General features: G+C 56.6%; 58 protein-coding genes and 1 pseudogene. 19 read left to right on the top strand and 40 right to left on the bottom strand.

The window, feature by feature from the left end:
* Positions 1-42 precede the first annotated feature (42 nt).
* Together V7Q41_RS11405 and mnmA are read left to right on the top strand one after the other, a co-directional pair.
* Positions 43-543 (top strand): NUDIX hydrolase, encoded by a 501-nt coding sequence (locus tag V7Q41_RS11405; RefSeq protein ID WP_333845981.1) that lies wholly within the window; start codon positions 43-45, stop codon positions 541-543.
* A gap of 7 nt (positions 544-550) precedes the next feature.
* Complete coding sequence (gene mnmA / locus V7Q41_RS11400; protein ID WP_333845980.1) at positions 551-1,705, top strand: tRNA 2-thiouridine(34) synthase MnmA; 1,155 nt, start codon at positions 551-553, stop codon at positions 1,703-1,705.
* Between the two features lie 29 nt (positions 1,706-1,734).
* Here mnmA and V7Q41_RS11395 read toward each other — a convergent pair whose 3' ends face one another.
* From V7Q41_RS11395 to V7Q41_RS11375, 5 genes and pseudogenes are all read right to left on the bottom strand, one after another.
* Positions 1,735-2,043, bottom strand: coding sequence for a hypothetical protein (locus V7Q41_RS11395; protein WP_333845979.1), 309 nt, complete (start codon positions 2,041-2,043; stop codon positions 1,735-1,737).
* An 89-nt stretch (positions 2,044-2,132) separates the two neighbouring features.
* Positions 2,133-2,627 carry a single-stranded DNA-binding protein gene (gene ssb / locus V7Q41_RS11390; RefSeq protein WP_333845978.1) on the bottom strand — a complete coding sequence of 165 codons (495 nt, stop codon included), beginning with the start codon at positions 2,625-2,627 and terminating at the stop codon, positions 2,133-2,135.
* A gap of 27 nt (positions 2,628-2,654) precedes the next feature.
* Positions 2,655-3,842, bottom strand: coding sequence for an MFS transporter (locus V7Q41_RS11385; protein WP_333845988.1), 1,188 nt, complete (start codon positions 3,840-3,842; stop codon positions 2,655-2,657).
* Positions 3,843-3,952: 110 nt separating this feature from the next.
* The gene (locus V7Q41_RS11380) at positions 3,953-4,240 is read right to left on the bottom strand and encodes a BrnA antitoxin family protein (protein ID WP_333845977.1); all 288 of its coding nucleotides are present in this window, start codon (positions 4,238-4,240) and stop codon (positions 3,953-3,955) included.
* Positions 4,241-4,274: 34 nt separating this feature from the next.
* A pseudogene (locus tag V7Q41_RS11375) lies at positions 4,275-4,505 on the bottom strand (BrnT family toxin); the annotation flags it as partial.
* Positions 4,506-4,774: 269 nt separating this feature from the next.
* On the opposite strand from V7Q41_RS11375, the gene uvrA reads away from it, so the two are divergent.
* Entirely contained in the window at positions 4,775-7,750 is a 2,976-nt protein-coding gene (gene uvrA / locus V7Q41_RS11370) for an excinuclease ABC subunit UvrA (protein WP_333845987.1), read from the top strand.
* A 2-nt stretch (positions 7,751-7,752) separates the two neighbouring features.
* Here the strand turns inward: uvrA and V7Q41_RS11365 are convergent, their stop codons facing one another.
* Positions 7,753-8,223: an FKBP-type peptidyl-prolyl cis-trans isomerase gene (locus tag V7Q41_RS11365; protein ID WP_333845976.1), complete on the bottom strand. Its 471-nt coding sequence runs from the start codon at positions 8,221-8,223 to the stop codon at positions 7,753-7,755.
* 77 nt (positions 8,224-8,300) lie between these two features.
* On the opposite strand from V7Q41_RS11365, the gene V7Q41_RS11360 reads away from it, so the two are divergent.
* A complete protein-coding gene (locus V7Q41_RS11360) occupies positions 8,301-8,690 on the top strand; it encodes a glutaredoxin family protein (RefSeq protein WP_333845975.1) in 390 nt (129 codons plus the stop codon).
* Between the two features lie 52 nt (positions 8,691-8,742).
* On the opposite strand, the gene V7Q41_RS11355 is transcribed toward V7Q41_RS11360, so the two are convergent.
* The 6 genes from V7Q41_RS11355 to tsaB all read right to left on the bottom strand — a co-directional run bounded on the left by V7Q41_RS11355 (position 8,743) and on the right by tsaB (position 12,704).
* Positions 8,743-9,072, bottom strand: a complete 330-nt coding sequence (locus V7Q41_RS11355) for a nucleotidyltransferase family protein (protein ID WP_333845974.1) — start codon at positions 9,070-9,072, stop codon at positions 8,743-8,745.
* Positions 9,059-9,493 carry a nucleotidyltransferase substrate binding protein gene (locus V7Q41_RS11350; protein ID WP_333845973.1) on the bottom strand — a complete coding sequence of 145 codons (435 nt, stop codon included), beginning with the start codon at positions 9,491-9,493 and terminating at the stop codon, positions 9,059-9,061. The genes V7Q41_RS11355 and V7Q41_RS11350 overlap by 14 nt, the downstream gene beginning before the upstream one ends.
* Positions 9,494-9,519: 26 nt before the next feature.
* Entirely contained in the window at positions 9,520-10,359 is an 840-nt protein-coding gene (pyrF, locus tag V7Q41_RS11345) for an orotidine-5'-phosphate decarboxylase (protein ID WP_333845972.1), read from the bottom strand.
* A 268-nt stretch (positions 10,360-10,627) separates the two neighbouring features.
* Positions 10,628-11,467 (bottom strand): uracil-DNA glycosylase, encoded by an 840-nt coding sequence (locus V7Q41_RS11340; protein ID WP_333845971.1) that lies wholly within the window; start codon positions 11,465-11,467, stop codon positions 10,628-10,630.
* Between the two features lie 11 nt (positions 11,468-11,478).
* Positions 11,479-11,943 (bottom strand): ribosomal protein S18-alanine N-acetyltransferase, encoded by a 465-nt coding sequence (rimI, locus tag V7Q41_RS11335; protein ID WP_333845970.1) that lies wholly within the window; start codon positions 11,941-11,943, stop codon positions 11,479-11,481.
* Complete coding sequence (gene tsaB / locus V7Q41_RS11330) at positions 11,940-12,704, bottom strand: tRNA (adenosine(37)-N6)-threonylcarbamoyltransferase complex dimerization subunit type 1 TsaB (protein ID WP_333845969.1); 765 nt, start codon at positions 12,702-12,704, stop codon at positions 11,940-11,942. The genes rimI and tsaB overlap by 4 nt, the downstream gene beginning before the upstream one ends.
* 32 nt (positions 12,705-12,736) lie before the next feature.
* On the opposite strand from tsaB, the gene dacB reads away from it, so the two are divergent.
* Both dacB and V7Q41_RS11320 read left to right on the top strand, forming a co-directional pair.
* Positions 12,737-14,263, top strand: coding sequence for a D-alanyl-D-alanine carboxypeptidase/D-alanyl-D-alanine endopeptidase (gene dacB / locus V7Q41_RS11325; RefSeq protein ID WP_333845967.1), 1,527 nt, complete (start codon positions 12,737-12,739; stop codon positions 14,261-14,263).
* A 15-nt stretch (positions 14,264-14,278) separates the two neighbouring features.
* The gene (locus tag V7Q41_RS11320) at positions 14,279-14,554 is read left to right on the top strand and encodes a SemiSWEET transporter (RefSeq protein WP_333845966.1); all 276 of its coding nucleotides are present in this window, start codon (positions 14,279-14,281) and stop codon (positions 14,552-14,554) included.
* Here the strand turns inward: V7Q41_RS11320 and V7Q41_RS11315 are convergent.
* From V7Q41_RS11315 to purE, 4 genes are read right to left on the bottom strand one after another with little or no spacing between them, the layout of a single operon-like run.
* On the bottom strand, positions 14,551-15,429 hold the full coding sequence (locus tag V7Q41_RS11315; RefSeq protein ID WP_333845964.1) for an SGNH/GDSL hydrolase family protein: 879 nt from the start codon (positions 15,427-15,429) through the stop codon (positions 14,551-14,553). The two genes, V7Q41_RS11320 and V7Q41_RS11315, sit on opposite strands and share 4 nt — an antisense overlap.
* A 29-nt stretch (positions 15,430-15,458) precedes the next feature.
* Entirely contained in the window at positions 15,459-16,505 is a 1,047-nt protein-coding gene (locus V7Q41_RS11310) for an L-threonylcarbamoyladenylate synthase (RefSeq protein ID WP_333845963.1), read from the bottom strand.
* Between the two features lie 6 nt (positions 16,506-16,511).
* Positions 16,512-17,711, bottom strand: coding sequence for a 5-(carboxyamino)imidazole ribonucleotide synthase (locus V7Q41_RS11305; protein WP_333845962.1), 1,200 nt, complete (start codon positions 17,709-17,711; stop codon positions 16,512-16,514).
* Positions 17,708-18,199 (bottom strand): 5-(carboxyamino)imidazole ribonucleotide mutase, encoded by a 492-nt coding sequence (gene purE, locus V7Q41_RS11300; RefSeq protein ID WP_333845961.1) that lies wholly within the window; start codon positions 18,197-18,199, stop codon positions 17,708-17,710. The genes V7Q41_RS11305 and purE overlap by 4 nt, the downstream gene beginning before the upstream one ends.
* 48 nt (positions 18,200-18,247) lie before the next feature.
* Between purE and trxA the strand changes: the two genes are divergently transcribed.
* Positions 18,248-19,204: a thioredoxin gene (trxA, locus tag V7Q41_RS11295; protein WP_333845960.1), complete on the top strand. Its 957-nt coding sequence runs from the start codon at positions 18,248-18,250 to the stop codon at positions 19,202-19,204.
* Positions 19,205-19,218: 14 nt separating this feature from the next.
* On the opposite strand, the gene V7Q41_RS11290 is transcribed toward trxA, so the two are convergent.
* The 3 genes from V7Q41_RS11290 to pyk all read right to left on the bottom strand — a co-directional run bounded on the left by V7Q41_RS11290 (position 19,219) and on the right by pyk (position 22,745).
* Complete coding sequence (locus tag V7Q41_RS11290; protein WP_333845959.1) at positions 19,219-20,124, bottom strand: phosphoribosylaminoimidazolesuccinocarboxamide synthase; 906 nt, start codon at positions 20,122-20,124, stop codon at positions 19,219-19,221.
* Between the two features lie 3 nt (positions 20,125-20,127).
* Positions 20,128-21,192: a class II fructose-bisphosphate aldolase gene (fba, locus tag V7Q41_RS11285; RefSeq protein ID WP_333845957.1), complete on the bottom strand. Its 1,065-nt coding sequence runs from the start codon at positions 21,190-21,192 to the stop codon at positions 20,128-20,130.
* 119 nt (positions 21,193-21,311) lie between these two features.
* Positions 21,312-22,745: a pyruvate kinase gene (pyk, locus tag V7Q41_RS11280; protein WP_333845956.1), complete on the bottom strand. Its 1,434-nt coding sequence runs from the start codon at positions 22,743-22,745 to the stop codon at positions 21,312-21,314.
* Between the two features lie 233 nt (positions 22,746-22,978).
* Between pyk and V7Q41_RS11275 the strand changes: the two genes are divergently transcribed.
* Together V7Q41_RS11275 and V7Q41_RS11270 are read left to right on the top strand one after the other, a co-directional pair.
* A complete protein-coding gene (locus V7Q41_RS11275) occupies positions 22,979-24,064 on the top strand; it encodes a fatty acid desaturase (protein ID WP_333845955.1) in 1,086 nt (361 codons plus the stop codon).
* A gap of 83 nt (positions 24,065-24,147) precedes the next feature.
* Positions 24,148-24,519: a surface-adhesin E family protein gene (locus V7Q41_RS11270; RefSeq protein ID WP_333845953.1), complete on the top strand. Its 372-nt coding sequence runs from the start codon at positions 24,148-24,150 to the stop codon at positions 24,517-24,519.
* 4 nt (positions 24,520-24,523) lie between these two features.
* Here V7Q41_RS11270 and V7Q41_RS11265 read toward each other — a convergent pair whose 3' ends face one another.
* The 3 genes from V7Q41_RS11265 to V7Q41_RS11255 form a co-directional block, all read right to left on the bottom strand.
* Positions 24,524-26,050, bottom strand: a complete 1,527-nt coding sequence (locus V7Q41_RS11265) for a capsule assembly Wzi family protein (protein ID WP_333845952.1) — start codon at positions 26,048-26,050, stop codon at positions 24,524-24,526.
* A gap of 146 nt (positions 26,051-26,196) precedes the next feature.
* Entirely contained in the window at positions 26,197-27,393 is a 1,197-nt protein-coding gene (locus V7Q41_RS11260; protein WP_333845951.1) for a phosphoglycerate kinase, read from the bottom strand.
* Positions 27,394-27,491: 98 nt separating this feature from the next.
* Complete coding sequence (locus V7Q41_RS11255; protein WP_333845950.1) at positions 27,492-28,241, bottom strand: SDR family oxidoreductase; 750 nt, start codon at positions 28,239-28,241, stop codon at positions 27,492-27,494.
* Between the two features lie 170 nt (positions 28,242-28,411).
* Between V7Q41_RS11255 and V7Q41_RS11250 the strand changes: the two genes are divergently transcribed.
* The 7 genes from V7Q41_RS11250 to V7Q41_RS11220 all read left to right on the top strand — a co-directional run bounded on the left by V7Q41_RS11250 (position 28,412) and on the right by V7Q41_RS11220 (position 35,579).
* Entirely contained in the window at positions 28,412-29,572 is a 1,161-nt protein-coding gene (locus tag V7Q41_RS11250; protein WP_333845949.1) for an ABC transporter substrate-binding protein, read from the top strand.
* 79 nt (positions 29,573-29,651) lie between these two features.
* Entirely contained in the window at positions 29,652-30,521 is an 870-nt protein-coding gene (locus V7Q41_RS11245) for a branched-chain amino acid ABC transporter permease (protein ID WP_333845948.1), read from the top strand.
* 2 nt (positions 30,522-30,523) lie between these two features.
* Complete coding sequence (locus tag V7Q41_RS11240) at positions 30,524-31,600, top strand: branched-chain amino acid ABC transporter permease (RefSeq protein ID WP_333845947.1); 1,077 nt, start codon at positions 30,524-30,526, stop codon at positions 31,598-31,600.
* A gap of 7 nt (positions 31,601-31,607) precedes the next feature.
* A complete protein-coding gene (locus V7Q41_RS11235) occupies positions 31,608-32,393 on the top strand; it encodes an ABC transporter ATP-binding protein (RefSeq protein WP_333845946.1) in 786 nt (261 codons plus the stop codon).
* A complete protein-coding gene (locus tag V7Q41_RS11230; RefSeq protein ID WP_442918855.1) occupies positions 32,386-33,213 on the top strand; it encodes an ABC transporter ATP-binding protein in 828 nt (275 codons plus the stop codon). The genes V7Q41_RS11235 and V7Q41_RS11230 overlap by 8 nt, the downstream gene beginning before the upstream one ends.
* A 70-nt stretch (positions 33,214-33,283) precedes the next feature.
* On the top strand, positions 33,284-35,161 hold the full coding sequence (locus tag V7Q41_RS11225) for an AMP-dependent synthetase/ligase (protein ID WP_333845945.1): 1,878 nt from the start codon (positions 33,284-33,286) through the stop codon (positions 35,159-35,161).
* 34 nt (positions 35,162-35,195) lie between these two features.
* Positions 35,196-35,579 carry a hypothetical protein gene (locus V7Q41_RS11220; RefSeq protein WP_333845943.1) on the top strand — a complete coding sequence of 128 codons (384 nt, stop codon included), beginning with the start codon at positions 35,196-35,198 and terminating at the stop codon, positions 35,577-35,579.
* A 12-nt stretch (positions 35,580-35,591) separates the two neighbouring features.
* On the opposite strand, the gene V7Q41_RS11215 is transcribed toward V7Q41_RS11220, so the two are convergent.
* Genes V7Q41_RS11215 through def form a run of 4 tightly spaced genes read right to left on the bottom strand, consistent with a single transcriptional unit; the run spans position 35,592 to position 38,188 of the window.
* Complete coding sequence (locus V7Q41_RS11215; RefSeq protein WP_333845942.1) at positions 35,592-35,942, bottom strand: AzlD domain-containing protein; 351 nt, start codon at positions 35,940-35,942, stop codon at positions 35,592-35,594.
* Positions 35,939-36,670, bottom strand: a complete 732-nt coding sequence (locus V7Q41_RS11210) for an AzlC family ABC transporter permease (protein WP_333845941.1) — start codon at positions 36,668-36,670, stop codon at positions 35,939-35,941. The genes V7Q41_RS11215 and V7Q41_RS11210 overlap by 4 nt, the downstream gene beginning before the upstream one ends.
* A 3-nt stretch (positions 36,671-36,673) precedes the next feature.
* Positions 36,674-37,672 carry a methionyl-tRNA formyltransferase gene (gene fmt, locus V7Q41_RS11205; RefSeq protein WP_333845940.1) on the bottom strand — a complete coding sequence of 333 codons (999 nt, stop codon included), beginning with the start codon at positions 37,670-37,672 and terminating at the stop codon, positions 36,674-36,676.
* A 9-nt stretch (positions 37,673-37,681) separates the two neighbouring features.
* Complete coding sequence (gene def / locus V7Q41_RS11200) at positions 37,682-38,188, bottom strand: peptide deformylase (RefSeq protein ID WP_333845939.1); 507 nt, start codon at positions 38,186-38,188, stop codon at positions 37,682-37,684.
* Between the two features lie 99 nt (positions 38,189-38,287).
* On the opposite strand from def, the gene dprA reads away from it, so the two are divergent.
* Both dprA and V7Q41_RS11190 read left to right on the top strand, forming a co-directional pair.
* Complete coding sequence (dprA, locus tag V7Q41_RS11195; RefSeq protein ID WP_333845938.1) at positions 38,288-39,430, top strand: DNA-processing protein DprA; 1,143 nt, start codon at positions 38,288-38,290, stop codon at positions 39,428-39,430.
* A 62-nt stretch (positions 39,431-39,492) separates the two neighbouring features.
* A complete protein-coding gene (locus V7Q41_RS11190; protein ID WP_333845937.1) occupies positions 39,493-39,975 on the top strand; it encodes a DUF494 domain-containing protein in 483 nt (160 codons plus the stop codon).
* A gap of 14 nt (positions 39,976-39,989) precedes the next feature.
* Here the strand turns inward: V7Q41_RS11190 and V7Q41_RS11185 are convergent, their stop codons facing one another.
* The 12 genes from V7Q41_RS11185 to mltA form a co-directional block, all read right to left on the bottom strand.
* Entirely contained in the window at positions 39,990-40,907 is a 918-nt protein-coding gene (locus tag V7Q41_RS11185) for a branched-chain amino acid ABC transporter permease (protein WP_333845936.1), read from the bottom strand.
* A complete protein-coding gene (locus tag V7Q41_RS11180; RefSeq protein WP_333845935.1) occupies positions 40,907-41,794 on the bottom strand; it encodes a branched-chain amino acid ABC transporter permease in 888 nt (295 codons plus the stop codon). Before V7Q41_RS11180 ends, V7Q41_RS11185 begins: the two co-directional genes overlap by 1 nt.
* Positions 41,795-41,856: 62 nt before the next feature.
* A complete protein-coding gene (locus tag V7Q41_RS11175) occupies positions 41,857-43,086 on the bottom strand; it encodes an ABC transporter substrate-binding protein (protein ID WP_333845934.1) in 1,230 nt (409 codons plus the stop codon).
* 24 nt (positions 43,087-43,110) lie between these two features.
* On the bottom strand, positions 43,111-43,815 hold the full coding sequence (locus V7Q41_RS11170) for an ABC transporter ATP-binding protein (protein ID WP_333845933.1): 705 nt from the start codon (positions 43,813-43,815) through the stop codon (positions 43,111-43,113).
* Positions 43,812-44,576 (bottom strand): ABC transporter ATP-binding protein, encoded by a 765-nt coding sequence (locus V7Q41_RS11165; RefSeq protein WP_333845932.1) that lies wholly within the window; start codon positions 44,574-44,576, stop codon positions 43,812-43,814. Before V7Q41_RS11165 ends, V7Q41_RS11170 begins: the two co-directional genes overlap by 4 nt.
* 191 nt (positions 44,577-44,767) lie before the next feature.
* Positions 44,768-45,721, bottom strand: a complete 954-nt coding sequence (gene secF, locus V7Q41_RS11160) for a protein translocase subunit SecF (RefSeq protein ID WP_333845931.1) — start codon at positions 45,719-45,721, stop codon at positions 44,768-44,770.
* Between the two features lie 12 nt (positions 45,722-45,733).
* Complete coding sequence (secD, locus tag V7Q41_RS11155; protein ID WP_333845930.1) at positions 45,734-47,587, bottom strand: protein translocase subunit SecD; 1,854 nt, start codon at positions 47,585-47,587, stop codon at positions 45,734-45,736.
* A gap of 15 nt (positions 47,588-47,602) precedes the next feature.
* Entirely contained in the window at positions 47,603-47,932 is a 330-nt protein-coding gene (yajC, locus tag V7Q41_RS11150) for a preprotein translocase subunit YajC (protein ID WP_333845929.1), read from the bottom strand.
* An 87-nt stretch (positions 47,933-48,019) separates the two neighbouring features.
* Positions 48,020-51,583 (bottom strand): indolepyruvate ferredoxin oxidoreductase family protein, encoded by a 3,564-nt coding sequence (locus tag V7Q41_RS11145; protein WP_333845928.1) that lies wholly within the window; start codon positions 51,581-51,583, stop codon positions 48,020-48,022.
* A gap of 138 nt (positions 51,584-51,721) precedes the next feature.
* The gene (locus V7Q41_RS11140; protein WP_333845927.1) at positions 51,722-52,009 is read right to left on the bottom strand and encodes a Bor/Iss family lipoprotein; all 288 of its coding nucleotides are present in this window, start codon (positions 52,007-52,009) and stop codon (positions 51,722-51,724) included.
* Between the two features lie 16 nt (positions 52,010-52,025).
* Positions 52,026-52,313, bottom strand: a complete 288-nt coding sequence (locus V7Q41_RS11135; RefSeq protein ID WP_333845926.1) for a Bor family protein — start codon at positions 52,311-52,313, stop codon at positions 52,026-52,028.
* A 56-nt stretch (positions 52,314-52,369) separates the two neighbouring features.
* Positions 52,370-53,644 carry a murein transglycosylase A gene (mltA, locus tag V7Q41_RS11130; protein WP_333845924.1) on the bottom strand — a complete coding sequence of 425 codons (1,275 nt, stop codon included), beginning with the start codon at positions 53,642-53,644 and terminating at the stop codon, positions 52,370-52,372.
* On the opposite strand from mltA, the gene V7Q41_RS11125 reads away from it, so the two are divergent.
* The gene (locus V7Q41_RS11125) at positions 53,577-53,717 is read left to right on the top strand and encodes a hypothetical protein (protein WP_333845922.1); all 141 of its coding nucleotides are present in this window, start codon (positions 53,577-53,579) and stop codon (positions 53,715-53,717) included. The two genes, mltA and V7Q41_RS11125, sit on opposite strands and share 68 nt — an antisense overlap.
* A 1-nt stretch (position 53,718) precedes the next feature.
* Here the strand turns inward: V7Q41_RS11125 and V7Q41_RS11120 are convergent, their stop codons facing one another.
* Positions 53,719-54,354 (bottom strand): response regulator transcription factor, encoded by a 636-nt coding sequence (locus V7Q41_RS11120; protein ID WP_333845921.1) that lies wholly within the window; start codon positions 54,352-54,354, stop codon positions 53,719-53,721.
* A gap of 15 nt (positions 54,355-54,369) precedes the next feature.
* Positions 54,370-55,793: two-component system sensor histidine kinase NtrB (locus tag V7Q41_RS11115; RefSeq protein WP_333845920.1), on the bottom strand; the 1,424-nt coding region annotated here is incomplete at its 5' end.

Genomic DNA, 55,793 nt, shown 5'->3' with positions numbered 1-55,793 from the left:
CAAAGACGACAGAGGCGGAAAAACCCGAAAGATAATCACCCAATGAATCACCGTTGGAAGCCCAGTGTCACCGTCGCCGCCATCATTGAGCGCGATGGCCATTTCATGCTGATTGAAGAGCACACCCCTGAAGGCTTGCGTCTCAACAACCCTGCGGGCCACCTTGACCCGGGAGAGTCCCCCGCAGATGGCTGCGCGCGAGAAGCGCTGGAAGAAACCACGCACACCTTCGAGCCCACAGCACTGGTCGGCATCTACATCTCGCGCTTACAGCGCCCTGCACGCGAAGGTCGCGCTGCGCAAGACGTGACCTACTTTCGCCTCGCGTTTTGCGGCCAACTGGGCGAGCCCGTGCCAGGCGCCAAACTCGACAAGGGCATTGTGCGCACGCTATGGATGACACCAGATGAAATTCGTGCCAACGCGCGCCGCTTGCGCAGCCCTCTGGTGCTGCGCTGCGTAGAAGACCACTTGGCAGGCCAACGCTTTCCACTCAGCCTGATCTACACCGACCCCAGTGTGTTGGATCTTGCAAAGAGATAATTGCCACATGGCAAATAACAAACGTGTGGTGGTGGGCTTGAGCGGCGGCGTTGATTCTGCGGTCAGCGCCTACCTTCTGAAGCAGCAAGGCTACGAGGTCATCGGCATCTTTATGAAAAATTGGGAAGACGATGACGGCAGCGAATACTGCTCATCCAACATCGACTTCGTAGACGCTGCAGCCGTGGCTGACGTGATTGGCATTGACATCGAGCACGTCAACTTTGCCGCCGAATACAAAGACCGCGTATTTGCTGAGTTCTTGCGCGAATACCAAAGTGGTCGCACGCCAAACCCAGACATTTTGTGCAATGCAGAAATAAAATTTAAAGCATTTTTAGACCACGCCATGCGCCTAGGTGCTGAAAAAATTGCCACTGGCCATTACTGCCGTGTACGCGAAGTGGGCGGCGAGTTTCAGTTGCTTAAAGGCCTGGACCCAAGCAAAGATCAAAGCTACTTTTTGCACCGCTTGAACCAAACGCAACTGTCTAAAACATTGTTTCCCGTGGGCGAGTTGCACAAAACCGAAGTGCGCCGTATTGCAGATGACATCGGCTTACCCAACGCCAAGAAAAAAGACTCCACCGGCATTTGCTTCATCGGCGAGCGCCCTTTCCGCGAATTTTTAAACCGCTACATCGCCAACGAGCCTGGGCCCATCAAAGACGAACGCGGCCGCCATATTGGCACCCATGTGGGCTTGAGTTTTTACACGCTAGGCCAACGCCAAGGCCTAGGCATTGGCGGCCTCAAAGCCAAAGGTGCTGACATGGACGCCCTGCGTGCCCGCGGCTTGCGCGGCGCTGGCGAACACCAACCTTGGTTTGTAGCCCGCAAAGACTTAGCCACCAACACTTTATATGTGGTCCAAGGCCACGACCATCCTTGGTTGCTTTACGGCGCGCTGCAGGCGGATGACTTGAGTTGGTGTGCCCCCCATGCACCTGCCTTGGGCCGCTTCGCTGCCAAAACCCGCTATCGCCAAGCCGACGCCCCGTGTGCGCTGAGCTTCAACATAAAAGGCGAGCTGTTGCTCGCCTTTGATGATCCTCAGTGGGCCGTCACACCAGGCCAATCGGCTGTGTTGTATGACGGTGAGGTGTGTTTGGGCGGCGGGGTCATAGCCAGCGCTGCAGCGCTGAACGCAACCCCTGCCTGAGTTGCCTGCGGCGTCATGCCGCGTTGGTTTTACTTGAGTACAGCAGCAGCGGCCGGCACTTTGGCTTCTACCTTTTTGGTGGCATCGGCCTTCACAACATCCGCTTTTTCCTTCACCACTTTTTTGGCTTGCGCTTGAGCGGCTGGAACAGCTTCAGCTTTGGTTGCTGCGACGACTCCAGCGGGCGCAGCAGTTGCAGGAGTTGCCACTGAAGCAACCGGTGTGGTTGCGAACGCGGCAGCAGAAAAAGCACCAACGATCAAAGAGGCAATCAACTTGTTCATACACAGTTTCCTTTTAAGTTTTCGATCAACTCCAACATCGGAGTGATCAAACAACGGACTGAAATGAACAACTGTTGACGCAAATATTTAATTATTTTGGTCAACTTTGAGACGGTCTATTCGTTACGCGTGGCGCGGTCAGATTAAAACGGAATGTCATCATCCATGTCATCAAACCCACCCTTGGCAGGCGCTGCCGCTGCTGGGCGTTGCGCTGCGGGGGCAGCTGCGCGAGGAGCTGCTGCAGGGCGGCTGTAGCCGCCTTCTTCGCCACCACCACCGCTCGGTGCGCCCATGCCTTCGCGACCGCCCAAGAGTTGCAACTCAGTCGCAATGATGTCCACCGTATTTTTTTCTACGCCCGTGGTTTTGTCAGTGTAGACACCGTATTTCAAACGGCCCTCGACGTAGATCGGACGGCCTTTTTTGACGTATTCGCCAGCGATCTCTGCCAAGCGGTCATAAAACGTGACACGGTGCCACTGCGTGTCTTCAATCATCTCGCCGCTGGTTTTGTCTTTGCGCTTGCTCGATGTCGCCACACTCACATTGGCCACGGCTTGGCCGCTGGGCAGGTAGCGCACTTCAGGGTCGCGGCCGCAGTTGCCGACGAGGATGACTTTGTTAACGGATGCCATGGGTAAATTCCTCCAGTAGATGACTAATTATGCGGTCTTTGCGACATGCTGCCGAGGCGCCGGCGCCACCATCGGCCAAGCTACCACCAACCACAGCACCATGAGTGCCGCACTGGTTAAAAACAAGCCTTGTGTGCCATAGGATTTGGCCAGCTGGCCGCCCATCAAACCACCTGCAAAGAAGCCCAAGGATTGCAAAGTGTTGTAGACGCCCATGGCCGCGCCCCGCGACGACGCGGGCGCAATGCGCGACACCATGCTGGGCTGCGTCGCTTCCAGCACGTTAAAGCCACAAAAAAAGGCAAACAGCAACCAAGCCAGCCACGTGATGCTGGGTGTATCCGACGACACCCAGAGCAAACCGAGTTGCACTAAAACAAGAAGGGCAATGGCACTCAAAAACACAGCGCGCAAATAACCGCGCCGCTCTAAAGGAAACACACCACCCATCACCACAAAAGAACCCAACACCGCAGGCAGATAAATTTGCCAGTGGTCGTCTTTGAGCCAACCCGCTTGCACCAACATGGCGGGCACCACCACCCACATAGCCAGTTGCACCGCATTGAGCACAAACACACCGATATTCAAACGCAGCAACGCAGGATCGGACAGCACCCGTCGCAAACCGCCCCGCCCCGCATCTTTGAGCACAGCGGGCTCAGGCGGCACCGCCCACACCACCACCGCCATTCCCATCACCGCCAACACGGCGGTGAGAAAAAACAAACCCGATAAGCCAATATGGGCGTTCAACAAAGGTGCCACCACCAGCGACAAAGCAAACATCAGCCCAATGCCAGCGCTGACCAAGGCCAAGGCTTTGGTGCGCACCACGTCACGGGTTTGATCCGCCAACAAAGCCGTCACCGCCGCGGACACGGCACCCGCACCCTGCAGGGCACGACCCACCAACAACTCACTCAGAGAATCCGCATATCCCGCCAACAAACTGCCCAAACCAAACACCAGCAAGCCAAACATGATCACCCGCTTGCGGCCCAATCGATCCGACGCCATGCCAAATGGAATTTGCAACATGCCCTGCGTCAAACCATAAATGCCCATGGCCAAGCCAATCAACGCGGGGTCGTCTCCGCCAGGGTACTTGCGCGCCTCCAGCGCAAACACGGGCATCACCAAGAACAACCCCAGCAGCCGAAGCGAAAAAATGGACGCGAGTGTGAAACTGGCACGCCGCTCCATTGGCGTCATGGTGGGGCTGTCGTCTAGCGCGGGGGTGGGGGTCAGAATAAGGGTCACAGCCTGCCATTGTCCCGCATTCTGCAACTCAGCCGCCAAATATGGCGGCGAATCAGATCAGGTCAAGTGCTGCGTGAATGACGCGCCACATACTGGCGCAAAACGGTGTCCATAAGCGATTGCCAACCATCTCCCGTGGACTTGAAATAGTCAATCACCTCTGGGCTATATCGCACCGACACCAAGCGTTTTTTGTTCTCAGACTTTGGCCGTCCGCGCAAAGCTTTCATGGGCACCATGGCCTTGAGCTGTTGGCTTGTCAGCGGTTGAGCATCTGGGTCGCGCTTGGCGGCAGCGGTGAAGGCGCGGTCTTCCTGCGCACTTGGCATTTGAACTTGAGAGCGTTTCATCGTTTTCGACATAGTGCTTCACCTCGCGTCGGTTGGCTCGACGAAGACTGATGATTCTTCGTACGTCACCACGGTCCACAAACGCCACGCAATAAAGAATTTCGGTTTTTGGAGCAAGCGCAATCATGCGCATTTCGTTGTAATTAACCCGCTCATCCACCCATACCCAAGCAGCGTCCCAGTCAAGCTCTGCGGCCATGGCTAGCGAAACACCATGCTTAAGCCGGTTACTCGCATTTTTGGTCGGATCGAACTCGATACGCATATTTTAATGTAGCTACAGAAAATTGAAATATTCTCCAAATTTCCCTTTAACAACTGGCGGCTAGAAAAACACTAAACAATCCTTTAGTGCTAGGCGCTCGAAGCGCTGCAAGTTCCCGAAACTCCCATTGAATTGTCACTTCCATTTGATGCAAGGCCCATCAACCACCCACCCACTATCATGTCGGGTTGCCCTTTTATTTTGAGTGTCCAGTGAACGCACCTTCTGACGGCGCCTATTTAGGCCAAGCCCTGAACCACCCTTCTGCCATGCGCAACATCAGCATTCGCGGGGCGCGCACGCACAACCTGAAAAACATCGACCTCGACATTCCGCGCAACCAGCTCGTGGTCATCACGGGTTTGTCGGGTTCGGGCAAATCCAGCCTCGCGTTTGACACGCTGTATGCCGAAGGCCAGCGCCGCTATGTAGAAAGCCTCTCGGCCTACGCACGCCAGTTTTTGGGCCGCTTGGACAAGCCCGATGTCGACCTGATTGAGGGCCTGTCGCCCGCCATCAGCATTGAACAAAAAGCCACCAGCCACAACCCGCGCTCCACCGTGGGCACAGTGACCGAAATTCACGACTACCTGCGCTTGCTGTTTGCCCGCGCAGGCACGCCGTATTGCCCCGACCACAACTTGCCGCTGCAAGCGCAAAGCGTGTCGCAAATGGTGGACGCTGTCATGGCGCTGCCCGAAGACACCAAGCTCATGCTGCTCGCGCCCATCGCGCGCAACCGCAAGGGTGAGTACAGCGAGCTGTTCAACCAGTTGCAAGCGCAGGGCTATGTGCGCTTTCGCATCGAGGGCAAGGTGTACGAATACGACGAGCTGCCTGAGCTCAAGAAAACAGAGAAGCACGACATCGACGTGGTGGTGGACCGCATCAAGGTGCGCCACGAAGCGCCAGCAACAGACAGCCCTTTGGCTGCACCCAGCGTTGGCGATGTGGCGTTGGCCGCACCGCCGCCCGGACTGCGCCAGCGGCTGGCCGAAAGCTTTGAAGCTGCTTTGCGTCTGGCCGAAGGCCGCGCCATTGCCCTCGAAATTGACACAGAGGTGGAACACAGCTTCAACGCCAAGTTTTCTTGCCCGCAGTGCACGTATTCCATCAGCGAGCTAGAACCGCGCTTGTTCTCATTCAACTCACCCGTGGGCGCTTGCCCCTCGTGTGACGGCTTGGGTCACCAAGACTATTTCGACCCCGCACGTGTGGTGGCGTTTCCGTCGCTGAGCTTGGGCAGCGGCGCCATCAAAGGCTGGGACCGCCGCAACGCGCATTACTTCACCTTGTTGGAGAGCTTGGCCAAGCACTACAAGTTTGACCTCGACACGCCCTTCGAAGACCTGAGCCCCGAGACACGCCAAGTGCTGTTGTACGGCTCGGGCGAAGAAGACATCAAATTCAACTACAGCCTCGACAACGGCTCTGGCAAAAAGCTGAGCAAAAAACACCCCTTCGAAGGCATCTTGGTCAACATGGAGCGCCGCTACCGCGAGACCGACTCGGTGGTGGTGCGCGAAGACCTCTCGCGTTACCGTGGCTCACGCGCTTGCACCGCTTGCGGCGGCACACGTCTGCGCCGCGAAGCGCGGAATGTTCGCATTGGCGAGGGCGATCAGATGCGCGGCATTTTTGACATCAGCCACACCACCTTGGGCGAGTGCTTTGGCTACTTCCACACGCTCAAACTGCAAGGCGCCAAAGCCGAGATTGCAGACAAAGTGGTGCGCGAGATTGCCTCACGCTTGAAGTTCTTGAACGACGTGGGCTTGAACTACCTCAGCCTCGACCGCAGCGCCGACACGCTGTCTGGCGGCGAAGCACAACGCATTCGTTTGGCTAGCCAAATTGGCTCGGGCCTGACGGGTGTGATGTATGTGTTGGACGAGCCCAGCATTGGCCTGCACCAGCGTGACAACGACCGCCTCATTGACACCCTCAAACACCTGCGTGACATCGGCAACAGCGTGCTGGTGGTGGAGCACGACGAAGACATGATTCGCGCCGCCGACTTTTGCGTGGACATGGGCCCCGGCGCGGGCGTGCACGGCGGCCAAGTGATGGCGCGTGGCACCCCGGCTGAGATTGAAGCCAACCCCAACTCATTGACTGGGCGCTACCTTGCGCAAGCACTGCGCATTGAAGTGCCGCCCAAACGCAATCCCTTCGTGCCTGTGGATGCAGAAGAGCTCAAATTCCATCGCAAACTGCACAAAGACGCCTGCGAACATCAAGTCATTCGCATCCGTGGCGCGCGTGGCAACAACCTGCAAAACGTCACCGCCGACTTTCCTGTGGGCTTGCTCACCTGCGTCACCGGCGTGTCGGGTTCGGGCAAATCCACCTTGGTCAACGACACGCTGTACACCGCAGCCGCGCACGCCATTCACCGCGCACACGACGAGCCCGCAGCGCACGACGAAATCACGGGCCTCGACTATTTCGACAAAGTCATCAACGTGGACCAGTCGCCCATTGGCCGCACACCGCGCAGCAACCCCGCCACCTACACCGGCCTGTTCACCCCCATTCGCGAACTGATGGCCGAAGTGCCCATGGCTCGCGAACGCGGCTATGGCCCAGGGCGATTTAGCTTCAACGTGGCCGCAGCCTCGGGCGGTGGCCGTTGCGAAGCCTGCCAAGGCGACGGCATGGTGAAAGTGGAAATGCACTTTTTGCCCGACGTGTATGTGCCTTGCGATGTGTGCCACGGTTTGCGCTACAACCGCGAAACACTCGAGGTGATGTACAAAGGCAAAAACATTGCGCAGGTTTTAGAGCTGACGGTCGAGGCTGCTTTGCAGTTCTTCAACGCCGTGCCCAACATCGCGCGCAAACTGCAAACCTTGATGGACGTGGGCCTGTCGTATTTGCAACTCGGCCAAGCGGCCACCACGCTATCTGGCGGTGAGGCGCAACGCGTGAAGCTGGCCTTGGAACTGAGCAAACGCGACACAGGCCGCACGCTCTACATCTTGGACGAGCCCACCACGGGCCTGCACTTTGCGGACATTGCGCTGCTGCTGAAAGTGCTGCAACACCTGCGCGATGCGGGCAACACCATCGTCATCATCGAGCACAACTTGGACGTCATCAAAACCGCCGACTGGCTGATTGACATGGGGCCCGAGGGCGGCAGCGGGGGCGGCACGGTGGTGGGGGTGGGGACGCCAGAGGAGTTGGCAGCGAATGCGGCCAGCTTTACGGGGAAGTATTTGAAACGCTTACTACCGAGCTGATTTCAATGCTGATGCCCATGTGTGCCATGCACATGGCGATGGGCAATTTCTTCTGCCGTGGCGGCGCGCACATCGGTCACGGTGCAGCTGAAACGCAACGCTTGGCCCGCCAACGCGTGGTTGCCGTCGAGGTGCACTTCGGGGCCTTTGATTTTGATCACGTTGAACACGCGCGGCTGACCGTCTTCACCTGCGCCCTGCAACTGTCCGCCCACTTTCACGCCTGGTGGAAATTCGGCTTTAGGAATGACGCGCACCAAGGCTTCATCACGCTCGCCAAACGCGTCGGCAGCGCTCAAATCCAGCTTGACGGCAAAGCCCGCCGCTTGGCCATGGAGTGTGGCTTCGACCTTGGGGAAAATATTGTCATAACCGCCATGCAAATACGACAAATGCCCCGAGTCCAAAGGCTTGCCTGTGGGGGTGGTGACTTGGTAGGTGAGGGTGACGGCCGTGTCTTGGGTGATCTGCATGGCGAGGCTTTGAATGAAAAACGCCATTGTCCACGACCTCGGCGGCGGCGCGTCATCAAGCCTTACCATTCACACCCATGAAACCTGTCATCCGTGCCTTCTTCAAAACCCTGCGCCTTGTGCTGGGCCCTGTCATGTTGCTCAAAGAGCGCGTCACTCAGCCAAAGGGCGTGCAGCGCGACCCTGCGGCCCAAGCTGCGGTGGATCTGCAATGCCAAAGCTTGGCGCTGTACCAGTTCAACACTTGTCCGTTTTGCATCAAGGTGCGCCAAGAAATGCGCCGCCTGTCGCTGCCGATTGAAAAGCGCGATGCGCAGCACCACGCGGCCCACCGCGACGAGCTGCTGCAAGGCAGCGGTGCTAACAAAGTGCCTTGCTTGAAGATCACTGACGCCAACGGCCACACCCAGTGGCTGCAAGATTCGACCGCTATCGTGGGCTACCTGCGCGCAAGCTTCCAGCGCTGAGAGAAGCTCGGCGTGGGCTTGTTGGCGCACCAGCCATCAACTCTAAGTTTTATTACAGCTCAGGTTGGAGCTGCACATACCCCGCCTGAATGTTCGCGTGAAAGGCCTGCGGCAATCGTGACCACAAATGCACGTCCACCAACATAGGCAAGTCGCTGGCTTGCAGGGCCTCTTTGAGTTCATGCCAGCCCAAGACGTCTTGGGTCAGGTCGTCGAGGTTGCGCAGCACCAAGTCTAAGTCGCTGCCCTCGTGGGCATGGCCATGAATACGACTGCCATAAGCCCACACTTGCGCCTGTGGCGTGTGCTTGGCCAGGAGCGCTTGCAAGGTGTGAAGATGGCGTTCTGACAAATCGAGCGCGAGCAGGTTAAGCGCTGGCATCAAACACCTTTTGCAAAGCGACCGACAAGCTGTGCACGTCTTGCACATACGCAGGCAAGAGCAGCAACGTGTCATTCGCAAACCCTTCGCCGTAATCATGTGCCGTGTTGTTGCGGTTGGCGCGATAGGCCAGCCAGCGCTCCACCGCGTCGCTGCTGAGTAAGCCATGCTTGCCAGCATGACGCAACACATCGTTAAACACCAACGCATCCACACTGCGAGGCGAGGCCTCAAATGCTTTCAAGGCTTTACGCATGAGCTTGCCTGCGGTTTCTAGTGATAGCTCAAAGCTCTTAATGGCCGCGTTGCGGTACAAATCAAACAGCATGTTGTTAGGCGTCGCAGGTTGCTGCGCAAGGGCCAGCAGCGCCTGCTCTAAGGTGGCGATCGTTCGGTTGAGATGTTGCACATTCAAAGCCATGGTTGCTCCTGAAAAACTGCCATCAATTAAGCACGCGCCGCCTGCAAAGTCTCGCGCGTTTGCAACGCCACACGACGCGCCGCCTCTGCAAAGTCATCCCCCTTTGACGCATACAAGATCGCGCGCGATGAGCTCACGATGATGGGCCCCGTGGTGTGGCCATCGGCCTCACGCAAGCCAGCTTTGACGGTGGCCACGGCATCGCCACCTTGGGCGCCCACGCCAGGAATCAGCAACGGCACCGTGGGTGCAAGTTCACGCACACGTTCAATTTCGGCGGGGTAAGTCGCCCCCACCACCAAGCCCAGTTGACCGTTGAGGTTCCAGGGGCCTTGGGCGAGCTTGGCGATGTGTTCATACAACAAAGGCTGGCCTTCGACAGACGCGAGGCGTTGGTTTTGCAAATCGTCACCGCCAGGGTTAGAAGTTCGGCACAACAAGAAAGCACCTTTGCCGTGGTACTTCAAATACGGAGCCACCGAGTCCCAACCCATGAAGGGTGAGAGGGTCACGGCGTCTGCACCGTAACGCTCAAACGCTTCGATGGCATATTGCTCAGCGGTACTGCCAATGTCGCCGCGCTTGGCGTCCAAGATGATGGGCACCTGGGGCGCGACGCGGCGCATGTGCGCCATCAAGCGCTCCAACTGGCCTTCAGCGCGGTGCGCAGCAAAGTAAGCGATTTGGGGTTTGAAGGCCATGGCCAAATCCGCCGTGGCGTCGACGATGGCCGCGCAGAAGTCGTAAATCTTGTTGGCATCGCCTTTGATGCGGTCAGGGAACTGGGCCGGTTCTGGGTCAAGGCCCACGCAGAGCATGGAGTTGTTTTGGCGCTCTGCGCGCTTGAGCATGTCAAGGAAGGTCATGCTTTGATTTTAGAAGGCTTGTTTGAGTGTATTTGGCTGTGCTCGCTGTGGGCAGAGGCAGTGGGCAGGTTCCTCATGCTGGAGTACCAGAAATCGTCACCTGCCCACTGCCTCTACCCCCAGACTGCGGCTTGCAATGTTTCAACCTCAAATAGTGACACGGCTTGGGTGCGGCGGCTGACGATTTCTGGTACCCCAGCATGAGGCAAGCCGCTGCACCCAAGCCGTGTCACCACCTCCGGCGCGCACCCTTCACAAACAAAAAATCTTACTCAGACCCCTTGAGATGCGCCATCGCCAAACAAAGGTCCGCCCAGACCTTGGCCTTTTCAGACAAGTTGCGCAGCACATAAGCGGGGTGGTAGGTCACCACCACTGGCACGTTTTGGTACTGATACACACGACCACGCAGCTTGCCATAAGGCGTGCCTTCTAGCTCAGGCACGCTATCGCGCAGCAGGGCCTGCACCGCAAAGCGGCCCATGGCCACAATCATTTTGGGTTTGAGCAAGGCCACTTGGCGCTCTAGGTAGGGCAGGCACTGCGCCACCTCTTCGGGCTTGGGGTTGCGGTTGCCGGGCGGGCGGCACTTGAGCACGTTGGCGATGTACACGCCGCCGCCCTCGGCCGTACGCGCGCCTGTGCGCGAGAGTTTCATGGCGCCCAGCATGTTGTCCAGCAGCTGGCCCACTTGGCCGACAAAGGGTTTGCCTTGGAGGTCTTCTTCCTCGCCCGGTGTTTCGCCCACGATCAGCCAATCCACTTGGGGCGCTTGACCATCAGCGGCAGGTGCGCCCACACCAAACACGGTGTGTTGTCGCGAACTGCACAAGCTACAGGCTTGGCAGCCCGACACGGTGGTGTGCAAGGTTGACCAATCCATTTGGTCAATGCCATCAGGGCGTTGAATGAGGATGGGGGCTGGTTTGATCGCATCAGCAATCGCCTGTGTGGCCAGCTCGCCCGCTGCAACAAAGCCGTGAGGTTGTTCTATTTCCACCACTGCCGCATCCATGACTGGCGTCTCTGACAGGGGCGACCACACACGCACGCCCATCTCGGCCAGCATGGCGCGTTGGCGTTGGTCAAGGTGCAAAGTGTCGGTCATGGTGCGATAGCTTACAGCTTGAGCGACATGACCACGGCGTGCTCGCGATGGCCGCGACTGGCGGGGTAATAGTGTTTGCGCTCGCCCACACGGCGGTAGCCAAAACGCTCATAGACCTGCATGGCGCGGATGTTGCCCACACGCACTTCCAGCCACAGCCATTGCGCTTGTCGGCTGCGCGCCCACACCGACAAGGCATCGAGCATGAGCACACCGTAGCCTTGCCCCTGAAACTCGGGCGCCACTGTGATGTTGAGCAAATGCACTTCGTCCACCCCTTGCATGGCAACAAAATAACCAATCAAGGTGTCGCCACCCATCAGCGCCAGCATTTGGTAGCCTGACTTGAGCGAGTCGGCAAAGTTGCCTCGCGTCCACGGGTGCGCATAAGCGGTTTTTTCGATGCGCAGCACGTCGTCAAGCTGGGCCTGTGTCAGCGGCTCGAGTCGAACTTCGGGTTTCAACACAGCGTTCATGGGACGGCTTGCAGAGCTTTGAGGTGCATGCGCTCGTCGGTGGTTTGCGCCACTTTGTCGCGGATGTAGAGGGGCAGCGCTTGTTCGGCTGGCACGGCTGCGCCAGCGGCCCATGCGGCAGGCGCCAAGCGCAGCAGTGCGGCGGCGCTGGGCAAAGCCATGCGTTGTGGGGCCGTCAGCGCGACGGGCCATTGGCCAGCGTACACAGGCCAAGCATTGCCAGCGGCCATAAAGCTGGTTTGCGCCCAATCCGCAGGCCAATACAAAAATTCGGGGCTGTGCAACTCAGGCTCTTGCACGCAGTGCCACTGGCCTTGCAAGGGATTGGCGTCATCCGCTGACTCAGCAAGGCTTGGCGTGAACTCATAGGCCGCCACATACACCTGCGCCATGCGGGCATCCATCACGGCCAGCACGCGGGTCACGGGCGTCAAGCTAGACGCACGGGCTTCTTCAGCCACGGCCAACAAAGTGTCTATCGGCAACACCGGCACATCAGCGCCAAACGCCAGACCTTGCGCCACCGCGCAAGCGGTCCGCAAGCCAGTGAACGCGCCTGGCCCACGGCCAAACACCACGGCTTGCAAATCGGTCAAATTCAAATCCGCTTGTTTCAACAAGGCCAAGGTCTGAGGAATCATGTGCGTGGAGGTCAGCGCACCGCCGGCGCTGGTGTGCGTCCAAGTCTGTGGGCCGCGTGCGACCGCGAGCGATAAGGTGTCGGTGCTGGTCTCTAAGGCCAGCCAATGATTGGAATGCATTGGGTGATTATCCCAGCCGTGATAATTTGCCTATGACTGCTTTGCACTTGCCCTCTTTGCACGGGCCCACATCACGCGTCTCCCCCACACGAGGAGCCTGGTTGCGCAAGTCTTTGACGCGGGCCTGCATGTTGGCCGTGCTGTGCGTCTTGGCTTGGCAGGCACACGCAGCCCCCAGCTCAAAAGCTGCGCGCACCGACCCGCCCAAGCACACCGATGGCGACATAGGCCAACTGCCCGCCGAAGTGCAAGCTGCGCTGCAACGCGCCAAAGTGCCTGCTGAAAACTTTCACGTCATGGTGGTCGACACCCACTCGGGCAGCACACCCCGCCTGAGCCACCAAGCCCAAGTGCGCGTCAACCCTGCGTCGCTGATGAAACTGGCCACCACCACAGCTGCGCTTGACACGCTCGGGCCTGCATTTGTGTGGCGCACGCCCGTGTATGTAGACGGCCCTGTTCGCGACGGCGTGCTGCAAGGCAACCTCTACATCAAAGGCAGCGGCGACCCACGCTTGGTGGTGGAGCGTTTGTGGCTGCTGATGCGCCGCATTCAAGGCTTGGGCATTCAAAAAATTCAAGGCGACATCGTGCTTGACCGCAGCGCGTTTGACGTGCCCGTGCGTGACGCCGCCAGCTTTGACGGCGAGCCCCTGCGCCCCTACAACGCGGCGCCTGATGCGCTCTTGATCAACTTCAAATCCTTGCTCATTCAGTTTGTGCCTGACCGCGCGGCCAACGTGGCGCGTGTTCACATTGAGCCGCCCTTGGCAGGTGTGCAATTCCCCGCCGCCGTGCCCATGAGCACTGGCGACTGCAGCGACTACCGCACGGCGCTGCGCGCCGACTGGAGCGACCCCACCCGCATTCGCTTTGCGGGCAACTTTCCTGCTGTGTGTGGCGAAAGAATGTGGCCCATTGCCTATGCCGCACCCATGCAATTTGCACCGCGCGCCATCGCGGGCATGTGGCAACAACTCGGCGGCCAGCTCAGCGGCCAAGTGCGCGATGGCAGCGTTCCCACCCACTTGCAGCCCATCTTCAACATCGAATCTGCCACCTTGGCCGAGACCATCCGCGACATCAACAAGTTCAGCAACAACGTGATGGCGCAGCAACTGTTTCTCACCCTCAGCCAGCAACCACGCGGCGTGGGCAGCTTTGACGCCTCACGCGAGGTGATGCAGCGCTGGTGGCGCGAACGCGTGGGCGGCGACATGCCCACCTTTGACAATGGCTCGGGCCTGAGCCGCGAAGAACGCATCAGCGCACAAGCCCTCGCCCGTTTGCTGCAAGTGGCTTGGGCCTCGCCCCACATGTCTGAGCTGATGAGCTCGCTGCCCGTCACAGGCCTTGACGGCACGATGAAGCGCAGCAAAGCACAAGCCAGCGCCCATTTGAAAACTGGCAGCTTGCGCGATGTCGCAGGTGTGGCGGGCTATGTGGACACCGAAAGCGGCAAACGCTGGGTGGTGGTGGCCATCCTGCACCACGCCAATGCCCATGCCGCGCGCCCAGCGCTGGACGCGATGATTGACTGGGCTGGCAAGCAGCCTTAATTCACAAGGACTTGAATGAACCACACCGAATGGATCGGCTACGCCGCTGCCAGCCTCACCACCGCGAGCTTTGTGCCGCAAGCGTGGCTGACCTTCAAGACCCGCGATGTGAGCGGTGTGTCTTTGGGCATGTACAGCGCGTTCACCCTCGGCATTGCGCTGTGGTTGGCCTATGGCTTGCTGATCGAAGCCTGGCCTGTGGTGATTGCCAACATCATCACACTGCTGCTGGCGACCAGTATTTTGGTGATGCGCTTGCGCTTTGGACGCCGGGCATCAGCGGGGGATTAACGCCAACCCTGGGCGGTGGCGTTGAACAAGAATTGGGCCACCCAACGGTTGCCCGCGGGGGTGAGGTGAATGCCATTTGCAAACATCATGGTGGGGTAATTCGCGTTTGCCACAGCCGTCGTGCAACCCGTGAACAAGGTTGCGCTGCCACAGGCGGGCAAAGTACCTGCCGCAACAGTGAGGCTGAAGCCTGTGTCAGTGAAGGGGGAGAAGACGGTGAGGGACGTCGCTGTCAAAAACAATGAGGTCACACCTGACGCGTTGGCATAAATCACAGAGTTAGGGGTTTGACCACCGAAGGCTGTGCTCAAGGCCAGCAAAACAGCCTCATTGAACGTGTTGGTTGCTGTGGTGCTGACCGTGCTGGTATTGACCCGCCCCCAAGGCGTGCGCGTGACATCCAAGACGGGCATGATCAAAATATGCTTGGCGCCAGCCGCCTTGATGCGCTGCACTTGCGTGACCAAGTCTTGGGCTGCTGTGTTTGGGTTGGTGCCTTCTTTGACATCAAACGTGCCAACGGCAATAAACACCAAGTCAGTCGCAGAAAAACCACCGTTGTTTGTCACAACGTCATCGATCTGCGCGGCTAAATCAGGAATGAGGGAGCCCGTGCTGGCCTTGATTTTGGCGCCAGCTTTGGCCTTGCTCACAATGTTGGGCTGGCCAAAGTAGGCGGCCACCTGCCCCACGACGGTGCGTGTGGTGGTGCCATCGTCCACAGTGGCGGCGGGATCGTTAAATCCATCCCCCAAGCCCACCACACGCGTTGGTTTGAAAGGCTCCACCGTGCTGCTTGCCCCGCAGGCTGAAAGCAAGCCCACGATGGCAATGCTGCAAATGGCTTGGAGGGTTCGGCTAAAAATTGGGTTCATCACAGGCTCTCTTTGATTACCGCGCTAGTTTAACGAGTTGGGGCGGCAGCCCGCGTCAAGCGGTCGCGCACACCATCCCATTCGTGGTCAAGGGGTGGGGCTTGGACCCAAATATGCGAAGCGCCTTGGGCGTCGAAGCTGCGCAATTGGGCAAAAAGTTGGTGGGCGCAGTCGTTGGCTGAAGTGGGCATGGGTTGCATATTGAAGAGTGCGGCATGGGTTGTGGGCACCGGCAGTGGGCTGCTGGACCAAACGGCGACCTTGCCAATGGCCAGGCCCGCGCGCGTCAATTCAGGGTCGCTGATCGCGTTTGCACTGGCATAGGCATGCATGGCATTTTGCAATTCAGCAGCCGTCATCAGCTGCAATTTGGCCGAGGGCGCGTAGTGCGACTCTAGGCTGCCCGAAGCACGCGGAGCGTCTGCATCAGGCGCGTTGGGCGTGATCACGGTGAGGCCGCAGGCATCGCTCAGCTGCTGGGGCGTCAGCACCCCAGGGCGCAACAACACAGGCGCTGCGCGGGTGCAATCCACGATGGTGGACTCGATACCCACATCGCACGCACCGCCATCAAGAATAAGCAAACTGTCGTCAAACTCACTCGCCACGTGCGCGGCTGTGGTGGGGCTGACGCGGCCAAACACATTGGCACTTGGTGCGGCCACACCCAACACGCCCAAGGCCTCGGCGCTTTGCAGTACGGCATGCGCGATTGGATGCGAGGGGCAGCGCAGGCCCACGGAGTTTTGTCCACCTGCCGCAACAGCTGCTACTTCTGAGCGGCGCGGCAAGATGAGGGTCAAAGGACCCGGCCAAAACGCGTCGATGAGCCGCTGCGCAAAGTCGGGCACATGGCTGGCAAAACGCATCACGCCCTGCGCGCTGGCCACATGCACGATGAGCGGGTGGTTGGCGGGGCGGCCTTTGGCTGCAAAGATTTTGGCCACCGCCACATCGTTACCCGCATCTGCCGCCAAGCCGTAAACCGTCTCTGTGGGCAAGCCCACGAGCTCGCCGCGCTGCAAAGCGTGTGCAGCAGCCGCAATGGCTTGGGGGGACTGGCCGTCAAGAATCATGGCGACTTAAAACGGCGCTAAACCCAACAGCACGGCAGCTTGCTGCGCCACAGCGCGTGCGGCTTGTGGTGTGGCAGCGGTGATGTTGAGGTGACCCATTTTGCGACCCACACGGGCTTCGCGCTTGCCATACAGGTGCAGGTGTGTGCCGGGCAGCGCCAACACTTGGTGCCAGGCGGGTTCGACTTGCTCCGCATTCGCATTTGCAAACCACAAGTCACCCAACAAATTCAGCATGACAGCGGGGCTGTGCAAACGTGGTTGGGTCAACGGTAAATCAGCCATGGTGCGCACTTGCAGTTCAAACTGCGACACATCGCAGGCGTCTTGGCTGTAGTGGCCGCTGTTGTGCGGGCGAGGTGCGATTTCGTTGACGACCAGTTCGCCATTCGCCAACACAAAAAACTCCACGCACAACACGCCCACGTAGTTCAGCGCTTGCGCCACGGCTTTGGCAGCTGTGATGGCTTGATGTGCCAGCGCTTCTGGCACATTGCCCTCAAACACCTCGGTCACGGCCAAGATGCCGTCACGGTGCAAGTTGCGCTGCACCGGCAAGTTGACTGTTGCGCCGTCGCGGCCACGCGCCACGATGACCGAGCATTCGCTGGTCAAGGGCAACATTTTTTCCAGCACGCAGGGCACGCTGCCCAGTTTGGCCCAGCCCGCATTCAACTCTTCACGCGTACGCACACGCAACTGGCCTTTGCCGTCATAGCCCATGCGGGAGGTTTTCAAAATGCCGGGCAGCAAGTTGTCGATCACGGCGGCGTTCGCCGCATCCGCCCATAAATCGGCCAGTTGCTCAGCCGTGTCCATCACCACATACGGCGCCACGGGCACACCGCATTTCACAAAATGGGCTTTCTCGCGCGCACGGTCTTGCGCCACGGCCACGGCAGATGCGGCGGGTGACACGGGCAATGTCACTGCGAGTTGCGCCAGCGCATCGGCGGGCACGTTTTCAAATTCGGTGGTCACCGCTTGGCACACGGCGGCGAGTTGCTGCAGTCCAGCGGCATCGAGATAGTCGGTGTGGATGTGGTGATGGCTCACCAAGCCTGCGGGGCTTTGCGCATCGGGGTCAAGCACCGCCGTGCGGTAGCCCATGCGCTGAGCGGTGTGCACCCACATGCGACCCAACTGGCCGCCGCCCAACACGCCCAAGGTCGAGCCGGGTAACAAGGGCTTCAAGACCACGCTCATGGCGGTGGCAAGGTCATGTTGCGTGCCACTTCGGTTTGCGCTGTGCGGAAGGCTTGCAACTTCTCTGCCATGGCGGCATCGGTCGAGGCCAGCATCGCCACTGCAAACAAGGCCGCATTCGCCGCGCCCGCATTGCCAATGGCAAAGGTGGCCACCGCAATGCCTTTGGGCATTTGCACCATGCTGTGCAAGGAATCAACGCCTTGCAAATGTTTGGTGGCCACAGGCACACCGAGCACCGGCACAATGGTTTTGGCAGCCAACATGCCCGGCAAATGGGCGGCGCCGCCCGCACCTGCGATGATTGCCCTGAGGCCTCGGCCTTGTGCTGCATCGGCGTAAGCAAACATGTCATCTGGCATGCGATGCGCTGAAACGACGCGGGTTTCAAAAGCGACACCAAATTCTTGGAGAATCTGGGCTGCATGTTGCATGGTGTCCCAATCAGAATTGGAACCCATGACGACACCGACTTGGCACTGGGTCATGATGTGGCTGTGTGTGTGAGCAAATACGAATTTTAAGACGGGACCCCCATGATGGATGTGACGATAGAAAATTTCGAGGCCGAAGTGATGATGGCCTCTCAAACCACCCCGGTGCTGGTGGACTTTTGGGCCGATTGGTGTGGCCCTTGTAAATCATTGGGGCCCGTGTTGGAAAAGCTTGAAGTCGACTATGCCGGTCGCTTCAAGCTGGTCAAAATCAACGCAGATACCGAGCAACAATTGGCCAGCGCCTTTGGCGTGAAGAGCTTGCCCACTTGCATTTTGCTGATGGGTGGCCGCCCAGTGGACGGTTTTATGGGTGCGCTGCCACAAGGCAAGGTGCGCGAGTTCTTAGACAAGCACCTGCCATCGGACAGCGAAGTGGCCGCTTTGGCGGATGCACAAGAAGCCGAACAGCTGATCCAAGCCGGCGATGCTGGCGCCGCCATTGCCAAACTACAAGAAGCCTTGAGCCTCAACCCTGGCGACGACGACACCCGCTTCAACCTGGTCAAGCTGCTGATCTCGGTGGGCGAGCTGGAAGAAGCCCAAGCGGCGCTGGCGCCCAAGCTCACCGAAATTCCGCTGCAACTGCGCTTTGACGCCCTCCACTACTGGCTGCAGGCCTTGCAGTTTGTGGCCAGCGACCCACGCGCAGCTTGGACGTTTGAGCAGTTTGACGCGGCCATTGCCCAAAACAAACGCGACTTTGAGACCCGCTTGGCCAAAGCCCGCTTGTTGATCGCTGCTGAGTTGTTTGAAGCTGCGATGGATGAGTTGCTCGAAATCGTCATGCGCGACAAAACATGGCACAACGACGTGGCGCGCAAAACCTATGTGTCCATCTTGGAGCTGATGACCCCACCCAAGGCCAAAACGGACGATGCCGCATTTGGCAAATCCGCAGGCGGCATTGAGCTAACCGGCAAAGCCGCGGTGCAAGAGGATCCCGTGTTGGAGTTGATTTCTCGCTACCGTCGCAAGCTCAGCATGGCGCTGAACTGAGCGCAAGACAGGCCTCAGGCCGTCAAACGATCCCATGCTTCTTGGTACTTGGCGGCGGTTTGAGCAATCACTTCTTGCGGCAAATGCGGCGCGGGCGGTGATTTGCTCCACAGCTTGCCTTGCACTTGGGCCGTCTCCAGCCAATCGCGCAAAAACTGTTTGTCATAGCTCGGTGGGTTCACGCCGTCTTTGAAGCTTTGCGCGTAGCTGGCAGCAGGCCAGTAGCGTGACGAATCGGGCGTGAGCACCTCGTCCATCAACACCAAGTCGTTGTTGGCATCCAAACCAAATTCAAACTTGGTGTCGGCAATGATGATGCCTTTGGCCGCTGCCACGTCACGCGCGGTTTCGTACAAAGCAATGCTGATGGTTTTGATTTTCTCGGCCAAGCCGCCACCAATCATCTCGACCATGTGTGCGTAAGTGATGTTTTCGTCGTGGTCTCCCACGGCCGCTTTGGCGGCAGGGGTGAAAATGGGCTCAGGCAATTTGCTGGCGTTCTTCAAACCTTTGGGCAGCAAGACGCCGCACACGGCCTGGTTTTCTTGGTACTCGGCCCAGCCGCTGCCAGCCAAATAGCCACGCACCACCGCTTCCACAGGGATAGGCGTCAAGCGTTTGACCAACATCGAGCGGCCGGTGACTTGCGCCACTTCTTGTGCACTCACCACGCTCTCCGGGGCTTGACCTGTCAGGTGGTTGGGGCAAATATGACCGAGCTTGCCAAACCAAAACAAAGCCATTTGGGTCAGCAATTCGCCCTTGCCAGGAATGGCATCACCCATGATGACATCAAACGCGCTGATGCGGTCGGAGGCCACCATCAAAATGCGGTCGTCGCCCACGGCGTAGTTGTCGCGCACTTTGCCGCGGGCAAGCAAAGGCAAAGAAGTCAGCGCAGAGGTGTGCAGTGCTGTCATGTATTACTTCACCAACTGAGCGAGTTCGCCCTTGGCGTACTTGGCAGCCACCACCGAGAGGCTGTCGCCCTTGATCTTGGCGCCTTGGCCTTCGCAACCGAATTCCAAATAACGTTGTTTGCAGATGTTCATGGCTGCTTCGCGGGCAGGCTTGAGCCACTCGCGGGCATCAAACTTGTCTGGGTTTTCAAACAAGAACTTGCGCACAGCGCCGGTCATGGCCAAACGGATGTCGGTGTCGATGTTGATCTTGCGCACGCCGTGTTTGATGGCTTCTTGAATTTCAGACACGGGCACACCAAAAGTCTGCTTCATCTGGCCGCCGTATTGGTTGATCATGGCCAACAGGTCTTGGGGCACACTGCTAGAGCCGTGCATGACCAAGTGGGTGTTGGGGATGCGCGCGTGAATTTCTTTGACGCGGCTGATGGCCAAAATGTCGCCCGTGGGTTCACGCGTGAACTTGTATGCGCCGTGGCTGGTGCCAATGGCGATGGCCAAGGCGTCGAGTTGCGTGGCTTTGACAAACAAGGCTGCCTCTTCGGGGTCGGTCAACATTTGGCTGTGGTCGAGTTTGCCCACAGCGCCAACACCGTCTTCTTCGCCCGCTTCGCCGGTTTCCAAGTTGCCCAAGCAACCCAGTTCACCCTCCACCGACACGCCCACTTGGTGCGCCATGGCCACCACTTGTTGCGTGACTTGCACGTTGTATTCAAAGCTCGCGGGGGTTTTGCCGTCTTCCATCAAAGAGCCATCCATCATGACTGAGCCAAAGCCGAGGTCAATCGCACCTTGGCAAATCTTGGGTGAGGTGCCGTGGTCTTGGTGCATGACCAAGGGGATGTGTGGATAAGCCTCGGTGGCAGCTTGAATCAAATGCTTGATGAACGGCTCACCCGCATATTTGCGAGCGCCAGCACTGGCTTGCAAGATGACGGGGGCGCCCACCGCGTCGGCAGCTGCCATGACGGCTTGCACTTGCTCCAAGTTGTTGACGTTGAAAGCGGGAATGCCGTAACCGTGCTCTGCAGCGTGGTCCAAAAGTTCGCGCATCGATACAAGTGCCATGGGGGAATCCTCAAAAAAATAAAACGGGTCTGACTGCTGACAATTTTAAAGGCGGCAACTTTGTACGCCACCAACAAGCGCCTGAGCGTGTCAGCTGGACAGCGCGCCAGACGTGTGGTTCAGCGGACTTCGCAAATACGCAGCATATTGGTACCGCCCGGTGTGCCCATGGGGTCACCGCAGGTGATGGCGTACACGTCGCCCGTGTCCACAATGCCGCGCGACTTCAGGTGCGATTCGGCTTGGGCCATCGCAGTCTCTCGGTCGGCGCTGGTGTCCATCAACAAGGCACGCACGTTGCGAAACAATGCCATGCGGCGTTGAGCCGCCACTTTGGTGGTCACCGCATAGATGGGAATGTGGATGCGGTGACGGCTCATCCACAACACGGTGGAGCCAGACTCGGTCAACGCCACGATGGCTTTGGCCCCCAAATGGTGGGCCGTGAACAAGGCGCCCATGGCAATCGATTGGTCGATGCGCGTGAAGGTTTGGCCTTTGAAATCGGCATCCAACTCCACGTCCTCAGCGGCTTCGGCTGCCTCGCAAATTTTGGACATTTCCTCCACGGTTTCCAGCGGGTATTTGCCAGCGGCAGTTTCGGCACTCAGCATCACAGCATCGGTGCCGTCAATCACGGCATTTGCCACGTCACTCACCTCGGCGCGCGTGGGCACGGGGTTGGTGATCATGCTCTCCATCATTTGTGTGGCCGTGATCACTACTTTGTCGAACTGACGGGCCAGCTTGATCATGCGTTTTTGCAAGGCAGGAACCGCCGCATTTCCCACTTCCACGGCCAAGTCGCCACGCGCAACCATGATGCCGTCGCTGGCGAGCAATATTTCTTCCAAATGAGGAATCGCCTCGGCACGCTCAATCTTGGCAATCAGGCCGGGCTTGTGTTTGTATTCAGCGCCCGCCACATTGGCCAGTTGTCGCGCCATCTCCATATCCGTTGCGTTTTTTGGAAAACTCACCGCCACGTAATCCGCTTGAAAGCTCATCGCAGTTTTGATGTCTTCCATGTCTTTGCCGGTCAAAGCAGGCGCGGTCAAGCCGCCGCCTTGTTTGTTGATGCCTTTGTTGTTGGACAACTCGCCACCCACCTTGACGCAGGTGTGCACCTGCTCGCCGCGCACGGCTTCGACGGTCAACACAATCAAGCCGTCGTTGAGCAACAGCAAATCACCTGGCTTGACGTCGCGGGGCAGTTCCTTGTAGTCCAAGCCCACGCCCTGCAAGTCACCGAGTTCGGTGCGAGAGGCGTCGAGCACAAACTTGGCGCCGTTGGTCAGCATGACCTTGCCATCTACAAACTTGCCCACGCGAATCTTGGGGCCTTGCAAGTCAGCCATGATGGCCACTTCGCGTCCTGCGCGTGCGGCGGCTTCGCGCACCAAATGCGCGCGCTCAATGTGGTCTTGGGCTTTGCCGTGGCTGAAATTGAGACGCACCACGTTCACGCCAGCACGGATCATGGCCTCCAGCAGGGCAGGGTCGCTCGACGCGGGGCCTAAAGTAGCAACAATCTTGGTGGCATGACGGGCCATGGGTTTTTCCTGTGCGGTTGTGTTCGCTTTATTCTGGCACGCTTGGCGCTAATTACTGCGTCTCTTGAAGCGAGATCGGCTCAAATGGGTGTTTTCTTTTTGCCTCGTTTTTTTCACAAAGCCTTTGAGGCTAGACGGGTAAACGCCCGCATGGGGCCGAAACGGCGATAATCATGGCACTAATTGATGCAAATCAGTGCGCATCAAAACCGCTCACCTAAGATTCGTCACCTATGACCTCACAGATTCAACCTATTCTTCCCAGCGAACCCCTGCCACACCGCAAAGTCATGCGCGAGTGGCTGATCCCTTTGGCTGAGCGCACCACAGTGCTCGCCATTGTGATGCTTGTTATTGATTACGTGCTGTGGGCCGCTTTGCTCGCTGGCACCGTGTATTTCGACGCTTGGTGGGCCAAACTCTTGAGCGGTTGTGCTGCTGGCTTTGTGATTGGCCGCTTGTTCATCATCGGCCATGACGCTTGTCACCAAAGCCTCACACCGCATCGCAACCTCAACAAGTGGCTAGGCCGAATTGCGTTCTTGCCTTCTTTGACCGCCTACAGCTTGTGGGACATTGGCCACAACGTGGTGCACCACGGCTACACCAACCTCAAAAACTTCGACTTCGTGTGGGCCCCTTACACACCCGAAGAGTACGCCGCCCTGAGCCCCATGCAAAAGCTCAAAGACCGTGTGTACCGAAGCGGCTGGGCACCAGGTCTGTACTACATGATCGAAATCTGGTGGAACAAGATGGTGTTTCCCAACGAAAAGCACATGCCCACGCGCCGTCCCATCTTCATGAAAGACTGCTTGCTCATCTCCGCTTTCGCCGCGGCTTGGGTCGCAGGCATGGTGTGGGCTGCGATTGCCACTGACCAAAACATTGGCTACATCTTGCTGATGGGCGTCGCATTGCCCTTCTTTTTCTGGGTCACCATGATTGGCTTTGTGGTGTATGTGCACCACACCCATGTGGATGTGTCATGGCACGAAGAACGCACGGGCTGGTCCAAGGCCTCCCCTTTTGTGTCCACCACCGTGCATCTGACCTTTCCGTTCAACATTGGCGCGCTGATGCATCACATCATGGAGCACACGGCACACCACTTGGACATGAGCATTCCTTTGTACAAACTAAAGCAGGCGCAAAGCAAACTCGAAGAGCTACTGCCTGAGCGCATCATCGTTCAGCCCTTTTCTTGGCGCTGGTATGTGCAAACCGCACGCGATTGCAAGCTCTATGACTTCAAAACCGATAGCTGGACCACTTATGACGGCAAAGTCACCAGCCCACGTGCGATGAAAGCTGCTTGATCGCACCTTGGTTTTCGTCTGCGCCCCCTCAGCCCCGCAATTGTGATGAATTGGCGGGGCTTTTTCTTGTACGCTTGTACGCCATGAAATTCATTGTTTTGTTTTGGCTGGCCTTTGTGTCTGCAAGCGCTCACGCCATGTGGGTGACCGTGACGCGCAACGAAGTGGCCACGGTCTACATCGACTCCAGCGCCATCACCAAGATGGGCTACAACCGCCGCGTGTGGGTGGTGTATGACCTGACCAGCCCAGACAAAACAGGCCAGCAATCGGTCAAGTCTTATATCGATTACGACTGCACCGAAGGTAAGTACAAAACCCTCAGCGCCAGCAGCCACCCCAACAAAATGGGCAACGGCCCTGCCATCAAATCACTGCCCGTGCCCGAAGGCTGGCGACCTGTGAGCCAAGACAGCATGAGCCGGCAGTTGTTTGCATTTGCGTGCGCTTGGTAGCAAGTCAAAAAGGCAGGGTCATCGCCACGCCTAGGCGCCAATTGTTGCGTTTGCTGCCACGCTGATTGCTGCCATCTGCCAGTTGGGTGTAGCCCAGCTCTGGTGTCAGCGTCATGGCATGGCGAGCAAATGTTTGGCTCATGCTGACGCCCCACGTACCTCCGTGCGGTGCCGTCAAACGGGGGTCATAGCTCCCCAAGCTGGTATGAATGCGGCCCTTGTGAAATTTGAGCAAACGCTGTCGAGAAGCATCAAGCCAGCCAAGCGTCATCACTTGCGAACCTGAACCCTGTGCAGGCCCAACCCAGCGTCCCCCTTGTGTGTAGCCTTGGCGGTAAACGCCATTGACATACCCTGGAAAAGCAGGCGCAGTGTCCCAAGGCAAGCTGTTGGCATTGGTATCGGTCCACTCAGCAAAGGCGCGGTACTTGCCCTGACTCAATGCGCTCTCAACGCCCCATAAGGTCATGAACTTATAAGGCAATGGGATTTGACCCGCAGCATCCTCACCCATCCACTGCGTGTAAACAGCACAAGTGCCAAGATGTTTGACCCACGCATTGGGGCAACTCAGGCGCGCATCGAAACCTGCAATCTGACCACTGCTGTCCACAAATGTGTCTGAGCTCTCTTGGTTGACCTGCTGGCCCAACAACGCATTCGCAAAATTCCTCACGCCACTTGGACGCCCCAAGCCGCTGGTCTGCAAGCCGCGACTCAAGCCTAGTTCTAGCCATGGCTTTGGCTTCATGGTCAAACGCATGCCCGAAAAAAGGAAACCCTGTGGCTGGTTTGGAACAACCCAAGGATCATTGGCTTTGGCCACAAAAAAATCTAAATTCCAAGGCCCTAACCAGCTGAGCCATGGACTGTCTGACGCAACGACTTGGCCACGTTGAATTCCCAACCCCAACCAAGCGGGGTTGTTGTGTCCATTCACCAAGCTGCTTTGCCAACCCGGTCCCCACCAGTGCTGTTGAGAAAATGCTTGCAGCTGCCAGCCACCATATCCCAGCACGAAAGCACTTCCATCTGGACGCACTGGGCTGTCGCCATGGTCGTTGGCTTCTAGTCGCGCACCCAAGCGCCAAGCGAGTGAGAGCTCACCCACCTCATGCCGACCTTCAGGACTCGACACTTGCGCACTGCTTGCGGGTGTGTAGTTTTCAGCGTAGCCATTCAATGCGGCCGAGGGCGTTCGTAAATGCAAACGAAGACGCGCCTTGGCACGGGCGGCTTCGATTTCCTTCAACACAAAATCACGTGCGGTGTTGACGGCTTCGATATCCAGCCCACTTTGCAGCGTGGAGGCCTCCAAAGCTTGCACCACTGCAGCCGCTGGCAAGGGCCAATGGCTGCTGGTGATGGGCAGGCCCGCCTGGTCCGACAACCATTGCAAATAATGCCTAGCCGCCCAAGTGGGCGTGTAGGAGGTGCTGGCGATGGCTGGTGATTGGGCCTGTGCTTGGCAGATGCAGAGTGCTCCTACAAAAATAAACAGCGTACGCGATATGCGTTTTTTACAATTCATTCGTACTCTTTAATTAACACTTAATGGTTAATTGTAAAGAGTACTTTTTTACTGTTTTTGATTCATCCTATGGGCGGACCGCGCCAACCTGTGCGCCCATTGAGGCACGCGAGACAGGCGCCACACGGAACTTGCCAACTGCTCTGTCAGCCCTGCGAAGCGCGTTGGGTCAAAATTTGAAATGCAGGCAAGGTCTTGCCTTCCAGCACCTCCAAGAACGCGCCGCCACCTGTCGAGATGTAGCCCACCTGCTCTTCAATGCCGTATTTGGCAATAGCGGCCAAGGTGTCGCCACCGCCGGCGATGCTGAAGGCGCTGGATTGGGCAATGGCGTGGGCAATGGTCTTGGTGCCGTTCTCGAACGCGGCAAATTCAAACACACCCACGGGGCCGTTCCACACAATCGTGCCGGCCTTCATCAGCTGCGCGGCCAACTTGGCTGCCGTCTCAGGGCCAATGTCCAAAATCAGGTCGTCATCGGCCACGTCGGTGGCTTTCTTGATGGTGGCCACAGCATCGGCTGCAAAAGTTTTAGCAGTCACCACGTCGGTGGGGATGGGCACTTCGGCACCGCGCGATTTCATCAACGCCATCACGGCTTTGGCTTCGTCGACCAAGTCATGCTCGGCCAAGCTCTTGCCGATGTTCAGGCCAGCGGCCAGCATGAAGGTGTTGGCAATGCCGCCGCCCACGATGAGTTGGTCCACGTTGTGGGCCAGGCTCTTGAGGATGGTCAGCTTGGTGGACACCTTGCTGCCTGCCACGATGGCGGCTAGGGGGCGCTTGGGAGACGCCAAAGCTTGGGTGATGGCGTCCATCTCGGCAGCCAACAAGGGGCCCGCACAGGCCACGGGCGCGTATTGCGCAATACCGTAGGTGGTGCCTTCGGCGCGGTGCGAGGTGCCAAAGGCATCGTGCACAAAAATGTCGCACAACGCGCCGAGTTTGCGGGCCAATGCGTCGCTGTTGCTTTTCTCGCCTAGGTTCATGCGGCAGTTTTCCAACAGCACCACTTGGCCGGGCTGAACCGTCACGCCATCCACCCAATTGGCAACAAGCGGCACATCACGTCCGAGCAACTCACCCAAGCGCTTGGCCACGGGCGCCAATGAGTCTTCGGGTTTGAATTCGCCCTCCGTCGGACGGCCTAAATGCGAGGTGACCATCACGGCCGCGCCAGCCTTCAGCGCCATGTCAATCGCAGGCACAGACGCGCGCACGCGGGTGTCTTCGGTGATTTGGCCTGCCGCGTCTTGCGGCACGTTGAGGTCGGCACGGATGAAAACACGTTTGCCTTTGGCCGAGCCGTTGGCGCACAAATCAGAGAAGCGAATGACATTCATTGGGATGAGCCGCAAAGTTAGAAACTTTAAGTATTCTAAAAGTTCAAGCTTGCGCGAAATTGGCAATCATCGCAAACGCCTGTCTGGGTAGAGAAAGCTTAGCCGCGCCCAACAAACGGCATTTTGGTCGCCATCACCGTCATGAAAAGCACGTTGGCTGTCAGCGGCAAACGCGCCATGGCCATGAAGCTATCGACCACACCTTGCATGTCCATGCGTGCTTCGGGCTTCACGCTGCCGTCGGCCTGCAAAGCGCCAGCGGCGAACTTGTCGGTCATGTCGCTGGCCACATTGCCAATGTCAATCTGGCCCACCGCAATGTCAAACGCGCGGCCGTCAAGCGAGGCCGCCTTGGTCATGCCCGTGATGGCATGCTTGGTGGCCGTGTAGGCAATCGACCCGGGGCGCGGCGCGTGCGCCGAAATCGAGCCGTTGTTGATGATGCGTCCACCTTGAGGCGTTTGCGTTTGCATGAGCTTGAACGCATGCGACAAGCAATAAAACGCGCCATTGAAATTGACATCCACCGAACGCCGCCAATCTTCGCCCGACAAATCGCCAGGCGTGCTGGCTGGCAAGAAAATGCCTGCGTTGTTGAACAGCAAATCGACACGGCCGTATTTGGCGCGCACGCCCTCAAACAAGCTGGCCACCTCGTCTTCATGACTCACATCGCAAGACACCGCCCACGCGTGGGCAGCGTTTGCACCTGCGGCCTGCGCGGTAGAGGCCAGTGCATCCGCACGACGCCCCACCAACACCACCTGCCAACCTTCGGCCAACAAAGCCAACGCGCATGCTTTGCCAATGCCAGAACTGGCGCCTGTGACGACTGCTACTTTGCTCATGGGCATGCTCCTTTGAAAAATACGATTGTGAACGAGCCGACTTTTGGCGTTTCTTCACCACTGCGCTAGGTGTAAGTCCTAGTCCAATTTTTATTTTTGTCTAAACGCTTATACATATAGTTCACCCCTAGGAGAGATGGTTCTCCGCCTACCACTTTAAGGATGCCAAGATGCGAGTTAAAAACGCGGTAATCGTTACAGCCATTTCGATGTTGGTAGGAGGAGCGAGTCTTACTGCCCATGCCCAAAGTCAAGGAGTCAGTTCCAACGAGATCCTAATTGGCAGCATTCAAGATTTGTCAGGCCCACTGGCTGGCTTTAGCAAAATGGCTGCGGCTGGCATGCAAATGCGGGCAGACGAAATCAATGCCAAGGGCGGCATCAATGGACGCAAACTAAAACTGATCGTTGAAGACTCTGCGTACAACCCAACCAAAGCAGTTCAAGTTGCGCAAAAGCTAATCAACCAAGACAAAGTGTTTGTGGTTGCAGGCTCAATTGGTACGGTGGTCAACAACGCGGCCATGCCCGTGCAATTTGAGAAAAACGTCATGAACTTTGCGCCGCTCACAGCCGCGCGTGACATGTTCGAGCCTGTTAACAAATTGAAATTCGCAATTCTGGATGACTACTACGGCTCAATGAAAGAGCATGCGCCTGTTCTCTTCAAGAAAGTCAACGCCAAAAAAGCCTGCATCTTGCACCAAGACGATGAGTTTGGTTTAGAAGTTGCGCGCGGTGTGACAGATGGACTGAAATCTATCAATATCCCTATCAGCGAGACAACGACCTACAAGCGCGGTGCCACTGATTTTTCTTCACAAATCGTGAAGCTAAAAGCCGCCAACTGCGACTTTGTCGGCATGGGCACCCTCATTCGCGAAACGCCGGGTGCAATTGGAGAGGCACGTAAAACGGGCTTTAACCCCACCTTCATGGGCTCGATCGGCGCCTACACAGAGCTAGTCCCAATGCTTGGCAAAGAAGCGGTGAACGGTTTTTATGCGGTCAATTCAGCAACCATTCCTTATGCAGACTCAAACAATGAGAACGTACGCGCTTGGGCATCGAGCTACAAGGCCAAATACGGCTCAGACCCTCAACTGTTTTCACTTTACGGCTACTGGATCATCGAGTTGCTAAGCCGAGGCATGGACAAAGCTGGCGTTAATTTAACCACTGAAAGTTTGGTTAAAGCACTGGAGACCATGGGCCCACAAGGTAATAACTTGGGCGTGCCTACAGTCCAATTCTCAGACAAGAACCATCTCGGCTCTAGTTATTCTGTAATCTCACAAATTCAGAATGGCCGCTGGGTTGAGGTGAAGTAATTTTTAACGATCTAGATCGGCCAGGGCCTTTACTTACGGCTCCTGGCTAAATCTGGTTTTATCTTTATGAATGCACGCCATGTTGCAACTGATTTTTGGTGGCATTTCTCAAGGCTGTATTTATGGGCTCATCGCCCTAGGCTTTGTTCTGATTTACAAGGCGACCGAAACCATTAGCTTTGCCCAAGGTGAGCTCATGATGGTTGGCGCGTTTGGCGCGCTGCTATTGACACAGTTTTTTGGGTTTCCTTATGGCTTTGCGGTATTGGCAGCTGTTGCAGCACTTGCTTTAATTGGCTTATTGCTGGAGCGCATGGTCATCCGCCCCGTTTTAGGCCAAACTTCTTTAGCAATCGTGCTGATCACGATCGGACTTGGCTATGTTGCCAGGGGTCTGATTGCCATGGTGCCCGACATAGGCACTGAGACTCACACACTCCAAGTTCCGTATGCGGGCAAAGTACTGAATGTGGCAGGGGCCGTCATTTCGTATGACCACTTGATGGTCATTGGCTCGACGATCGTCGTGAGCTTAATTTTGTATGTGATGTTTCGATTCAGCAAAGTTGGCATCGCCATGAGAGCCACATCTCAAAATCAACTGGCAGCACATTACATGGGCATACCAGTGAAGCGAATCAACGGACTGGTCTGGAGTATGGCGGCAGCGCTTGCCTGCCTTGCTGGCATTTTGCTAGCCCCCATCACATTCATCCACGTCAACATGGGCTTTATTGGCCTCAAAGCTTTGCCTGCAGCTGTGGTGGGCGGTTTTACAAGTTTGCCTGGTGCAATTTTGGGTGGGATCATCATTGGCTTGGTAGAAGCTTTTTCTGGTTTTTATCTGCCCGAAGGCTTTAAGGAAGTCTCTGCTTACGTGGTGATGCTTTTGGTTTTGCTCTTGTACCCAGAAGGATTGTTGGGCGAACGAACCCGCAAGAAAGTCTAAGCATGAGATTTATTTTTAAAATAAGCTACGCGCAAGACATCAATATCGTCAAGCACAAGGGCCAAGCTTTTTGGTACACCCTGTTGCTATTGGTCCTGGCCTTATGCCCACTCGTCGTGAGCGAATTTTGGATGGCGCAAGTCAACATCATCCTGATTTATTCGTTGGTGGGGTTCGGCACCATGGTCCTTTTGGGCTACACAGGGCAGCTGTCATTTGGGCACGCCGCATTCTTTGGACTCGGCGCATTTGTGCAAGCCTATTTCACAAATTTAGGATGGCCTTTTTTTGCCGCCTTGGCCGTGTCTATTTTTATCAATGTTGTTCTTGGCGCCTTGATCGCTCTTCCCGCACTAAGAGTAAAGGGGATTTTCTTAGGTGTCGCCACATTGGCGCTTGGTCTCATTGTTGAGGAAGTGTTCGTCAAGTGGGAGTCATTTACAAATGGCACATCAGGACTGACCGTTAAATCTGCACAAATTTTTGGAGTGGCCTTCAACACCCAAGTTTCTTTTTTCTATCTCATCTTGGGTATTGTGGTGGTTGCAACCTTGTTGACCATCAATCTATTACGAAGCTCGACTGGACGTGCATTCATTGCCATTCGCGACTCGGAAATATCTGCACAAAGCATGGGCATTCATGTGGGGCGCTACAAGATCATCGCCTTCATGATTTCCGCAGGATTTACGGGTGTGGGTGGCGCCATGTACGCGCATTACCTTAGATTCATTTCACCTGAGAACTTCAACCTTTTCTTGTCGCTAGATTTTGTGCTGATGGTCATCATTGGTGGCCTAGCAAGTATCCATGGCATTTTCTTTGGCGCCATCTTCATCATCATGATGCCGCCTCTGATTGCCAATCTAAAAGACCTATTGCCGGTATTCATGGCTAACGCGGCGGGTTTACAAAATGTTATTTACGGCGTCATTCTGATTTGTTTTGTTTTGTTTGAGCCTATGGGTTTGTATGGGCGCTGGGTCAAGATTCGAACTTATTTTCAGGTATTTCCTTTTTATCGAGATGGCATGTTTAAGCGACAAAAGTCATTTCAAAAATCTGACCGCCTGAAGTGAGCCACCTATGTCGCAACCATTATTGAAAGTTCAAAATGTTACGCGCCGCTTCGGCGGCTTGGTTGCTGTGGACAGCGTGAGCTTTGATGTCATGCAGGGTGAGGTGCTGACAATCATTGGGCCCAATGGCGCTGGCAAATCGACGTTGTTTAACGTGATCAGTAGGATTTATCCTCAAAGCACAGGCCAATTGTTTTTTGAGGGCGTGGATCTGGGTGATACGCCACCGCACAAAATTGCAAACCTTGGCATCGCGCGCACTTTTCAAAATATCGAGCTCTTTGAACATGCAACCGTTTTGCAAAATTTGCTGATTGGTCACCACAGACTGAATCGCACAAGCTTTTGGAGCAATCTTTTATTTCTCAACTCAACCCGCCAAGAAGAGCACGCGTCCCGCCTGCGAATCGAAGAAGTCATTGACTTTCTAGGCTTACAAAAATACAGAGACAGCTTTGTATCTGGCCTGCCATACGGCATCCGAAAAGTAGTCGAATTAGGACGTGCCCTCAGCATGGATCCAAAACTGCTCTTACTTGACGAGCCATCTTCTGGTTTGAATCCTGAAGAAACTGAAGAGATGGCTTTTTGGATCAAGGATCTAGTGAATGACTTAGGCATCACTGTGTTGATGGTCGAACACGACATGTCTTTGGTCGCGCGCGTGTCTAGTCGCGTGGTTGCCATGAATCAAGGACAAGTCATCGCAATTGGGACATCGGCGCAGGTTCAGAGCCATCCTGATGTGATCAAGGCATACATTGGTGCTGAAGACGAGGGTGCAAATGACTGATATGCCAACCCCCATGCCGGCGACATCGGCATCGACCGCCGCCAACACAAGTTCAGCACTCCTTCGACTGACCAATATTGAAAGCGCATACGGCCCCGTCAAAGCCATTCGCGGGGTAAGCCTTGAAGTAAAGAAGGGTCAAATCGTCACGCTTCTCGGCTCCAACGGCGCAGGCAAAACAACCCTGTTAAAAACCATCTCAGGCATTATGGATCCCGTCAGAGGCACGGTCGAATTTGCCCAACAAGACATCACGGGCGTGGAAGCTTCAGACCTCGTCAAGAAGGGGCTCAGCCATGTGCCAGAAGGCCGAGAGGTTTTTCCTTTGCTCACAGTCTATGAAAACCTCATGATGGGCGCTTACACCCGCAATGACCGTGATGCGATTGCCCGTGACTTAGAGCAATCCTATCGTTACTTCCCCATTCTTAAAGAACGCGCCACCCAAGTCGCCGGTTTGTTGTCTGGCGGACAGCAACAAATGCTGGCCATCGCGAGGGCCTTGCTAGCAGATCCACAAATGATTTTGATGGACGAACCCAGTCTGGGTTTAAGTCCTAAATTAACCAAAGAGATCTTTCAGATTATTCGAATGATCAACCAAGACAGTGGACGGTCCATTCTCTTGGTTGAACAAAACGCAAGCATTGCATTGCAAACAGCTGACTTCGGTTACATCATGGAAAACGGTCGCATCGTCATGCAAGACTCATGCGAACGTTTGATGCAAAAAGACGACATCCAAGAGTTTTATCTAGGCATAAAACAAGAAGGTGTTCGGACTGAACGCAGATGGAAAAAGAAAAAAACTTGGCGCTAGCTGGCCTCGCTGACTTCTACATACTTGATGAACCACTTCATGGCGATTTGTCTAAAACTGGAGATCTCTGATGCGTTACCTTTGGCAAATTGAAGCTGAATTTGCGCGCGCAGAGAAAAATGCTGCTGCGCCTTTGGCAGGCGACACAGTTCAGGCCTTGTTTTGGAATGCAGTCGCGTTGCGAAAAAATGATATTTGGTTACGTCAAAAAGAGCTGGGCATTTGGCGTGCTTGGACTTGGCATGAAACCGGAGAGATTGTCAAAGAAATAGCCATGGGCTTACACGCCCTAGGCATGCGGGTTCAAGATCGGGTTTCAATTTTGTCCAACACCCGGGCTGAATGGGTATGGGCAGATTTTGCGATTCTTAGTTTAGGGGGTGCTTCGGCGGGTATTTATCCAACGGATGCGGTGTCACAGGTGCAATACATCCTGAGTGATAGCCAGAGCCGTTTTTTATTTGTGGAAGACGAAGAACAACTTGATAAGGCGCTCGAGGTCCTGCCAGACCTGCCCAACCTGAGCAAAATCATTGTCCTAGATGACAAGGGTCTGCGCCATTTTGAGCACCCACAAGTTTTGTCACTCAAGGCACTGCGCCAGCTTGGTGCTTCAGCTTTGGTGGGCAACCCTCTTGGTCTGGATGCACTTAGAAACGCATCATCGTCTGAGCACTTGGCAATACTGGTCTATACCTCTGGCACCACCGGCAAACCCAAAGGCGCCATGCACCATCATTCAGGCTTGGTCTATGCAATTCGTGGTCACGCACAAATCATTGCGCAAACACCACAAGATGAACGCATGTGCTTTTTACCCCTCTGTCATATCGCCGAACGGGTGGGCGGTGCGTTCGTGTGCCTGTACACAGGTACAAAAATTAATTTTGTCGAAAACCCTGAAACCGTTCCTGAAAATATTCGAGAAATTTCACCCACCATCATTCTTGCGGTTCCACGCGTGTGGGAAAAGTTTCAATCCGGTGTTTATTTGTCTCTCAAAGAGTCGACAAGATTTGAACAGTTCATGTTCCATTGGGCCATCGAGCTTGGAAGCAAAATTGCTGACCAGTTTTTAGCCGGGCAATCTATTGGCCTACACCAACGTCTGGCATATCGCATAGCGCATTGGCTAGTTTTGGCGAATGTCCGGAAATCACTTGGCATTGACCAAGCAAGGTTCTTATTAAGTGGTGCTGCACCCATCTCGCCGAAAATTTTGCGATGGTTTTTTGCGTTGGGCGTGCCCATGTTTGAGATTTGGGGCATGACTGAAACATGCGGCGGCTCGTCTGCGAATAACCTTGGCTTCATCAAACTGGGCTCGATTGGCGTCCCAGCCCCTCACAACGAAATGAAGGTTGATTCTGAAACGGGTGAAATTCTCATCAAAGGTCAAAATATTTTCTCTGGCTATCTCAACTTGCCTGATAAAACCAAAGAGATGTTTGACGCTGAAGGTTGGATGCATACAGGCGATGTGGGAACAGTAGATGCAAACGGCTTCTTCGCCATCACAGATCGCATGAAAGACATCATCATCACGGCTGGCGGAAAAAACATCACGCCCAGCGAACTTGAAAACGAGTTGAAGGCCTCGCCCTACATCACGGATGCCGTCATTGTGGGTGACCGCTTGCCCTATCTCACGGCCATCATCATGGTCGACCATGACAACGTCGAACAATATGCCCAGTTGCACGACATTGGCTTCACCAACTACGAAAGCCTGACCCAAGCGCAAGAAATTACGAAACTCATTCAATCGGAAGTCGATCAAGTGAATCAAAAATTTGCACGTGTGGAGCAAATTAAAAAGTTCTTTTTGCTCAGCAAGAAACTAAGTCCAGAGGACGAAGAGGTCACTCCGACGATGAAGCTCAAGCGAAAGCTGGTGATCGATAAATACGCAGACTTGATTCAAAAAATGTATGTTGAACGTGCATGAAGCGTCATCTGTGGCTCTTGTTACAGTCTTGCCCATGAGCACATTCAACCAAGTCATCCTCTTCACCGACACCGACGGCCTCGCACGCTTTCGCGAGGAAACGATCGAACTCTCCGAAGGCAAACCGCAAGCGCGTTTGTCGCCTCTCATGCCCAGCGGCGGCATGCAGCTGCGCCGCAGCCCTGTCGGGTTTCGCAGCGACTTTCACTGCACCGACAACCCGCAGTGGTTGTTTGTGTTGGAAGGTCAGATGGAAATATTTTTGCAAGACGGCACGTCGCGCGTCTTTGGCCCAGGCGAGCACTTTTACTCGGCCGATGTGCTGCCTAGAGGCGCCACATTTGATGCCAAGGTACACGGTCACTGGAGCCGCCAAGTGGGGCCGGACGAACTCGTCACCTTGTTTGTGCGCAGCTAAACCTTGCGGGGCTTACCAACCCAAGCCTAAATGCAAGGGCAAGTACACCGCCATGCCCAGCACGATGGTCAGCAACACGTCGTGCTTGAAGAAGTAAATAGCCACCCCGACTGCCGCTGCATAAATGCGGGCGTCTTGCCACGTGGCAATGAGCTCGCCTTGGCTCATCACAATTTCAGGCACCACCACGGCTGAGAGTGCAGCGATGGGCGCATATTGCAAGCCGCGCTGCGCCCAATGTGGCAAGTGCCACTCGCTGTTGCTGAGAAAGAAAAAACTGCGTGTGACAGCTGTGATGATGGCCAAACCCACAATGACCCAAAGGGTCCAGGCGTCGGTCACATTCAAGTCGGTGCTGTTCATGCTGGCCTCTCTTTCAAGACCTTGAGTTGCTCTGCCATCAAACATGCAAACACCGCCATGAGGATGGCCACCACAATATGAAGCTTCAAAGGCAAGGCATACGCCAGCACCGCGACCATGCCTGCCACGATCGCCGACAACACGCGCAAGCGCGAGCTTGCGAGCGAGCACTGAATGCCCAACAAACACAAAATGCCCGCAAAGCCCAAGCCCCATGCGGTGGGGATGGCGTTGGCCAAGGCAATGCCCAACAAGCTGCACGAAATCCAGCTGGTCCAGTTGGCAACACTCAAACCAGCCAAGTAAGCCTCTTGCGAGCGACGGTGTTCGTCGGTGTGTGCAGGGTGATCAAAACGACGGATAAACAGCACATAGACAGGGTCCGTGGTGAAGTAGCCCGCCACCATGCGCGGCAACCGAGGCAAGTGCATGAGGTAGCCACGCATGTGCAAGCTGAACACCACAAAGCGCAAGTTCACACAAAAGCCAGCAGCCAGCACCACCCAAGCAGGCGCACCCGCCATGATGAGCGGCGTTGCCGCCAACTGTGAGCTGCCAGCGTAGACCACCAGGGTCATGAAGACCGACTCAAACACACTCATGCCTGACTTGACCAAAGCCACGCCCGTCATCAGCGCCCACGCAATTTGCCCAAAGGCTTGCGGCGCGAGGTCGCGCACCCCGACATTGAAATCAGGGTGAAGGTAGAGCTTGCGTTGCCAAAACATGTGTCAGCTTTTCAGGTCATTTTTTTGAGCGCTGAGCGGCTCAAAGCATTGGCCAGCGGTGAGTGCAAAGCCGCGTAAAAAATCAGCGGCATTGAGCCGCTTGCCGCCGGCGCGTTGAAGCTCGGTCACGCACAACACACCTTGGCCGCAGGCCACGCGGACGCCATGCGCATCGGCACTGATCACCGTGCCTGCTGCGTGGTTGTGTGTCATGTGGTCGACTGTGGCACGCCACAGCTTGATGACGTCTGTGCCAAGCTGCGCCGAGGCGGCAGGGAACGGGTTGAAGGCGCGTACACGTCGGTCAATGGCATCGGCCGATTGCAGCCAATCCACCGCAGCTTCGGCTTTGTCTATTTTGTGGGCGTAGCAGATGCCAGACTCTGGCTGTTTGACAGGCTGCAACTTGCCTGACTGCGCATCTGCCAAGGCTCGCACCACCAATGCGCCCCCCATGTCGGCCAAGCGGTCATGCAGGCTTGCTGTGGTGTCGTCTGCGGCAATGGCCAGCTTGTCGGTCAGCAACATGTCGCCGGTGTCCAGGCCTGCGTCCATTTGCATGATGACCACACCGGTTTGCGCATCCCCCGCCTCAATGGCGCGGTGAATCGGCGCCGCGCCTCGCCACCGTGGCAGCAGCGAAGCGTGAATATTCAAACAGCCCAAACGCGGCGCATCCAGCGTCCACTGCGGCAGGATCAGGCCATAGGCCGCTACCACCATCACATCCGCGTTGGCCTGTGCAATGGCCGCTTGTGCAACTGCTGCATCGTCTGGGTATTTGCCGTCTAAGCGCAAACTCAAAGGCTGCGCCACCGCGATGTGGTGTCGCTCGGCCAGTTGTTTGACCGCGGAGGCTTGCAGTTTCATGCCCCGACCTGCAGGCCGATCGGGCTGGGTCAGCACCAAGGGGACGGTGTGGCCTGCCTTCAAAATTTGGGCCAAGGCCTGGGCTGCAAATTCGGGTGTACCCGCAAAGATGACGCGTAAGGGCTGGCTCATGTCAGCGCTTTATTCATCGTCACGCGAGGCTTTGAGCAATTTGGTTTTGATGCGATTGCGCTTCAAAGGCGAGAGGTATTCGACAAACACCTTGCCCAACAAATGATCCAACTCATGTTGGATGCACACGGCCAACAAACCTTCGGCTTCAAGCGTGCGCTCTTGACCGTGCTCATCCAGCGCTTTAACTTTGACGTGTGTCGCGCGTTCAACACCGTCGTAGATGCCAGGCACCGACAAGCAGCCCTCCTCGCCTTTGACACGCACATCCCCCATCCAAATGATTTCGGGGTTGACGAGCACGATGGGTTGGTCCCGCTCTTCAGAGGTGTCTATCACCACCAAACGCTCGTGCACGTCAACTTGTGAGGCCGCCAAGCCGATGCCGTTGGCGTCGTACATGGTTTCCAGCATGTCGGCGATCAGGGCCTTGATGCGCGCGTCAATGTCCTTGACTGGCTTGGCGACCGTGTGAAGTCTGGGGTCGGGGAATCTGAGGATGTCTAACTTTGGCATGGCTTTATTGTCTCCGCTTTTGAAGTTTTCGATCGTTGGCCGTGCCTATTTCGGACACCTGTTCTGACAATCGATGGCACATTTCAAGGGGAGGGATACATGGACAAAAACGCGTTACGCGCTTGGCTGCGACTGAGCATGACCGAGGGCGTAGGCAACGACGCAGCGCGAAAGCTGCTGGCTTGCTTTGGCAGCCCGCAAGCGGTGTTTGAACAGACCGAAGCCGCACTGCAGCAAGTGGTCACACCTGCACAAGTACAAGCCCTGCGCAATGTCCCCAACGAGCTGGCCGTGCAATGCGTGCGCACCGAACAATGGTTGATGCATCAGCCCGATACCCACAGCCACGCCCTGTGGACATTGGGCGATCCCCACTACCCGCAGGCGCTGCTGCAACTGGCCGACCCACCCTTGATGATTTATGTTGCCGGACAAACGAGGCGCACGCTGGGCAACGCCGTGGCGGTTGTGGGCAGCCGCAACCCCACGCCACAAGGTGAACAAACAGCCGAGCAGTTTGGCGAAGCGCTTTGCGCGTCAGGCTTGTGCGTGGTGTCAGGCCTTGCGCTGGGCGTGGATGGTGGTGCGCACAAAGGCGCCTTGCGGGGAGGAACGACGAAGGCCCATTGGCACACCGTGGCCGTGGTGGGCACAGGGCTAGACCGCGTATACCCCCGCCAGCACCAAACGCTGGCGGCGCAGATTGCGCTGAATGGTTTGCTGATCAGCGAATACCACTTGGGCGCCGCACCTCTGGCGCACCACTTCCCCAAACGCAACCGCATCATTGCGGCCTTGGGCTTGGGCACGCTGGTGGTCGAAGCCGCCTTGAAATCAGGCTCACTCATCACCGCCCAAATGGCGCTGGAGTTGAACCGCGAAGTGCTGGCCATTCCAGGCTCTATCCACGCCACGCAATCGCACGGCTGCCACGCCCTGATCCGTCAAGGGGCCAAGCTGGTCCAAAACGCGCAAGACGTGCTGGAAGAGCTGCAGCTTGCACCGCAACAACAAGTCAGCTTGTTTGCCGAGGCGATGAAAGTTGGAGAAGAGGCTGGATCGTCCAACAATCTGCATCCGCTGCTCACCCACATGGGCTTTGACCCTGTCAGCTTGGACGCCCTGCAAGCCCGCTGCGGCCTTGATACAGCCGGGCTGCAAGCGCAACTGCTCACGCTTGAACTAGACGGGGCAGTGGGGCGTTTGCCTGGGGGCTTGTTTCAGCGATTGATCCGTGCGTGATTAAGGGACAACACCGATATTTGTGACAAATTGCGACACAAAAAACATGTATATTGGGCTACATGTTTGAAGTGCTCGTATTCGTCTATGAAAACTATTGGCGAGGCGATGCGTGTCCTGAGCTGGAGCAGCTAGGCCGCAAACTCAGTGCTGCTGGTTTTGAATTAGAAGACATCCAACAAGCTTTGTCGTGGCTCGACGAGCTCAATTTGGCGTCCCACAAAACCGAGCTGATCGACATCAGCCAAGCCAAGAGAACGCACTACACCGAATCGGCCCAAAGCATGCGCGTGTATTCGGTGGCCGAGCAAGACCACTTGGGTAGCGCTTGCTTGGGTTTCATCAACTTTCTTGAATCTGCCGACGTGCTGTCGCCCCACATGCGCGAAATTGTGCTGGACCGCGCCATGGCCATCCCCGGCAACCCCATCCATTTAGACGACTTGAAAATCATCGTGCTCATGGTGTACTGGAGCATTGGCTTAGAGCCAGACGCCTTGATCTTGGATGAGTTGTGCGACGACGCCGATCGCGTCGCGCACTGAGACTGACACTGAGCTTAGTCTTTGCCGCCCAAGCGGTGCTCAATTTCCCCCACAATGCCGCGGCGGAACACCAGCACACACACCACAAACGTACAGCCCATGATGATGGTGACCCACGAGCCTAGGCTAGACAAATAATTTTGCATCGCGACGATGACTGCTGCGCCAACCGCAGGGCCAATCAAGGTGCCCATACCGCCTAGCAAGGTCATCAACACCACTTCGCCCGACATTTGCCAGCCCACGTCGGTGAGCGTGGCCAAGCCAAAAGCAATCGCCTTGGTGGCACCCGCCAAACCAGCCAAGGCAGCGGACAACACAAACGCCACCAATTTGTAGTGGTCCACGTTGTAGCCCAAAGACAAAGCACGTTGCTCGTTCTCACGAATGGACTTCAGCACTTGACCAAAGGGTGAATGCACCACCCGGTAAATCAAGGCAAAAGCCGCTACAAAAATGGCCAGCACCATGTAGTACATGGTGGTGTCGCTGCTCATGTCGAGCAGGCCAAACAACTTACCGCGTGGGATGCTTTGAATGCCGTCTTCTGCATAGGTGAACGGTGACTGCACGCAGATGAAGTAAATCATTTGCGCCAAAGCCAAGGTGACCATCGCAAAGTAAATGCCCTGTCGGCGCACGGCCAACCAACCCGTGAACAAGCCAATGCAAGCCGCAGACAAGGTGCCCGCCAACACCGCCACCTCAGGCGTTAGGCCCCACACTTTGACGGCATGGCCCGACACATAGGCAGCAAAACCAAAAAACATGGCGTGGCCAAACGACAGCAAGCCGGTAAAACCAATCAACAAATTGAAGGCGCAGGCAAACAAAGCAAAGCACAGCACCTTCATCAAGAACATGGGGTAGCCCACAAAAGGCGCCACCAAGAGGACGAGCAACAGCACGCCGTAAATCAAACGTTTGCCCATCACTTCTCCCGCCCGAACAAGCCTGCTGGCCGGATCAACAACACAATCGCCATGATGACAAACACCACCGTGGTCGACGCTTCTGCAAAAAACACCTTGGTCAGGCCTTCAATCAGGCCCAAAGCCAAGCCCGTGACAATCGAGCCCAAGATCGAACCCATGCCCCCAATCACCACCACCGCAAACACCACGATGATGATGTTGGAGCCCATCAGTGGGCTCACTTGGTAGATCGGCGCCGCCATCACACCTGCCAAGCCCGCCAAGCCCACGCCAAATGCGTAGGTGAGCGTGACCATCAAAGGCACGTTGATACCAAAGGCTTTGACCATGTTGGGGTTTTCAGTGCCCGCACGCAGATAAGCGCCGAGCTTGGTTTTCTCAATCACATACCACGTGAAGAAACACAACACGATGGACACCACAATCACCCACACGCGGTACTTGGGCAGCATCATGAAGCCCAAATCAAACACGCCGCGGAACACTTGCGGTAGCTCATAGGGCAAGCCCGATGAGCCATAAAACTCTCGGAAGATGCCTTCCAAAATCAGAGCCAGACCAAAGGTCAGCAACAAGCCATACAAGTGGTCGAGTTGCTGCAACCTATGCAGCATGGTTTTTTCAATCAATACGCCAATCAAGGCCACGCCAATGGGGGCAATGACCAGGGCCAACCAGTAGTTGATGCCCGCGTAATTGAGCAACATCCACGCAAAAAAAGCGCCCACCATGTAGAGCGCGCCATGTGCGAAATTGACGATGTTGAGCATGCCAAAAATCACGGCCAGCCCCAGCGACAAGATGGCATAAAAAGAGCCGTTCACCAAACCGAGCATGAGTTGCCCCATCAAGGCTTGTATCGGCACGCCAAAAATTTCAGTCATACAGTTCGATGCAATGTGACGGGCCGCACCATGCGGCCCGTCGGTTCAGTCAATGACTTGGATTACTTCTTCAAAGCAGGGCAACGGCTTTGGGCCAGCGACTGGAAGGCCTCATCACCCTTGATGGTGCCCTTCAAGTTGTAGTAGTCCCAAGCGCCTTTGGATTCGGCAGGCGACTTGACTTGGAACAAGTACATGTCGTGCACCATGCGGCCATCAGGACGCAGCTTGCCGTTCTTGGCAAACATGTCGTTGATGGGCGTGTCTTGCATCTTCTTCATCACTGCAGCCGTGTCATCTGTGCCCGCGGCTTGAACAGCCTTCAGGTAATGCATGGTGGATGAGTAAACAGAAGCGTGGTTCGAGTTGGGCTTTCTCTTCATCTCAGCTTCGTACTTTTGAGCCCAAGCGCGTGTCTCGGGGTTCAAGTCCCAATACCAGCCTTCGGTCAAGTACAAGCCTTGTGCCGTGTTCAAACCAATTGCATGCACGTCGGTGATCAACATCAACAAAGCAGCCAAGCTTTGCTTTTTGGTCAAACCAAATTCAGCCGCCGCCTTGATGCTGTTCACCGTGTCGCCACCCGCGTTAGCCAGGCCCACTACTTTGGCGCCAGAGCTTTGGGCTTGCAACAAGAAGGACGAAAAGTCTCCCGTCGCCAGCGGATGACGCACCGCACCCCGCACTGTGCCGCCGGCCGCCTTGACCACTTCGCTGGTGTCTTTTTCCAGCGAGTGACCGAAGGCATAGTCAGCGGTCAAGAAGTACCAGCTGTCGCCGCCGTCTTTCACAATGGCTTTGCCCACCACGTTGCTCAAAGCAATGGTGTCCATCAAGTAATGAATGCCTGTGCCAGGAGCGCAGTCTTCATTGGTCATGCGCGCTGAAGCCGCACCCGTGACGATGGTGATTTTGTTTTTCTCTTTGCCCAAGGCTTGCACCGCCAGTGCCACAGAGGAGTTCAAGTTCTCGACGGTCATGTCCACGCCGTCACGGTCAAACCATTGCTGGGTGACGTTCTTGGCGATGTCGGGCTTGTTTTGGTGGTCGGCATTGACCACTTCAATCTGCTTGCCAAACATCCTGCCGCCAAAGTCTTTCACCGCCATTTTGGCAGCGGCCACAGCACCAGGGCCACCGTAGTCGGCATACAAGCCAGACATGTCGGTCAACACACCAATCTTCAAGGTGTCGCCAGACAGTTTGCCCTGTGCCATGGCGCTGGTGGAAACACCGGCCAAAAAGACGGCCGTCGCGGCTGCGATGGCTGAGGTCACGAAAGTACGCTTCATAGTTTGCTCCTGTTGAAAAAGGGCTTAAACGCCCAGATACTCGTTCAGCATTTGTGCTTTGTTATCGAGCTCATTTTTGTGAACCGTGGCCACGATTTGGCCATGCTCCATCACGTAGTGCCGATCTGCCAGGGGTGCGGCAAAGCGGAAGTTTTGTTCGACCAAAATAATGGTCAGGCCCTTGGCCTTGAGTTGGCGAATCACGCGACCCAGTGTTTGCACAATCACGGGCGCAAGACCTTCGGTGATCTCATCGAGCAACAAAATGCGTGCGCCTGAGCGCAAAATGCGCGCCATGGCCAACATCTGCTGCTCACCACCAGACAAACGCGTGCCTTGGCTGCTGCGACGTTCCTTGAGGTTGGGGAACATCTCATAAATTTCTTCTACCGACATGCCGCCTGGGCCCACCTTGGGTGGCAGCATGAGGTTTTCTTCGCAACTCAGCGTCGAAAAAATACCGCGCTCTTCAGGGCAATAGCCCAAACCCAGACGCGCAATTTGGTTGGTTTGCATGCCAATGGTTTCGATGCCATCAATTTGCACCGAGCCAGTGCGACGACCCGTCAAACCTAAGATCGACTTGATGGTGGTGGAGCGTCCAGCGCCGTTGCGGCCCAACAAAGTGACCAACTCGCCTTCGTGAATTTCAAAATTCACGCCATGCAAAATATGTGACTCACCGTACCAAGAATCTAGGTTGGCAACCTTCAAGAGGGGCGTGCTCATGCGGCCTCCTCGGCGGTGCCCACATAGGCCTCTAGGACGCGCGGGTCTTTGGACACTTGGGCGTAAGGGCCTTCGGCCAACACCGAGCCACGCGCGAGCACGGTGATGGTGTCGGACAAATCAGACACCACATTCATGTTGTGCTCCACCATCAGCACCGTGCGGTTGGCTGAGACCTTGCGAATCAAATCCACCACACGGCCCACGTCTTCGTGGCCCATGCCTTGGGTCGGCTCGTCCAAGAGCATCAACTCGGGGTCCAGCGCCAAAGTGGTCGCGATCTCAAGCGCACGCTTACGGCCATAAGGCAGCTCAACGGTTTGTGTTTGGGCAAAGCTGGCCAGATCGACCTGCTCCAACAAATGCATGGCATGCGCGTTGAGGCTGTTGAGGCTGTCCTCAGACTTCCAAAAGTGAAAGCTGGTGCCAAGCTTGCGCTGCAAGCCAATCCGCACGTTTTCCAACACGCTCAGATGCGGAAACACTGCAGAGATTTGGAACGAACGCACCATGCCCATGCGCGCCACCTCGGCGGCTTTGAGCGCAGTGATGTCTTGGCCGTTGTAAAAAATCTGACCCGAGCTCACAGGCAAAAACTTGGTGAGCAAGTTGAACACCGTGGTTTTGCCTGCCCCGTTGGGGCCAATCAAAGCATGGATGGAGCCGCGCTTAACTTGCAAGTTCACACCATCAACGGCGATGAAGCCTTTGAATTCGCGGGTGAGCTGCTTGGTTTCTAAAATGAAGTCGTTGCGTGTCAAACCTGTGGCCTTAGCTGAGAGTACGTCTGTCTAGGTCGCGCATGCTAAACATCGATTGGCGATGGCGCAAAGGGGTAAACCCGTTTTGCAGTCACCTGCAAGACAAATCAAGCGCCGCCTGCTAGGGACGCTGTCACGCAGAGACAAAAAAGCCGGTTCGCAAACCGGCTTTTCCTTGTGAAACGTGGGGCTTAAACCACCGCACCAGAATTCTCGTCATCGGGATCACCCGCCACTTTGGAGACGGGTTTGATGAGGTCTTCACGGCGTATGCCCAGCCACATGGCAATGGCCGCCGCCACAAACACCGATGAGTAAATGCCAAACAAAATGCCAATGGTCAACGCCAGCGCAAAGTAGTGCAGGGTAGCCCCCCCGAACAGCAACATGGACAACACCATCAGCTGCGTGCTGCCATGCGTGATGATGGTGCGGCTGATGGTGGAGGTGATGGCGTTGTCGATGATTTCCACCGTATCCATCTTGCGATAGCGACGAAAGTTCTCACGGATACGATCAAAAATCACCACCGATTCGTTGACAGAGTAGCCAAGCACCGCCAGCACCGCGGCCAACACAGGCAGCGAGAACTCCCACTGAAAGAACGCAAAAAAGCCCAAGATGATGATCACATCATGCAAGTTGGCAATGATGGCGGCCACGGCAAATTTCCACTCAAAGCGCATGGCCAAATAAATCATGATGCCGATGACCACAAAGGCCAAAGCCTTGAGGCCATCCACCGCGAGTTCGTCGCCCACTTGGGGCCCCACAAACTCGGTGCGACGCAGCTGCACATTGGCGTCCGTTGTCTTGAGGGCGATCAACACTTGCTCGCTTTGTTGCGCAGAGCTTTGGCCTTTGACGGCAGGCATGCGGATCATCACATCGCGGGCCGTGCCAAAGTTTTGCACCTGCACATCGGTGAAGCCCAGCTTGGCGATTTGATCGCGCACGGCGTTGAGATCGGCGGGCTGGCTGTAGCTGACTTCCATCAGCGTGCCGCCCGTGAACTCAACTGACAGGTGCAAACCACGGCTGAACAAAAAGAACACTGCCGCCGCAAATGTGATGAACGAGATGGCGTTGAATGCCACCGCGTTCTTCATGAAAGGGATGTCTTGACGGATTTTGAAAAATTCCACGATGGTTTCCTTTTAAGCGCGCCACACCGTGCCGATCGACACGCTTTGCAATTTCTTTTGACGGCCATACCAAAGGTTGACCAAGCCACGTGAGAAGAACACCGCAGAGAACATGCTGGTCAAAATACCCAAGCAATGCACCACCGCAAAACCGCGCACAGGGCCAGAGCCAAAGGCCAACAAGGCCAAGCCTGCAATCAAGGTGGTGACGTTGGAGTCCAAGATGGTGGCCCAAGCACGGTCATAGCCCGCGTGGATGGCGGATTGGGCCGACGCACCGTTGCGCAACTCTTCGCGCACGCGTTCGTTGATCAGCACGTTGGCGTCAATCGCCATCCCCAGCACCAAGGCCATCGCGGCCATGCCGGGCAAAGTGAGGGTGGCTTGCAACATAGAGAGCACCGCCACCAACAGCAACAAGTTCACGGCCAAGGCCACGCTAGAGAACACACCAAACAACATGTAATAGACACACATGAAAGCGGTCACGGCCACAAAGCCCCAGGTGACGGAGTCAAAACCTTTGGCAATGTTTTCAGCACCCAAGCTTGGGCCAATGGTGCGCTCTTCAATGATCTCCATCGGGGCGGCGAGTGAGCCCGCGCGCAACAGCAAGGCCGTGTCGTTGGCTTCCACGGTGCTCATGCGACCCGAAATTTGCACGCGACCGCCGCCAATTTCGCTGCGAATCACTGGCGCAGTCACGACCTCGCCCTTGCCTTTTTCAAACAAAATGATGGCCATGCGCTTGCCCACGCTCTCACGCGTGACGTCTTTGAAAATGCGTGCGCCCTTGGCGTCCAGGGTCAGATGCACCGCAGCTTCTTGGTTTTGGGTGTCAAAGCCAGGCTGTGCATCGGTGAGGTTTTCGCCGGTCAAGATGACTTGCTTTTTCACAATCACCGCTTGGCCGCTGCGCTCGAAGAAGCGCTCTGTGCCAAACGGGACGGGGCCGTTGCCAAACTCAGCCGCACGGGCCTCGGCGCTGTCGTCCACCATGCGGATTTCCAACGTCGCTGTGCGCCCCAAAATGTCTTTGGCCTTGGCCGTGTCTTGCACGCCAGGCAGTTGCACCACGATGCGATCCAGGCCTTGCTGTTGAATCACCGGCTCGGCCACACCCAACTCGTTGATGCGGTTGTGCAAGGTGGTGATGTTTTGCTTGATGGCTTGTTCTTGCACGCGCTTGGCCGCCGCGGGGTTGATGAGCGCGGTGAGCTTGAAGTCAGCGCCATCTGGACTACTTGCGGTTTGCAGGTCAGCAAACTGGTCTTGAATCACACGTTGCGCAGCCTCCAAGGTGGCCATGTCGCGGAAACGAATGTCGATGGTTTGGTTGTTGCGACTGATGCCGCTGTGGCGCACGTTCTTTTCGCGCAAACTGGTGCGAATGTCACCCGCCAAAGACTCGGCTTTTTTGGTCAGCGCCGCAGGCATGTCGACTTGCAACATGAAGTGCACGCCACCACGCAAGTCCAAACCCAAATACATGGGCGATGCGCCCAAGCTGGTCAGCCATGCAGGCGAACGGGCCAACAAATTAAGCGCCACCACATAAGAGGCATCGTTGGCATCGGGCACCAAGGCTTGCTGGATGATGTCCTTGGCTTTGATTTGTTGGTCGGTGCTGCCAAAGCGCACTTTGAGCGAGCTGTTGTCCAAGGTCACCACATCGGGCGCCAAATTGGCAGCAGCCAAAGCAGCTTGCACACGCTCTTGCACCGCCAAATCCATCTTGACAGAGGGCTTGGCTGCTGACACTTGCACCGCAGGCGCTTCACCAAAAAAGTTAGGCAGCGTGTAGAGGCTGCCGACCAACAAAGCGATCACGATGATCGCGTACTTCCAAATGGGGTAACGGTTCATGATCGCTTCGTCGTCTTAGATAGAGCCCTTGGGCAGCACTTGCACCACGGCTTGGCGCTGCAATTGCACTTCCACGCCCGCAGAGATTTCAATGGTCACGGTGGCGTCAGCCAAGGCGGTCACCTTGCCGAGCAAGCCGCCCGCTGTGGCAATTTCGTCGCCTTTGGCAATGGCTTCGATCATGGCTTTGTGTTCTTTTTGACGCTTCATTTGGGGGCGAATCATCACGAAATACAAAACCACAAACATCAGCACCAAAGGCAACATGCCTTGCAATGAAGACATCATGTCAGTGCCTGCAGCAGCGGCAGGAGCGGTTTGGGCAAAAGCAGAAGAAATCAACACGGTCAGACTCCAAATTGAGGGACTGCTGCCAGGGTACAAAACGCCCCAGCAGGCCAACCGCGAATTGTATGCGGCTGGCTTGTCGCCTCAATGTTGGGCAGACCACTGCACTTTCAAGGCGTCCCACTTTTGACGCACAGCCGCCAAGTGGCGGGCCTTGACATGGCCAAAGCCTTTGATTTGTTCAGGTATTCGTGCCAGCTCCAGCGCCAAAGCATGGTTGCTGGTGTTGAGTCCGCCCAGCACCATCTCCACGGTGGCCAGGTATTCCTCAATGAGCGCGCGCTCGGTGCGACGCTCTTGGGTGTAACCAAATACATCCAGTGCAGAGCCTCTGAGCACCTTCAGGTGTTTGAGCAGCTGAAACCCCGTGCGCATGAGCGGCCCAAACTTTTGCTTTTGCAACTCACCTTTGTCGTTGGTCTTCGCCAACAGCGGAGGGGCCAAGTGGTAGTGGACTGTGAAGTCTCCTTCAAACATGGCGTCAATCTTTTGCAAAAAGGCGGTGTCGGTGTGCAAGCGCGCCACTTCGTACTCGTCTTTGTAGGCCATGAGCTTGAACAGGTTGCGTGCCACCGCCTCGGTGACTGTGGTTTTGTGAAGCGCAGCCTCTGCCAAGCGCACACGCTCCACCCATTTGTAATAGTGGTTGGCGTACGCTGTGTTTTGATAAAGCGCCAAAAACTCGCGGCGTTTCTCGATCAAGGCATCCACACCTTCGGGCTTGTGGAACTGCACCACTTGCGCGGGGGCGAGTAAGGCTTGCACCTCCTCCCAATGCACGGCGCAGTGACGCCCCCATTCGAACGCGGCCTTGTTTTGCGCCACGGCCATGTCGTTGAGTTCAATGGCTCGCATCAAGGCTGCGTGGCCCAAAGGCACCCAACCTCTTTGCCACGCAAAGCCCAAGATCATGGGGTTGACAAAAATGCTGTCGCCCAGCACTTGGGTGGCCACGCGGTCGGCATCAAAGGTGCCTACCCACTCTGCGCCGACGGCCCGCACGATTTCGGCCACGCAGGCGTCGCCTGGGTTTTGCCAATTGGCATTGCGCACAAATGCAGCGGTGGGGGCGCTGTGCACATTCAACGCCACGTGGGTACGACCTGCACGCATGCGCTGAAGGGTTTCTTGGCTCGCCACGACGATGGGGTCGCAACCAATGACCACATCTGCTGCTGCCAGGCCCACCCGTGTGGTGCGAATGTCGTCTTGTTGATTGGCGATGAGCACATGACTCCAGGTGCTGCCGCCTTTTTGCGCCAAGCCCGCCGCATCTTGAGTGACGATGCCTTTGCCCTCAAGGTGCGCCGCCATGCCCAGCAACTGACCAATGGTGATGACGCCCGTCCCACCCACGCCCGCCACCACCATGCCCCACGCGTGGGTGGTGTCGGGCAAGTTGGGCGCTGGCAACGCAAGCTCGGGCATGGCAATGCGTGACACGCCCTTGGCTTTCTTTTTCAGGCTACCGCCTTCGACCGTGACAAAACTCGGGCAAAAACCTTTGACGCAGCTGATGTCTTTGTTGCAGGTGCTTTGGTTGATGGTGCGCTTGCGGCCAAACTCGGTCTCGATTGGCTCCACGCTCATGCAGTTGCTTTGCACACCGCAGTCCCCGCAGCCTTCGCACACCAACTCGTTGATCAACACCCGCGTGGCGGGGTCAACGAGGGTGCCGCGTTTGCGGCGACGGCGTTTTTCGGTGGCGCATGTTTGGTCGTAAATGATGACGGTGCAACCCAAGATGCCCCGCATCTCGCGCTGAATGCGGTCTAGCGCGTCGCGGTGGAACACCGCCACACCATCGACCAAACCCGCGCCTTCATATTTCTCGGGCTCGTCTGTCACCACACTGATGCGTTGCGCACCTTCAGCTCGCATACTTTGCGCGATTTGAAGGACTGAATGCCCTTCAGGTCTTTCACCCACGCGCTGTCCGCCCGTCATCGCCACTGCATCGTTGTACAAAATTTTGTAGGTGATGTTCACACCTGCCGCAATGCTTTGACGAATCGCCAAGATGCCGCTGTGGAAATACGTGCCGTCGCCCAAATTGGCAAAGATGTGGTCGTCATTCACAAACGGTTGCTGACCCACCCAAGGCACGCCCTCGCCGCCCATTTGGGTGAAGCCATGTGTCTCGCGGTCCATCCACAACACCATGAAATGGCAGCCAATACCCGCCATCGCACGCGAGCCTTCGGGCACTTGGGTGGAGGTGTTGTGCGGGCAGCCCGAACAAAACCAAGGCATGCGTTCAGCTTGGCGCGTGACGGTTTGCATCTGAGCTTCTTTGGCGCTGATGATGGCGAGCTGTGCTTGGATGCGTGCGGTGGTGTCGGCATCCACGCCGAGCTTGAGCACGCGTTGCGCAATGGCTTTGGCAATGAGTGTGGGGTTGAGGTCGGCGTTGGCACGCAACAAGGTGTTGGCGCTGGGGTTGGGCATGGACCATTCGCCACCGCCTCCACCAAAGGGGCCCTGCTTGCCATCTTCGCCATCGATCTCGTTGAACTTACCCAACACATTGGGCCGCACATCGGCGCGCCAGTTGTAGAGCTCTTCCTTGAGTTGGTACTCAATGACTTGGCGCTTTTCTTCGATCACCAAAATTTCTTGCAAGCCTGTGGCGAACTCGCGGGTGAGCTGCGCGTCCAACGGCCACACCACAGCCACCTTGTGCAAGCGAATGCCAAGGCGGCGACAGCTGGCGTCGTCTAGCCCCAAGTCCAGCAGCGCTTGGCGTGTGTCATTGAAAGCCTTGCCACTGGCAATCAGGCCTAGCCTGTCGTTCGGGCTTTCGATGACGTTGTGGTTCAAGCGGTTGGCGCGCACATAGGCCAGCGCGGCGTACCACTTGTAGTCAAACAAACGGGCTTCTTGCTCCAGCGCTGTGTCTGGCCAGCGAATGTGCAAGCCGCCCGCAGGCATGTCAAAGTCAGGGATCACGATGTTCACGCGGTGTGGGTCAATCACGGCGGTGGCGCTGGACTCCACAATTTCTTGAATTGTTTTCATGCCCGACCACACGCCGCTGAAGCGGCTCATGGCGATGGCGTGCAAGCCCAAATCTAGTATTTCTTGCACACTGCTGGGAAAGAAAACAGGTGTGCCACAGGCTTTGAAAATGTGATCGCTTTGGTGCACCGCCGTGGAGCTTTTGGCCACATGGTCATCCCCCGCCACGGCCAACACACCGCCCCAAGGGGTGGTGCCCGCCATGTTGGCGTGCTTGAACACATCCGAACAGCGGTCCACGCCTGGACCCTTGCCGTACCAAATGCCAAACACGCCATCAAATTTGTTGCTGCCCGCAGGCGCAAAACCGAGTTGCTGAGTGCCCCACAGTGCCGTGGCGGCCAGCTCTTCGTTCACACCCGGTTGAAAAACGATGTTTTGTGCTGCCAGGTAAGGCTTGGCTTTCCACAGCGATTGGTCATAGGCGCCCAAGGGTGAGCCGCGATAGCCACTGATGAAGCCCGCCGTGTTTTTGCCTTGCAGCGCATCGCGTTGGCGCTGCAGCATGGGCAGCTTGACCAGCGCTTGCACGCCGCTCATGAAGGCGCGGCCTTGGTCGAGGCTGTATTTGTCGTCCAGCGTCACCGTGTCGAGTGCGCGGCGAATGTGCTCGGGCAGGGGGGCATTCATGGGCAGTTCCTCTGTTAGCGGCTATGCGCTAAGAGTTTAGGACGCAAACACAGATCGCGCAGGAACTTGAGAGACATAAAAAAGCCCCGACCTTTCGGGCAGGGCTTTTTAAATCTACTGAGAACCCAGCTTTGGCAATTAGCTTTGGCAATACACCTTGGCGTCGAAAGGCGTATAAATGCCGCCGGTCAGCAAGCCCAATAGACCGTTCAAGAACGATGTCTCGCGCTCTACCTTGACCACTTTATTGGCACCGCCGCACACCGCAGCGGCATCGATCGTTTGAGTTTGGCCCAAACCATTGACAAAGAAGGTTTGCATGTCTTCTTTGGCCAACTGGCCAGTTTGGCCATTGATGTAGGCCGTTTGTGTAGAACAAGCCGCCAATGTGGCGACCAAGATCAAGGGGAGAATGATTTTTTTCATGGTGCTGTCCTGACGATTAACGGGTGCAATAAACGCGAACTTGACGTGGTGAGTAAATGCCCAAAGTCAACATCGTCATACCGACGTTGCCAGCAGTCATTTGTGTTTCGACACGCTGCACTTTTGATGTGCCACCGCACGCTTTGGCCGCGTCAATGTCTTGACTTTGACCAATGCCCGCCACCCAGAAGGTTTGTGAGTCATCGTGTGTCGCCGCATTGTGTGTGTCTGGTCGCACATCAAAGCGCTGAATCGCACAGCCTGTGAGGCTCAGCACAAGGGCTGCAATTGCTAGTTTTTTCATTTAAAAACACTCTTTAAGTTAAAGGAGTGCTTATTTTATGAGCCAATAAGTAGTATTTATTTAGGCCAAAACACCCATAAACGCAAGCCCTGCTTCATTCGGCCCGCATAGTCACCCGCCTCAAGGCCCGTGCCAGCAAAGTAATCTGCCCGCACCGCACCCACAATGGCGCTGCCAGTGTCTTGCGCAAACACCAAGCGTTGCAAATGGCCATTGGGCCCCGTGCTGCTCAGCCAGACCGGTGTGCCGTAAGGGATGGAGTCTTTGTCCACTGCGATCGATCGGCCTGGCGTGAGCGGCACGCCTTGGGCACCTCGGGGACCCAGATGTGTGTCGGCGGCGCTGCGTACTTCTTCTCGAAAGAACACATAACGCGGATTGCTCCACATCATCTCTTGCACCAAACGGGGGTTGGATTGTTGCGTGCTGACCATCCATGCCTTGATGCCTGGCCATGAAGCATCTTTGATCAAGCCTCGCTCTAGCAGCCAGCGGCCCACACTTTGGTAAGGCTGCTCGTTTGAGCCCGCAAAAGCCAAACGTACCACGCGCGTGCTGCCATCTGGGTTGGCGATGCGCACACGGCCCGAGCCTTGGATGTGCAACACCAAGGCGTCAATTGGGTCAGCCAACCACGCCACCTCGCGGCCACGCAGGGCCTCACGCGCTTGGGGCTGGCTGTCGATCTCTTGGCGGGTGAACCATGGGCGGCCTGCGCGACGCGCCTCGGCCAAGCCCTCGGGCGGCGCGAACAAAGGCACTTCAAAGCCAGGGCGCATGTGTGCAGACGCGTCAAACAAAGGCTCGTAATAGCTGGTCAGCAAGCCCTCCACCGCGCCGTCGAGTGACTCGACGCGATAGGGTTGCAAATGGCCCATCATCCACAAGCGGCGGTCATCATCGCTGCCCAGCATGAGCTGTCGCACGTCTTGGCACAGCGGCGCAAACAAGGGGCCAGGGCGCACGCAGTTTTGCAGCCACGCATTCCATGCGTCTTGCAGTGGGTCGTTTTGCCAACCAGGCACCTCGCTCCACGCAACCGCGACCCAGCGGCTGCGGTAGCTTTGCTGTGGGTTGGGCGTGCCAGGTGTGCCAGCCAAGCTGCCGGTGGTACGAGGCAAATCCACAGGTGCAGTTGCAGTTGTAGGTGCCGGCACGCTGGTGGGGCGGCCATAGTCGCCCACAGGTGCTTGGCGCGGTGCGCTGCACGCCACCAAGCTTCCTACAATCAGGACAACTGTCAAACGCCAAAGGATGTGTCTCATGCTGTTAATTTTGCTAGAAGCGCTGGGCGCTGGTTGCATCTTGGTGTTGATCGTATGGTGGACCATGTTCTCAGGCCGCGCAGAGGCAGAGGCTGAACACGAAGCAGCACAAAAAGAGGCCGCCAAAGAGGACAAATAAATCACTCAGCGCGTAGCAAGTTGGCCAGCTCCACGGCTGACTTCACATTCATTTTGTCAAACACCCGCGCGCGGTGCACTTCCACTGTGCGCACGCTGATGTCCAGCTGGTCTGCGATGAGTTTATTGGGCAGGCCTTCGACCACCAAATACATCACATCACGTTCGCGCTCGGTGAGGTCCGACAAATTGTGTTTCAGGCTTTGCTTGTTGCGTAAAGCTTGCAGGGTGTGCGCCGAGCGAGCCAAGGCCTGCTCGATGCGATCGACCAGCGCGTTGTCAGAGAACGGCTTTTCACAAAAGTCAAACGCGCCCCGCTTGACTGAATCGACCGCGGTGGGCACATCGGCGTGACCGGTGAGAAAGATCACGGGCAGGGCATTGAGCAGCTGGCGTTCGATGAGTTGCTCAAACAATGCCAACCCGCTCATGCCAGGCATGCGCACATCAAGCAACAAGCAGCCGGGTTGGCTGGGCTGCCACGCCAAATGGTTGGCGTTTAAAAATTCAGCAAACGCATCGGCACTCTCAAACGACTGACTGGGCAAGCGACGTGAACGCAACAGCCACGCCAAGGCCTCGCGCACGCCCGCATCGTCGTCAACAATAAATACCAAAGCGTCTTCCGAGGGTTGCATGTGTGTGGCCTGATTTCAAGATTGTGGCAGGGTAAAACTGAACACGGTGCCATGCGGAAGATTGGGCTGAAATCGCAAGATGCCGCCGTGCTGCTCCACCACGGTGCGGCACAAACTCAGGCCCAAACCCATGCCTTCTTGCTTGGTGGTGAAGAAGGGGGTGAAGAGTTTTTCGGCCACGCCTTGTGCAATGCCATGCCCCAAATCGGCCACCAAAAACTCCAACCATCGGCTGCTGGCGCTGGCGTCTGCAACACGCACCGCCAAGGTCAACACTTTGTGGGGCGTGTCATCGGCCATGGCTTGCATGCCATTGCGCGTGAGGTTCAACAACACTTGCTCCACCATGGTCCGATCGCACCAAACAGCCGGCAAATCGGACGGACAGTTCACCACCACGCGCACGCCCAGTTTGCGGGCTTGCAAAATCACCAAGGGCATCACATGGTCTATCAGGGCGCGGGGAGCAAGCGCTTCGCGCGATTGGTCGCGGCGGCGCACAAAGTCGTGCACGCTTTTGATGACCTTGCCTGCACGCTCGGCCTGTTGGCCAATGCGCTGAATCGCGCTGCTCAAGTTTTCCGCCAATTGCGGGTCTTGGAGGGCTGCGTCTTTGAGCAAATTCATGCTGCCCGTGGCGTAACTCGAAATGGCGGCCAAGGGTTGGTTGAGTTCATGACTCAAAAGCGAGGCCATTTCACCCACGGTGGCCAAACGTGCGGTGGCTTGCAAACGCTCTTGGCTGGCACGTGACACCTCTTCGACGCGGCGTTGCTCGCTCACATCCAAGACGGCCCCCATCCAGCCTGTTTGCTCGCCGATGGCATTGATGAGCGGGGCTTCAAAAATCATCACCGGAAAGCGCTCACCGCTCTTGCGCATGAACACCGACTCTGCCCCCTCGCGCGGCGGCGCATTGCCGGCCAAACGCAGGGCTTGGCGTTGCCCATATTCGTCCACCATCTCGGGCGGCCAGTAGGGCGCGGGAATGCTTTGGCCTATCAACTCCTTGGCCTCAAAACCCACCATTTCGCAAAATGCGGGGTTGACATAGGTAATGCGGCCTTCGCTGTCACGCGCACGCAACCCAGTCACCAGCGAGTCCTCCATCGCTTTGCGAAATGCCAGTGCATCGGCCAGGTCAAGCTCCACGCGTTGACGTCGGCGCATGTCACGCGCCAACATCACCAACACGGTGACCAGCGCAATCGCCATGGCCGTGACCAACGCGGTCAACACGTTGGGGAACACATCGGGTGCGCCGCGCCAGCTGTCCATGCGCAGCACCATGGTGTGGCCTGGCAAGTCCAACAGTTGCTTGGCGATGAACACGCGCGAGCCTCGGCTTGCCGTGCCGTGCATGGCCAAGCGCGTGCCATCGGACTCGGTGAACGACACCTCTTGGCTGCGGGTGAGTTGCGGACCCACCATGTTGACCA

This window comes from Limnohabitans sp., from assembly GCF_036804465.1.
In the GTDB taxonomy this organism is placed as follows: Bacteria; Pseudomonadota; Gammaproteobacteria; order Burkholderiales; family Burkholderiaceae_C; genus Limnohabitans.
This window is presented reverse-complemented; position numbering and strand designations above follow the sequence as displayed.

Coding starts and splice junctions, on each gene's coding strand:
- V7Q41_RS11405 (WP_333845981.1), top strand. CDS start 43: ATGAATCACCGTTGGAAGCCCAGTGTCACCGTCGCCGCCATCATTGAG.
- mnmA (WP_333845980.1), top strand. CDS start 551: ATGGCAAATAACAAACGTGTGGTGGTGGGCTTGAGCGGCGGCGTTGAT.
- ssb (WP_333845978.1), bottom strand. CDS start 2,627: ATGGCATCCGTTAACAAAGTCATCCTCGTCGGCAACTGCGGCCGCGAC.
- V7Q41_RS11385 (WP_333845988.1), bottom strand. CDS start 3,842: ATGACGCCAATGGAGCGGCGTGCCAGTTTCACACTCGCGTCCATTTTT.
- V7Q41_RS11380 (WP_333845977.1), bottom strand. CDS start 4,240: ATGAAACGCTCTCAAGTTCAAATGCCAAGTGCGCAGGAAGACCGCGCC.
- uvrA (WP_333845987.1), top strand. CDS start 4,775: ATGCGCAACATCAGCATTCGCGGGGCGCGCACGCACAACCTGAAAAAC.
- V7Q41_RS11365 (WP_333845976.1), bottom strand. CDS start 8,223: ATGCAGATCACCCAAGACACGGCCGTCACCCTCACCTACCAAGTCACC.
- V7Q41_RS11360 (WP_333845975.1), top strand. CDS start 8,301: ATGAAACCTGTCATCCGTGCCTTCTTCAAAACCCTGCGCCTTGTGCTG.
- V7Q41_RS11355 (WP_333845974.1), bottom strand. CDS start 9,072: ATGCCAGCGCTTAACCTGCTCGCGCTCGATTTGTCAGAACGCCATCTT.
- V7Q41_RS11350 (WP_333845973.1), bottom strand. CDS start 9,493: ATGGCTTTGAATGTGCAACATCTCAACCGAACGATCGCCACCTTAGAG.
- pyrF (WP_333845972.1), bottom strand. CDS start 10,359: ATGACCTTCCTTGACATGCTCAAGCGCGCAGAGCGCCAAAACAACTCC.
- V7Q41_RS11340 (WP_333845971.1), bottom strand. CDS start 11,467: ATGACCGACACTTTGCACCTTGACCAACGCCAACGCGCCATGCTGGCC.
- rimI (WP_333845970.1), bottom strand. CDS start 11,943: ATGAACGCTGTGTTGAAACCCGAAGTTCGACTCGAGCCGCTGACACAG.
- tsaB (WP_333845969.1), bottom strand. CDS start 12,704: ATGCATTCCAATCATTGGCTGGCCTTAGAGACCAGCACCGACACCTTA.
- dacB (WP_333845967.1), top strand. CDS start 12,737: ATGACTGCTTTGCACTTGCCCTCTTTGCACGGGCCCACATCACGCGTC.
- V7Q41_RS11320 (WP_333845966.1), top strand. CDS start 14,279: ATGAACCACACCGAATGGATCGGCTACGCCGCTGCCAGCCTCACCACC.
- V7Q41_RS11315 (WP_333845964.1), bottom strand. CDS start 15,429: ATGAACCCAATTTTTAGCCGAACCCTCCAAGCCATTTGCAGCATTGCC.
- V7Q41_RS11310 (WP_333845963.1), bottom strand. CDS start 16,505: ATGATTCTTGACGGCCAGTCCCCCCAAGCCATTGCGGCTGCTGCACAC.
- V7Q41_RS11305 (WP_333845962.1), bottom strand. CDS start 17,711: ATGAGCGTGGTCTTGAAGCCCTTGTTACCCGGCTCGACCTTGGGCGTG.
- purE (WP_333845961.1), bottom strand. CDS start 18,199: ATGACCCAGTGCCAAGTCGGTGTCGTCATGGGTTCCAATTCTGATTGG.
- trxA (WP_333845960.1), top strand. CDS start 18,248: ATGATGGATGTGACGATAGAAAATTTCGAGGCCGAAGTGATGATGGCC.
- V7Q41_RS11290 (WP_333845959.1), bottom strand. CDS start 20,124: ATGACAGCACTGCACACCTCTGCGCTGACTTCTTTGCCTTTGCTTGCC.
- fba (WP_333845957.1), bottom strand. CDS start 21,192: ATGGCACTTGTATCGATGCGCGAACTTTTGGACCACGCTGCAGAGCAC.
- pyk (WP_333845956.1), bottom strand. CDS start 22,745: ATGGCCCGTCATGCCACCAAGATTGTTGCTACTTTAGGCCCCGCGTCG.
- V7Q41_RS11275 (WP_333845955.1), top strand. CDS start 22,979: ATGACCTCACAGATTCAACCTATTCTTCCCAGCGAACCCCTGCCACAC.
- V7Q41_RS11270 (WP_333845953.1), top strand. CDS start 24,148: ATGAAATTCATTGTTTTGTTTTGGCTGGCCTTTGTGTCTGCAAGCGCT.
- V7Q41_RS11265 (WP_333845952.1), bottom strand. CDS start 26,050: ATGAATTGTAAAAAACGCATATCGCGTACGCTGTTTATTTTTGTAGGA.
- V7Q41_RS11260 (WP_333845951.1), bottom strand. CDS start 27,393: ATGAATGTCATTCGCTTCTCTGATTTGTGCGCCAACGGCTCGGCCAAA.
- V7Q41_RS11255 (WP_333845950.1), bottom strand. CDS start 28,241: ATGAGCAAAGTAGCAGTCGTCACAGGCGCCAGTTCTGGCATTGGCAAA.
- V7Q41_RS11250 (WP_333845949.1), top strand. CDS start 28,412: ATGCGAGTTAAAAACGCGGTAATCGTTACAGCCATTTCGATGTTGGTA.
- V7Q41_RS11245 (WP_333845948.1), top strand. CDS start 29,652: ATGTTGCAACTGATTTTTGGTGGCATTTCTCAAGGCTGTATTTATGGG.
- V7Q41_RS11240 (WP_333845947.1), top strand. CDS start 30,524: ATGAGATTTATTTTTAAAATAAGCTACGCGCAAGACATCAATATCGTC.
- V7Q41_RS11235 (WP_333845946.1), top strand. CDS start 31,608: ATGTCGCAACCATTATTGAAAGTTCAAAATGTTACGCGCCGCTTCGGC.
- V7Q41_RS11230 (WP_442918855.1), top strand. CDS start 32,386: ATGACTGATATGCCAACCCCCATGCCGGCGACATCGGCATCGACCGCC.
- V7Q41_RS11225 (WP_333845945.1), top strand. CDS start 33,284: ATGCGTTACCTTTGGCAAATTGAAGCTGAATTTGCGCGCGCAGAGAAA.
- V7Q41_RS11220 (WP_333845943.1), top strand. CDS start 35,196: ATGAGCACATTCAACCAAGTCATCCTCTTCACCGACACCGACGGCCTC.
- V7Q41_RS11215 (WP_333845942.1), bottom strand. CDS start 35,942: ATGAACAGCACCGACTTGAATGTGACCGACGCCTGGACCCTTTGGGTC.
- V7Q41_RS11210 (WP_333845941.1), bottom strand. CDS start 36,670: ATGTTTTGGCAACGCAAGCTCTACCTTCACCCTGATTTCAATGTCGGG.
- fmt (WP_333845940.1), bottom strand. CDS start 37,672: ATGAGCCAGCCCTTACGCGTCATCTTTGCGGGTACACCCGAATTTGCA.
- def (WP_333845939.1), bottom strand. CDS start 38,188: ATGCCAAAGTTAGACATCCTCAGATTCCCCGACCCCAGACTTCACACG.
- dprA (WP_333845938.1), top strand. CDS start 38,288: ATGGACAAAAACGCGTTACGCGCTTGGCTGCGACTGAGCATGACCGAG.
- V7Q41_RS11190 (WP_333845937.1), top strand. CDS start 39,493: ATGTTTGAAGTGCTCGTATTCGTCTATGAAAACTATTGGCGAGGCGAT.
- V7Q41_RS11185 (WP_333845936.1), bottom strand. CDS start 40,907: ATGGGCAAACGTTTGATTTACGGCGTGCTGTTGCTCGTCCTCTTGGTG.
- V7Q41_RS11180 (WP_333845935.1), bottom strand. CDS start 41,794: ATGACTGAAATTTTTGGCGTGCCGATACAAGCCTTGATGGGGCAACTC.
- V7Q41_RS11175 (WP_333845934.1), bottom strand. CDS start 43,086: ATGAAGCGTACTTTCGTGACCTCAGCCATCGCAGCCGCGACGGCCGTC.
- V7Q41_RS11170 (WP_333845933.1), bottom strand. CDS start 43,815: ATGAGCACGCCCCTCTTGAAGGTTGCCAACCTAGATTCTTGGTACGGT.
- secD (WP_333845930.1), bottom strand. CDS start 47,587: ATGAACCGTTACCCCATTTGGAAGTACGCGATCATCGTGATCGCTTTG.
- V7Q41_RS11145 (WP_333845928.1), bottom strand. CDS start 51,583: ATGAATGCCCCCCTGCCCGAGCACATTCGCCGCGCACTCGACACGGTG.
- V7Q41_RS11140 (WP_333845927.1), bottom strand. CDS start 52,009: ATGAAAAAAATCATTCTCCCCTTGATCTTGGTCGCCACATTGGCGGCT.
- V7Q41_RS11135 (WP_333845926.1), bottom strand. CDS start 52,313: ATGAAAAAACTAGCAATTGCAGCCCTTGTGCTGAGCCTCACAGGCTGT.
- V7Q41_RS11125 (WP_333845922.1), top strand. CDS start 53,577: ATGCTGTTAATTTTGCTAGAAGCGCTGGGCGCTGGTTGCATCTTGGTG.
- mltA (WP_333845924.1), bottom strand. CDS start 53,644: ATGGTCCACCATACGATCAACACCAAGATGCAACCAGCGCCCAGCGCT.
- V7Q41_RS11120 (WP_333845921.1), bottom strand. CDS start 54,354: ATGCAACCCTCGGAAGACGCTTTGGTATTTATTGTTGACGACGATGCG.